44 protein-coding genes, 3 tRNA genes and 4 pseudogenes (1 of these 51 running past the window's edge) are annotated in these 57,671 nt (G+C 37.1%); 42 read left to right on the top strand and 9 right to left on the bottom strand.

Translation table 11 applies throughout. The features are described from left to right. The 3 genes and pseudogenes from ACFIK1_RS04920 to ndk form a co-directional block, all read left to right on the top strand. Positions 1-829, top strand: partial view of an autotransporter outer membrane beta-barrel domain-containing protein gene (locus ACFIK1_RS04920; RefSeq protein ID WP_375662219.1) — the 3' portion only. It extends 2,441 nt beyond the left edge of the window; 829 of the gene's 3,270 nt are visible here — the last part of the coding sequence; the start codon falls outside the window, past its left edge; the stop codon is at positions 827-829. Positions 830-938: 109 nt separating this feature from the next. Further along, positions 939-1,298: pseudogene (locus ACFIK1_RS04915) on the top strand (autotransporter outer membrane beta-barrel domain-containing protein); the annotation flags it as partial. 268 nt (positions 1,299-1,566) lie between these two features. Beyond that, the gene (gene ndk, locus ACFIK1_RS04910) at positions 1,567-1,989 is read left to right on the top strand and encodes a nucleoside-diphosphate kinase (protein WP_375617673.1); all 423 of its coding nucleotides are present in this window, start codon (positions 1,567-1,569) and stop codon (positions 1,987-1,989) included. Between the two features lie 334 nt (positions 1,990-2,323). Here ndk and pgsA read toward each other — a convergent pair whose 3' ends face one another. The 3 genes from pgsA to ACFIK1_RS04895 form a co-directional block, all read right to left on the bottom strand. Beyond that, positions 2,324-2,905 (bottom strand): CDP-diacylglycerol--glycerol-3-phosphate 3-phosphatidyltransferase, encoded by a 582-nt coding sequence (gene pgsA / locus ACFIK1_RS04905; protein ID WP_273723320.1) that lies wholly within the window; start codon positions 2,903-2,905, stop codon positions 2,324-2,326. 72 nt (positions 2,906-2,977) lie between these two features. Beyond that, positions 2,978-4,957, bottom strand: a complete 1,980-nt coding sequence (gene uvrC, locus ACFIK1_RS04900; RefSeq protein WP_375654919.1) for an excinuclease ABC subunit UvrC — start codon at positions 4,955-4,957, stop codon at positions 2,978-2,980. A gap of 384 nt (positions 4,958-5,341) precedes the next feature. Next, positions 5,342-6,205 (bottom strand): 23S rRNA (adenine(2030)-N(6))-methyltransferase RlmJ, encoded by an 864-nt coding sequence (locus tag ACFIK1_RS04895; RefSeq protein ID WP_375633113.1) that lies wholly within the window; start codon positions 6,203-6,205, stop codon positions 5,342-5,344. A 1,642-nt stretch (positions 6,206-7,847) separates the two neighbouring features. Between ACFIK1_RS04895 and tatA the strand changes: the two genes are divergently transcribed. The 9 genes from tatA to ACFIK1_RS04850 all read left to right on the top strand — a co-directional run bounded on the left by tatA (position 7,848) and on the right by ACFIK1_RS04850 (position 16,615). Then, on the top strand, positions 7,848-8,150 hold the full coding sequence (gene tatA, locus ACFIK1_RS04890) for a twin-arginine translocase TatA/TatE family subunit (RefSeq protein ID WP_375612915.1): 303 nt from the start codon (positions 7,848-7,850) through the stop codon (positions 8,148-8,150). Between the two features lie 55 nt (positions 8,151-8,205). Next, positions 8,206-8,661 carry a twin-arginine translocase subunit TatB gene (locus tag ACFIK1_RS04885; protein ID WP_375633109.1) on the top strand — a complete coding sequence of 152 codons (456 nt, stop codon included), beginning with the start codon at positions 8,206-8,208 and terminating at the stop codon, positions 8,659-8,661. Next, entirely contained in the window at positions 8,642-9,424 is a 783-nt protein-coding gene (tatC, locus tag ACFIK1_RS04880; protein WP_375662218.1) for a twin-arginine translocase subunit TatC, read from the top strand. The genes ACFIK1_RS04885 and tatC overlap by 20 nt, the downstream gene beginning before the upstream one ends. A gap of 61 nt (positions 9,425-9,485) precedes the next feature. After that, a complete protein-coding gene (gene serS / locus ACFIK1_RS04875) occupies positions 9,486-10,763 on the top strand; it encodes a serine--tRNA ligase (RefSeq protein ID WP_375662217.1) in 1,278 nt (425 codons plus the stop codon). A 133-nt stretch (positions 10,764-10,896) separates the two neighbouring features. Then, positions 10,897-11,556: a protein-L-isoaspartate(D-aspartate) O-methyltransferase gene (locus tag ACFIK1_RS04870; RefSeq protein ID WP_273791164.1), complete on the top strand. Its 660-nt coding sequence runs from the start codon at positions 10,897-10,899 to the stop codon at positions 11,554-11,556. 155 nt (positions 11,557-11,711) lie between these two features. Next, the gene (locus ACFIK1_RS04865; protein ID WP_375662216.1) at positions 11,712-12,893 is read left to right on the top strand and encodes a peptidoglycan DD-metalloendopeptidase family protein; all 1,182 of its coding nucleotides are present in this window, start codon (positions 11,712-11,714) and stop codon (positions 12,891-12,893) included. A 686-nt stretch (positions 12,894-13,579) separates the two neighbouring features. After that, positions 13,580-14,032, top strand: a complete 453-nt coding sequence (gene yajC, locus ACFIK1_RS04860; RefSeq protein WP_375633099.1) for a preprotein translocase subunit YajC — start codon at positions 13,580-13,582, stop codon at positions 14,030-14,032. Between the two features lie 459 nt (positions 14,033-14,491). Further along, the gene (locus tag ACFIK1_RS04855) at positions 14,492-14,878 is read left to right on the top strand and encodes an Mth938-like domain-containing protein (RefSeq protein ID WP_375633097.1); all 387 of its coding nucleotides are present in this window, start codon (positions 14,492-14,494) and stop codon (positions 14,876-14,878) included. Positions 14,879-15,754: 876 nt separating this feature from the next. After that, positions 15,755-16,615 (top strand): phytoene/squalene synthase family protein, encoded by an 861-nt coding sequence (locus ACFIK1_RS04850; RefSeq protein WP_375639423.1) that lies wholly within the window; start codon positions 15,755-15,757, stop codon positions 16,613-16,615. Positions 16,616-17,526: 911 nt separating this feature from the next. Here ACFIK1_RS04850 and ACFIK1_RS04845 read toward each other — a convergent pair. Next, complete coding sequence (locus tag ACFIK1_RS04845) at positions 17,527-19,416, bottom strand: peptidyl-prolyl cis-trans isomerase (protein WP_375662215.1); 1,890 nt, start codon at positions 19,414-19,416, stop codon at positions 17,527-17,529. 155 nt (positions 19,417-19,571) lie between these two features. Between ACFIK1_RS04845 and tpiA the strand changes: the two genes are divergently transcribed. From tpiA to ACFIK1_RS04780, 13 genes and pseudogenes are all read left to right on the top strand, one after another. Beyond that, positions 19,572-20,336, top strand: coding sequence for a triose-phosphate isomerase (tpiA, locus tag ACFIK1_RS04840; RefSeq protein WP_375620758.1), 765 nt, complete (start codon positions 19,572-19,574; stop codon positions 20,334-20,336). Between the two features lie 82 nt (positions 20,337-20,418). Further along, positions 20,419-20,871: a preprotein translocase subunit SecG gene (gene secG / locus ACFIK1_RS04835; RefSeq protein WP_375611263.1), complete on the top strand. Its 453-nt coding sequence runs from the start codon at positions 20,419-20,421 to the stop codon at positions 20,869-20,871. Between the two features lie 129 nt (positions 20,872-21,000). Continuing rightward, entirely contained in the window at positions 21,001-22,629 is a 1,629-nt protein-coding gene (locus ACFIK1_RS04830; protein ID WP_375662214.1) for a CTP synthase, read from the top strand. Positions 22,630-22,665: 36 nt separating this feature from the next. Continuing rightward, complete coding sequence (gene kdsA, locus ACFIK1_RS04825) at positions 22,666-23,502, top strand: 3-deoxy-8-phosphooctulonate synthase (protein WP_375617688.1); 837 nt, start codon at positions 22,666-22,668, stop codon at positions 23,500-23,502. A gap of 71 nt (positions 23,503-23,573) precedes the next feature. Next, positions 23,574-24,845 (top strand): phosphopyruvate hydratase, encoded by a 1,272-nt coding sequence (gene eno, locus ACFIK1_RS04820; protein WP_375662213.1) that lies wholly within the window; start codon positions 23,574-23,576, stop codon positions 24,843-24,845. Positions 24,846-24,956: 111 nt separating this feature from the next. After that, a complete protein-coding gene (locus ACFIK1_RS04815; RefSeq protein ID WP_375662212.1) occupies positions 24,957-25,364 on the top strand; it encodes an NINE protein in 408 nt (135 codons plus the stop codon). Positions 25,365-26,092: 728 nt separating this feature from the next. Beyond that, a complete protein-coding gene (locus ACFIK1_RS04810; protein ID WP_375617692.1) occupies positions 26,093-26,404 on the top strand; it encodes a septum formation initiator family protein in 312 nt (103 codons plus the stop codon). Positions 26,405-26,539: 135 nt separating this feature from the next. After that, a pseudogene (gene pdhA, locus ACFIK1_RS04805) lies at positions 26,540-27,579 on the top strand (pyruvate dehydrogenase (acetyl-transferring) E1 component subunit alpha). A 16-nt stretch (positions 27,580-27,595) separates the two neighbouring features. Further along, a complete protein-coding gene (locus ACFIK1_RS04800; RefSeq protein WP_375662211.1) occupies positions 27,596-28,963 on the top strand; it encodes a pyruvate dehydrogenase complex E1 component subunit beta in 1,368 nt (455 codons plus the stop codon). A 14-nt stretch (positions 28,964-28,977) separates the two neighbouring features. Continuing rightward, positions 28,978-30,321: a pyruvate dehydrogenase complex dihydrolipoamide acetyltransferase gene (locus ACFIK1_RS04795; RefSeq protein ID WP_375662210.1), complete on the top strand. Its 1,344-nt coding sequence runs from the start codon at positions 28,978-28,980 to the stop codon at positions 30,319-30,321. 220 nt (positions 30,322-30,541) lie between these two features. Then, a complete protein-coding gene (gene lpdA, locus ACFIK1_RS04790; RefSeq protein ID WP_375612898.1) occupies positions 30,542-32,002 on the top strand; it encodes a dihydrolipoyl dehydrogenase in 1,461 nt (486 codons plus the stop codon). A gap of 67 nt (positions 32,003-32,069) precedes the next feature. Next, positions 32,070-33,032 (top strand): lipoyl synthase, encoded by a 963-nt coding sequence (gene lipA / locus ACFIK1_RS04785; RefSeq protein WP_375611273.1) that lies wholly within the window; start codon positions 32,070-32,072, stop codon positions 33,030-33,032. Between the two features lie 2 nt (positions 33,033-33,034). Then, entirely contained in the window at positions 33,035-33,496 is a 462-nt protein-coding gene (locus ACFIK1_RS04780) for a type II toxin-antitoxin system RatA family toxin (protein WP_375662209.1), read from the top strand. A gap of 599 nt (positions 33,497-34,095) precedes the next feature. Here the strand turns inward: ACFIK1_RS04780 and ACFIK1_RS04775 are convergent. Genes ACFIK1_RS04775 through rirA form a run of 3 tightly spaced genes read right to left on the bottom strand, consistent with a single transcriptional unit; the run spans position 34,096 to position 36,239 of the window. Continuing rightward, positions 34,096-34,584, bottom strand: a complete 489-nt coding sequence (locus ACFIK1_RS04775) for a CinA family protein (RefSeq protein ID WP_375662208.1) — start codon at positions 34,582-34,584, stop codon at positions 34,096-34,098. Beyond that, positions 34,581-35,771: a bifunctional 2-C-methyl-D-erythritol 4-phosphate cytidylyltransferase/2-C-methyl-D-erythritol 2,4-cyclodiphosphate synthase gene (locus ACFIK1_RS04770; RefSeq protein WP_375662221.1), complete on the bottom strand. Its 1,191-nt coding sequence runs from the start codon at positions 35,769-35,771 to the stop codon at positions 34,581-34,583. The genes ACFIK1_RS04775 and ACFIK1_RS04770 overlap by 4 nt, the downstream gene beginning before the upstream one ends. A 24-nt stretch (positions 35,772-35,795) precedes the next feature. Beyond that, on the bottom strand, positions 35,796-36,239 hold the full coding sequence (gene rirA, locus ACFIK1_RS04765) for an iron-responsive transcriptional regulator RirA (RefSeq protein WP_375611276.1): 444 nt from the start codon (positions 36,237-36,239) through the stop codon (positions 35,796-35,798). 173 nt (positions 36,240-36,412) lie between these two features. On the opposite strand from rirA, the gene ACFIK1_RS04760 reads away from it, so the two are divergent. The 8 genes and pseudogenes from ACFIK1_RS04760 (at position 36,413) to ACFIK1_RS04725 (ending at position 47,595) form a co-directional block, all read left to right on the top strand. Continuing rightward, positions 36,413-38,680: an ATP-binding protein gene (locus ACFIK1_RS04760; protein WP_375662207.1), complete on the top strand. Its 2,268-nt coding sequence runs from the start codon at positions 36,413-36,415 to the stop codon at positions 38,678-38,680. A 1-nt stretch (position 38,681) separates the two neighbouring features. Beyond that, positions 38,682-40,040 carry a sigma-54-dependent transcriptional regulator gene (locus ACFIK1_RS04755; protein ID WP_375617700.1) on the top strand — a complete coding sequence of 453 codons (1,359 nt, stop codon included), beginning with the start codon at positions 38,682-38,684 and terminating at the stop codon, positions 40,038-40,040. A 4-nt stretch (positions 40,041-40,044) separates the two neighbouring features. Then, a complete protein-coding gene (trkA, locus tag ACFIK1_RS04750) occupies positions 40,045-41,421 on the top strand; it encodes a Trk system potassium transporter TrkA (RefSeq protein WP_375611279.1) in 1,377 nt (458 codons plus the stop codon). A 10-nt stretch (positions 41,422-41,431) separates the two neighbouring features. Further along, a pseudogene (locus tag ACFIK1_RS04745) lies at positions 41,432-42,239 on the top strand (hypothetical protein). Between the two features lie 147 nt (positions 42,240-42,386). After that, positions 42,387-43,019, top strand: coding sequence for an ATP-dependent Clp endopeptidase proteolytic subunit ClpP (gene clpP, locus ACFIK1_RS04740; RefSeq protein ID WP_375611281.1), 633 nt, complete (start codon positions 42,387-42,389; stop codon positions 43,017-43,019). A gap of 183 nt (positions 43,020-43,202) precedes the next feature. After that, positions 43,203-44,477 (top strand): ATP-dependent Clp protease ATP-binding subunit ClpX, encoded by a 1,275-nt coding sequence (clpX, locus tag ACFIK1_RS04735; RefSeq protein ID WP_273723371.1) that lies wholly within the window; start codon positions 43,203-43,205, stop codon positions 44,475-44,477. 183 nt (positions 44,478-44,660) lie between these two features. Beyond that, a complete protein-coding gene (gene lon / locus ACFIK1_RS04730) occupies positions 44,661-47,087 on the top strand; it encodes an endopeptidase La (protein ID WP_375662206.1) in 2,427 nt (808 codons plus the stop codon). 229 nt (positions 47,088-47,316) lie between these two features. Then, positions 47,317-47,595 (top strand): HU family DNA-binding protein, encoded by a 279-nt coding sequence (locus ACFIK1_RS04725; RefSeq protein ID WP_375611283.1) that lies wholly within the window; start codon positions 47,317-47,319, stop codon positions 47,593-47,595. Between the two features lie 1,060 nt (positions 47,596-48,655). On the opposite strand, the gene trmFO is transcribed toward ACFIK1_RS04725, so the two are convergent. Continuing rightward, the gene (trmFO, locus tag ACFIK1_RS04720; RefSeq protein WP_375662205.1) at positions 48,656-50,068 is read right to left on the bottom strand and encodes a methylenetetrahydrofolate--tRNA-(uracil(54)-C(5))-methyltransferase (FADH(2)-oxidizing) TrmFO; all 1,413 of its coding nucleotides are present in this window, start codon (positions 50,066-50,068) and stop codon (positions 48,656-48,658) included. A 134-nt stretch (positions 50,069-50,202) separates the two neighbouring features. Here trmFO and ACFIK1_RS04715 point away from each other — a divergent pair. From ACFIK1_RS04715 to ACFIK1_RS04690, 6 genes are all read left to right on the top strand, one after another. Further along, positions 50,203-50,285: transfer RNA gene (locus ACFIK1_RS04715), tRNA-Leu, on the top strand. A 135-nt stretch (positions 50,286-50,420) separates the two neighbouring features. Further along, complete coding sequence (gene tig, locus ACFIK1_RS04710) at positions 50,421-51,848, top strand: trigger factor (protein WP_375662204.1); 1,428 nt, start codon at positions 50,421-50,423, stop codon at positions 51,846-51,848. A 130-nt stretch (positions 51,849-51,978) separates the two neighbouring features. Then, positions 51,979-53,478, top strand: coding sequence for an Asp-tRNA(Asn)/Glu-tRNA(Gln) amidotransferase subunit GatB (gatB, locus tag ACFIK1_RS04705; protein WP_375633066.1), 1,500 nt, complete (start codon positions 51,979-51,981; stop codon positions 53,476-53,478). 181 nt (positions 53,479-53,659) lie between these two features. Continuing rightward, positions 53,660-54,058, top strand: coding sequence for an NADH:ubiquinone oxidoreductase subunit NDUFA12 (locus ACFIK1_RS04700; protein WP_375612891.1), 399 nt, complete (start codon positions 53,660-53,662; stop codon positions 54,056-54,058). Between the two features lie 89 nt (positions 54,059-54,147). Beyond that, positions 54,148-54,573 (top strand): DUF2155 domain-containing protein, encoded by a 426-nt coding sequence (locus ACFIK1_RS04695; protein ID WP_375662220.1) that lies wholly within the window; start codon positions 54,148-54,150, stop codon positions 54,571-54,573. A gap of 883 nt (positions 54,574-55,456) precedes the next feature. Continuing rightward, complete coding sequence (locus ACFIK1_RS04690) at positions 55,457-56,188, top strand: rhomboid family intramembrane serine protease (RefSeq protein ID WP_375662203.1); 732 nt, start codon at positions 55,457-55,459, stop codon at positions 56,186-56,188. Here the strand turns inward: ACFIK1_RS04690 and ACFIK1_RS04685 are convergent. Then, positions 56,185-57,015, bottom strand: a complete 831-nt coding sequence (locus ACFIK1_RS04685) for a TrmH family RNA methyltransferase (protein WP_375612889.1) — start codon at positions 57,013-57,015, stop codon at positions 56,185-56,187. The genes ACFIK1_RS04690 and ACFIK1_RS04685 overlap by 4 nt on opposite strands. 205 nt (positions 57,016-57,220) lie before the next feature. Between ACFIK1_RS04685 and ACFIK1_RS04680 the strand changes: the two genes are divergently transcribed. The 3 genes and pseudogenes from ACFIK1_RS04680 to ACFIK1_RS04670 form a co-directional block, all read left to right on the top strand. Beyond that, positions 57,221-57,304: transfer RNA gene (locus ACFIK1_RS04680), tRNA-Tyr, on the top strand. A gap of 31 nt (positions 57,305-57,335) precedes the next feature. Next, a tRNA-Gly gene (locus ACFIK1_RS04675) sits at positions 57,336-57,409 on the top strand. A gap of 182 nt (positions 57,410-57,591) precedes the next feature. Then, a pseudogene (locus tag ACFIK1_RS04670) lies at positions 57,592-57,671 on the top strand (elongation factor Tu); the annotation flags it as partial.

Below are 57,671 nucleotides of genomic sequence, written 5' to 3'. Positions count from 1 at the left end.
TAAAGAACAACCTTTTCCACAATTGAGTGAGAATCTTTCAGTTTCTCACTTTTTGACCACTCCCTCTACAGATGCGGTATTGTCTATGTCTGTGGCGCCAGCGATGGTTTTTCACAATGAAATGCAAACCGTACGTGCGGGAAGAGGAATTCTAGATAAAANACCTTTTCCACAATTGAGTGAGAATCTTTCAGTTTCTCACTTTTTGACCACTCCCTCTACAGATGCGGTATTGTCTATGTCTATGGCGCCAGCGATGGTTTTTCACAATGAAATGCAAACCGTAAGTGCGGGAAGAGGAATTCTAGATAAAAGTAAAAAGAATACGGCTTTATGGAGCTATGCGATTAAATCTAAAGAGAGTGTTGTTACAGAGCATATAGATTTTAAACTGGATCAGACCGGTATCGTTTTGGGGATCAATGGTTTAAGCGAGTGGGAAAATGGAGAGTTTTATATAGGTGGTTTTGGCAGTTATGATCGTGCCCGTGTTGCGCATGCACGGGGGGGTAACAGTGGAATCAATACTTATGGTATTGGCGCTTATGTCACTTATTTGGATCATAGTGGATGGTATCTCGATGGTATTTTAAAATACAATCATTATCAAAATACTCTAAAAGCCGTTTCAACGAATGGTTTAGAGATTGAAGGAACATATACTCAAAGGGCATTGGGAACTTCCTTTGAAGCTGGTTATCGACTTAAGACGTCAAAGAACAGTTGGTTACAGCCTTATGGACAATTTACATGGTTGCAAGTTGAGGGTAAAGAAATCAAGTTATCGAATGGNTCTAAAAGCCGTTTCAACGAATGGTTTAGAGATTGAAGGAACATATACTCAAAGGGCATTGGGAACTTCCTTTGAAGCTGGTTATCGACTTAAGACGTCAAAGAACAGTTGGTTACAGCCTTATGGAAAATTTACATGGTTACAAGTTGAGGGTAAAGAAATCAAGTTATCGAATGACATGACAGGTGACATGCGTCCATTCACTTCATTACGCAGTGAGGTTGGCTTATCTTTAGGATATGAATTTGGTTCTCACATAGATTCCTCATCGCTTGCGTATATTACAGCAGCATGGTTGCGTGAGAATAAAGATGACAATCAAACGTTAATTAATCAACGCCATCCATTTACCACTGACTTATCGGGGAATGCAGGTAAATTAGGAATAGGTTTAAGCAGTTTAGTGAGTGAGAAGTTAAAGTTATATGGTGAGGCACATTATATTAAAGGGCGTAAAACAAAACAGTCCCTTCAGGGTATTTTAGGTGTACGCTATAGTTTCTAACGATATGGTTATTTTTTGATTGATTTCAATGATAATTTTGATAGGAAGCATTTAAGATTATGAAAGAGGATTCAATATTTATTGAGATTCGGTAGCGCATCTTTATGATGGGATAAGCAATTGCAGGTATTTTTATTAAAGTTTTCTTTATAATTTATTCTATGTTTATGAGAATTTGTGTAGATTTTTGCAGAGTCACTTGGCAAAGGGCTCCTTGCTCGCTATAGAAATGGCTAGAGAATATTATAAATGAAATAAAGGTGGTTAAATGGCTTTAGAGCGTACTTTTTCGATGATTAAACCAGACGCAACCCGTCGTAATTTGACTGGCGCAATTACTAAAATGCTTGAGGATGCGGAGCTACGTGTTATTGCGTCTAAACGTGTCTGGATGAGCAGACGTGAGGCTGAAAAATTTTATGCTGTTCATAAAAAACGTCCTTTTTTTAGTGAATTGGTTGAATTCATGTCTTCTGGTCCAACCGTTGTACAAGTTTTGGAAGGTGAAAATGCAATAGCTAAAAACCGTGAAGTAATGGGGGCTACGAATCCTAGTGATGCAGAAGAAGGGACAATTCGTAAGGTTCATGCTTTATCGATTGGCGAAAATTCTGTCCATGGATCCGATAGTGCTGAAACGGCAAAAACAGAAATCGCCTTTTGGTTTCCTGAGGTAGAAATTGTTGGTTAATAAAGCGTTTATAATAATAAAGCGTATATAAGAAGCAAAAATCCGAAACACTATATTTCGGTTTTTTGCTTATGAGATTATAGATTTTTTTGAAAGCATATGGAGCATTAATCGTTTTTTTAGCTTTTAATATTGCAGCTGCTTTTACGAAAATATAAAGCCTATTTACTGTTTTCTGAAGAGTTTTTATCTACACGCTACCCTTACTTGTAATGTGCAAAAAAGTGTTTTATTGATTTATCATTAATAGATTTAAAACAAATCAATCTTATGCTATTCTCATCTTTTATTTAAGTACAAAAAGATAAATCATCATTATAAAATTCCATACTATTCATAGGATAACGTGTTTTAAACCTGCACGAAAATAATCCCACCCTGTCCACAATGTAAGGAGGGCAGAAATCCACAGCATAGTAATGCCAAACTCTACTGTGTAAGGGAAAATTTTATTACCGGCTGGTCCAGCTAAAAGAAATACAATAGCGATCATCTGTACAAAAGTTTTCCATTTTGCAAGACGAGAGACAGGAACACTAACTTTTAACTCAGCCAAATATTCACGTAATCCTGATACAAGAATTTCTCTGCAAAGAATGATAATAGCTGCCCATAGTGTCCACCCAGCGATGGTACTGTCTGCGGCAAGCAAGAGCAGACAAGCAGAGACGAGAAGTTTATCGGCGATTGGATCTAACATGCGACCAATATTGGATGTTTGTTCCCAAATACGAGCAAGGTAACCGTCAAGAAAGTCAGTAATGGATGCAACGATAAAAATGGAAACAGCAATCCAGCGAGTGATATCACTTGATTGTAGTCGCCCTTCTAAAAAAAAGCATGCAACAACCATTGGGACTGCAACAATTCGTGCATAAGTTAAAATATTTGGAAAAGAAAAAGTATGATTTTTCATGGAGCCATTTTTAATTCTTGTGAAAGAGAATATATTTCCTAAACGTAACAAGGCGAAGATTATGAAACAAGCCTATTTTTCATGAAAATGGTTATGAATTTTTTGTGCAATTGTCATAGAGATTCCCGTAACTTTTTTTAAATCTTCAAATGAGGCACTAGCAACAGCTTTGGCACTTCCAAAATGATGAAGCAACGCACGCTTTCTTGTCGGACCGATATTTTCGATTTCATCAAGTGGGTTTTTGAATGTTGCTTTTTTTCGTTTTATCCTATGAGTTCCAATCGCAAAACGGTGTGCTTCATCACGCAGACGTTGCAAAAAATAGAGGATAGGATCACGTGGAGGAAGTGTAAAGGGGGAAATACCTTTTATAAAAAATCTTTCACGTCCTGCATGACGGTCAACACCTTTGGCGATTCCAACAACTGTGAAGAGATCATTTAATTGTAACTCAGCAAGTATTTCATGTACGCTGTTGATTTGTCCTTCACCACCATCGATTAAGATAAGGTCAGGCCAAATGGGAAAAAGATCATCATCTTTTATGTCATGACTTCTATTTGGCAGATCATACTCTTTGATAAGGCGTGAAAATCTTCGTTTAATCACTTCTTTCATCATGCCAAAATCATCGCCAGGCGTGATATCTGTTGAGCGAATGTTGAATTTTCGATATTGATTTTTAATAAATCCCATTTGACCAGCAACAATCATAGCCCCTACAGCATTTGTTCCCATGATATGAGAATTGTCATAGACTTCTATCCGGCGTGGAGGAAAAGGTAGTTGGAATGTTTTAGCAAGACCTTGAAGCAATTTTGTATGGGTGGCTGTTTCAGAAAGCTTATGTTCAAGTGCTTCATGAGCATTGAGATAGGCACGATTAACAAGAGTTTTCCGTTCACCTTGTTTGGGTAAAGAGAGGGATACTTTGTGGTTTGCTTTGAGACTAAATGCTTCTGTAAGAAGTGCTTTTTCTTCAATTTCTTCAGATAAAAGGATACTTTTGGGAAGTGGTTTATTATCGTAAAATTGGGCAAGAAAACTCGCTAAAATTTCAGTGCGGGAAAAAGAGGGATCTGCTTTAGGAAAATAGGCACGGTTTCCCCAATTTTGCCCCATGCGAAAAAAGAACACTTGAATACAAGTCATTCCTTCTTTTTGCGCAATTGCAAATACATCCGCTTCTTTTATCGTTTGAGGATTAATACCTTGATGGCTTTGTATGTGAGAAAGGGCTGATAAGCGGTCACGATAGGAAGCTGCTTGTTCAAAATCAAGATTTTCTGCGGCTTTATGCATAGCTTGAACCATATCGCTTTTAATAGATTGATCTTTTCCCGAAAGGAACGCTTTTGCTCCTTTCACCAGTTCTTTATAATCACTGTCACTAATTTCATGAGTACAAGGTGCAGAACATCGCTTAATTTGATAAAGCAAACAGGGGCGTGTACGGTTTTCAAAAACTGAATCAGTACAGGTTCGTAATAAAAAGGCGCGTTGTAAAACATGAACTGTTTGTGTCACTGCACCAGCAGAAGCAAAAGGACCAAAATAGTGAGCTTTTCGTGTTCGAGCACCACGATGTTTGTAAAGTGCAGGCACTCGATGATCATCTGTAATCATAATATAAGGGAAACTTTTATCATCACGCAGGAGTACATTAAAATGTGGATGCAATCTTTTGATGAGATTGGCTTCTAAAAGGAGTGCTTCTGTTTCTGTATGGGTGACGATAAATTCCATATGATATGTTGCACGAATCATGCGGGTAATACGATTATTGTGTCCTTGTTCACGTGTATAGTTTGAAACACGTTTTTTGAGATTACGGGCTTTGCCAACATAAAGAATATCACCATTTTCACCAATCATCCGGTAAACCCCAGGCTTATGCGGAAGGTGTCTAACAAACTCTTGTATGAACTTGATACCCTGGAATTGATTTTTCTCATTGCTTTGATTGGCATTATGCCATGTAATATTAGAGAGAAAAGAAAGATTTTCCCGTTCATTTTGCGGATAATTTGTATTATTTTTCAGGACCATTCCGTTTATTACGAATATGTTGTTTGTTTAATATATGAAATATTCTTTTTTATTAAATAATGATTATTCATGTCTTTATAATTTTTTTCTATAAATAATATCTTATAACATAAGAGTATGATTTTAGAGAGCCGATCTTTCATAAAAAATATGAGAGTTGTTATTCTAAAACAGCTTTATGAATTTGCCTAATTTATCCATTAAAATGATTGAAATAAGAAATCCATAATGATTAAGAGGATAGGCTTTCTAAAAAAATAATTCACGCTGATCGTTATTAGCTTACTACTATAATATGTTGGTATTATTCAAAGAACTTTATCATTCAAAGTCTTTATATCTTACAACATGATATTTGATTTAGGAAAAATATCAGAGAAAGATCTAAAATAATAGATGTTCTTTTTGAAGCCACTTATGAGTTATTTTGGCATTTTCATCTTGTCCAAGACGGTTGATAAGAAAGGGGCTGAGTTTTTTCATTTCTTCTTCCAAAAGGTAGGGAGGGTTAATAATAATCATACCACTTCCATTCATTGTCGGTGGACTTGAACTTTTTCGGATACGCATTTCAAGCTGTAGAATCTTAGGAATTCCGGTTTGATAAAGCGCGTGAAGAAAACTTTCAATTTCTTTGTCATATTTAACAGGATACCATAAAGCGTAGATCCCTCCAGAAAAGCGACGATAGGCTTTCGTTAATCCCTCAATAAGGCGGGAAAACTCACCAGCTTTTTCAAAGGGAGGGTCAACAAGGATAAACCCACGTTTTTCTTTAGGTGGTACATGAGCATTTAAGGAAAGCCAACCATCTAAATGCAGAACTTTTGTCTGATAATCTCCTGCAAAGTTTTTTGCTAAAATATGATAATCTTCATTGTGCAATTCTATTGCGGTGAGGCGATCTTGTTTCCGTAATAATTGACGAATAAGAACAGGAGATCCAGGATAAAATACAATTTCTTTTTCCCCTTTATTGAGGGCATCAATGATGTCACACCATGGACAAAGGAGTGTTTTTAAATCTTCTGGGATAGGAGTTGAAAAAAGTCGTTGGACACCTTCGCGCCACTCTCCTGTTTTATGTGCTTCTAAAGAAGAAAGGTCATAAATACCGATTCCAGCATGCGTATCTATAACGCGAAAAGCTTTTTCTTTGCGTTTGAGATATTCTACAATGCGAGTGACAATAATGTGTTTAAAAACATCAGCAAAATTGCCAGCATGATAAATATGCCGATAATTCATGGAGTAAACTCTATCATTATGTATAACTGTACCGGATTATTAGCATAGAATAATAGAATTGATATCCATAAAAATACTCTTGTAGAAATCAAACAATGCCCTCACCCCCCAATTATACACTACAGAAAAAATATTAATGTTATGGGAGCATTTATTCACAGAGCTATTTTATATAATGAGATTAATCGTTAAAATTTTAATTTTTTTATATGAAAGATAGACAAGAAGAGATCAAACATTTCAATAGAGATATTTATGTTGTAAGAGAATTTTTTATGATCGCGGACTCTTTTAGGAAAACTATAAAAAACACTCAATTAACGAGAATATTAGTGAAGTTTGTTGAAAAATTGAAGGGTATCTTTCAAATTCATTCATAAATTTGCTTGTTTAAAGATTAAAGAATTTCAAATGCTTGATAAAAACATTGTTACATTGATCAGTTTTTTAGCGAGCGTAAAATTATGGAGAGAGCAATAAAGTGCTGGTGTTATAGTGATAGATTTTTGTAAAAGTATGAATGAATCTCATTGCTTTAAGCGGAGCCAAAGCTTTACATTATACACGCTAAATGGCTAGGTTATTGTGTATGACGCTAAAATAAAACTTTTGAAAATTGATATGCACTCTGCAAGCTATTTCAATAAAATGAGAATTTTAAACTAAATTAAATAGGTTTATTTATCTCTAACACTGTATTATCGAGCGGCTTTATAAGGAAATCTTATAAAAAAGGCGAGGATAAGAAATTCTTTTTACATGAATTATGCTTCGATGCCATGCTTTTGATTGAATATAATTTTCTATTAATGCCCATTCTGGTTTCAATACTGAGATAGGTTAAACACATGATATTATGAGAACGCATGCCCAGAATCCGGAGACTTGTAATAGTTAGAGCATGCCGTGGCTTAGAGAGCTGGTTATATGGAGGTATTTTATTGAATAAAGGCACAAGCTGGTACCTTTTTTATTTTTTAGCAGTATTGCCATACCTCTTGGCACTTGAGTTGGTTCATAAAGTACATTTTTACTCTTTCCGCTAATAGTTTTTATTTACACGACAGATAGTTAATTGAATACGATGATGGCTCATATTTCGTATTGTATATGGAATAATGGATGATAAAATTCCCACCCCAACGCAAAGAATAAATGTTGTGCGTAAGATGATCGTTTTTGAAGAGACCGATGATGTGTTAAGAAAGTTTTTTAGAGATTTTTCTTTCTGATTTTTTTAATTGAATACGTAAAATGTTTTACAGCATGTTATGATTTTTATCAGTAAAGGATAATTTGGCGGAAATGTTTGTAATGATACGTACAACATTGTTTAAAAGGAAAGACATTGGCTATAGTATTTACAGGAAGATGAGTAACCTAAGAGATCAGATGAAGTTATTTTAGAAAAGTTTTTAAGTGTTTTGAACTTTGTATGAAGTGGTTTATCATTTTTGAATGGTTTGTGTTATAATACGCTAAAAAAGGATGAGAGGATAAAAAGTTCTTTTTGCAATAAAAGCGTGTAATTGCTTTTAAGTTAAGAAGAAAATATATAAGTAAGATATTATATTTGATACATTCTTCAGAGGAAGCATGAATAAATGAAATCAAATTTAAAAGCATAAAGTTAGAGAGAATAATGGGTAATATTTTTTCACCAACGCATTTAATTATAATTTTATTGATTATCTTTGTGCTTTTCGGTCGCGGTAAAATTTCTGAATTAATGGGCGATGTTGCTAAAGGAATTAAAGCCTTCAAAAAAAATATGAAGGAAGAAGATGATAGCATTGAGGATAAAGTTGAAATGGCTCCTACTTCCCAAATGATTGATGTAGAATCTCAACAATCTCAGCCGTTATCGGTAAAACATGCAACAGCGCGCAGAAAGGTTTCTTCTGCTTCTAAAAAAAGCAAAACATCTGTTGCTAAAAAACAGTAACAAAAACGCAATCATCATTGTGCAATATTTTTTGATGAGAAAGTCGAATTAAGAGATGTTTGGGATTGACGGACCAGAGTTTATCGTAATCTTACTTGTTCTCATCATTGTCGTTGGACCAAAAGATTTACCTAAAATATTAAAGACAGTAGCAAAGATAAGAGCGTATGTGTATTCAACAGCAAATGAACTTCGTCATCAGTTTGATGATGCAATAAGACAAATCGAGCGCGATGATTTGCAAAAAGTATGTTCGGATATTAGCGATTCAAGCAAGAAGTTGGCAGAAACTTTTGATCCCACTCAAAATATATTAGAGGATATCCACGATAATTGGGATGTTAAGGAAACACATCATAAATTTAAAAAAGATAAAGAAATTTTGGAATGTGATCAAAAGGTAATCAAGAAAGATATGACAGTTTCTATAGCTTCTCATCATTCTGAAAACATTTTTGTTTCTCCTAAAGATAAAAAAAAGAAGATGTGTCATGAATGTAAAAAAAGATGAAGTTGATGCTAATATGACTCCACTTTTAGAACATTTAATTGAACTTCGTCAGCGAATTATTTCTGCTTTGGTTGCATTTATGATCGCTTTTATGATGTGTTTTCTTGTTAAAGATTATATCTTAAATTTTTTACTATGGCCATATCAGTGGGCAATGAAAATAGCAGGGGGTAACCCTGAGGGTATTCGTTTGCAATCAACGCAAGTATGGGAAACTTTTTTAACGAAGATGAAACTTTCTGCTTTTGGGGGAATTATTTTATCTTTTCCCTATACGGCTTTTCAGTTTTATAGTTTTATTGCACCAGGGCTTTATAAAAATGAGCGGATGGCTTTTTTACCATTTCTCATTGGGGGGCCTATTTTATTTTGTATTGGGGGAGCGTTTGTTTATGGTCTATTAGCGCCAATAATACTATGGTTTAGCCTTTCTCAACAATTTCTTCCAGATGTTCATTTAAAAATAGAGTTTATAGTGCGTATTTCTGATTATTTGGGCTTTATGACATCATTTATCCTAATTTTTGGTTTGATTTTTCAATTACCTCTTGTCATCAGTCTTTTAACAAAAATTGGATTTTTAACGTCTCATGATTTGGTTTCTAAACGAAAATGGGCTATTTTGCTCTCTTTTATCATTGCGGCAATCATAACGCCGTCGGATTTTTTTACGATGTTTGCAGTGGCTTTACCAACGATAGCACTTTACGAGATTTCAATTTTAATTGCTTACAGTATAGAAAAGAGAAGAAAATTCGCTTAAGAAAAGTGTATAATCTTATGCGATAAGGAATGAATAAAAACAATATAAATGAGGAATTTTTATGCTTGATATTAAGTGGATTCGTGACAATCCTGAGAAATTAGATAAAGCACTCGTAAGTAGAGGTCTTGAGCCACAAGCTGAAAGGTTAATACAACTTGATCTTGCACGTCGATCGCATATTGCTAAGGTGCAATTGGCGCAGGAACGTCGCAATGCTGTTTCAAAGGAAATAGGGCAGGCTTTGGCTGTATCTGATCAGCAAATGGCTGAACGTCTTAGAGCTGAAGTTGAAGAGATTAAAGCTTTTCTTTCCTCTGCAACAGTGGAAGAAAAACAACTGACGGAGAGTCTTGAGAAACTTCTTTCAGCACTTCCAAATATTCCATTAGATGATGTTCCAGAAGGTAAAGATGAAAGTGATAATGTCGTCATTCGACATTTTGGTACACCTCCAACATTTAATTTTACACCAAAGGAACATTTTGATCTTGGTCAAGATCTCAAACAGATGAATTTTGAACGAGCTAGTCGTTTGTCTGGAACACGTTTTACAGTACTTTCAGGGGCGTTAGCACGGCTAGAACGAGCATTAGGCCAATTTATGCTTGATGTGCATGTCAATGAGAATGGTTACACAGAAGTCTCAACACCTTTTCTTGTTCGTGATGAGATTGTTTACGGAGCAGCACAATTACCGAAATTTGCTGAAGACCTTTTTCGTACAACAGATGGTCGATGGCTTATTTCCACAGCAGAAGTGCCATTAACCAATTTGGTCAACGATGAAATTCTTGAAATATCAGATTTACCACTGCGATTTTCTTCTTTATCTCCCTGTTTTCGTTCAGAGGCGGGAGCAGCCGGTCGTGATACGCGCGGTATGTTGCGTCAGCATCAATTTTGGAAAGTTGAAATGGTCTCGATTACCAGTGAAGAGCAGTCTTTAATTGAATTGGAACGTATGACAGAATGTGCAGAAGATATATTAAAACGGCTTGGTTTGCCTTTTCGCACAGTGGTTCTTTCTACGGGTGATATGGGGTTTGCAGCGCGTAAAACCTATGACATCGAGGTTTGGCTTCCTGGTCAAGAATGTTATCGTGAAATTTCTAGCTGTTCAGTTTGTGGAGATTTTCAAGGTCGTCGTATGAATGCGCGCTATCGTAAAGACGGCGATAAAAAATTGCATTTTGTTCATAGCCTTAATGGTTCTGGTACGGCTGTTGGACGTTGTCTTATTGCCGTACTTGAAAATTATCAACAGGCTGATGGATCAATTATTATTCCAGATGTTTTACAACCTTATATGGGAGGCATGCGCTGTATTACTGCTTAATTTTACGAAAGGAGAGACAATATGCGTTTATTGCCAAGAGGTGATGATACACAGATGCAAGTTTTTGCCATTTTAAAAGAAGCAGTTTATCAGTATGATAAAAGTGCACCTCCATTGGAGATTGAATGATACTATGGGGCAAAAGGGTATTTTACAATTTCGTGAGGAGTTAGCCGCTCTTGTACTGAAAATGCGTAGCAAAGGCATTGATGACGTGCGATTTTTTTCGGCATTAGAGAAAATTCCGCGTCAACAGTTTGTTGCTGCTCCTTGGTTCAATAGTGCTTATGATAATAAAGTTATTCCCCTTGAGTGTGGTGAATATATGGAACGTTTGGAAGAACAACTCTTAATTCTTTCGGCATTATCTTTGAAAAAAAGGCATCGTGTCTTAGAAATTGGTACAGGATCTGGTTTTTGTACTGCTCTTATGGCATGTCTGAGTGACCGTGTGACAACGATTGATCGTTATAAAACGCTTGTTGATTTAGCACGCCAAAAATTTCAAACTTTAGGAATTGAAAATATTGTTATACGGCAGATTGATGGAAGTCATAGTGTGACAGGCTTAGGATCATTTGATCGCATTCTTATTTGGCCATCACGTTTTGATGAACCAAAGGAATTTTTAGAACTTTTAGCTGAAAATGGAATTCTCATTCAGGCGATAGGACCTGACGAAGGGGTACAAACGGTGACGCGCTATACAAAAATTGGTAGTCGATTTGAGTGTTTAGAACTGTTCCAAGTGCGTTACCAACCTTTTATTAAAGGCATTGCAGAGATACTTTAATTTTTAAAAGCTAAGAAATTTCTGCAAATTGTCTACGTTAAATTCATTTTGATCTTATATAAAGATATTTATGAATAAAACATCTCATTTTAACTCTTCGGTAATTTAAAAAAGCTTTAATGGAGTGAGTTGATTATTGATGAGTGAGCAAAACGATGTGTCTAAAAGCTTTGGATAATATTTTCCAGCATAATTTTCAGAGAATAACTTTTTTAGCGGTGGTAACTATTGTTGCTGGTTGTAGTTCTGGTACACAGCGTTTTTCCAATACGTTCTCTCATCGTGCGGTATCATCTCAATCAAATATATCAAGCACTATGTATACAGATCCGCGAATGCTATCATACGGTAGTGGTATGATACAAAGCACTGAATTGCCACCTGTGGAATCAAGCGATGATTCGTGGGGAGATGATAATTCCCCCTATAATTTTCCACATCAAGGTAGGATAACTTCTTCTGATGGTCGCGTTATGGGCGCCCCTCCACGTAATCTTGGAACACTTTCTCGTTCACAAATGGATAAATCTCCTATTTTTCGGCGGAGTTCTTATATTGTCCAGAGTGGAGATACACTGCTCAGTATTGCACGACAAGTAGGGGTTAGTGTTGAGGCATTAAAATTAGCAAATGGTATAAACAGCAATTCCATTTATATCGGTCAGGTCCTTGTTGTTCCAAGCAGGCGTACATTAGCAGCTTCAAATGCACACAATAATAACGATTGGGCAGTGTCAACAACAGAATCTGCATCCCAATCTCAAGTGATGTCCTCTATAAAAAACAAGAAGTCCTCTCCTATATATAAAGCTCCTGTAATAACGCCACCCTCTGCAAAGATGAACAAATCAAGCTCTGAGAAAAATTTTTCTAAACAGATGACGCAATTGAAATATGAGACTGGTTTGTCAAGTACTGTTACGAATACAGATAATATGATGACTCCGCAAGCCACAGGAATTTCTAAGATGCGTTGGCCAGTACGAGGGCGTTTATTAAGCCAGTTCGGTCAAAAAAAGGGAACAGTAATGAATCGAGGAATAGATATTGCAGTGCCTGAAGGGTCTTCGGTAAAGGCGGCAGAAAATGGTGTGGTTATTTACGCGGGAGATGGACTAAAAGAGCTTGGTAATGTTGTGATGATTCGACATGAAAATGATATTATCACTATTTATGGATGTAATAGTAAGCTTGTTGTTAACAAAGGACAAAGGATAAGGCGCGGTGATGAGATTGCTAAATCTGGTGTTTCAGGAAATGTTAAAACGCCACGTGTCTATTTTGAGATGCGTAAGAATTCATTACCTGTTGATCCCCTTAAATATTTAGAAAACTAATTTATTGATGACTTTTACATTTGAATAGTCTTACAGTTTATAGAAAATTAATGAAAAATAATTGATTTTCTTAAATCAATAACATTGCAGCAAAAAATCATTGGTTTTAGGAAAGTAGTTCGTTGGGGTCGGTAGATATTACCATTTTTGTATTTATGAAAGTGTAAGACAGTAGTATCATACTATTTGTCAGCTTTGAGTGTTTCAATTGCTCTTGCATTTGAGAGGAGCATGAAAAAAGATATTTCACGCCTTTCTTAAAAAGTTTTTATCTACAGGCTCATTTCATATGTGTGACGTGCAAGAAAATCGTTTTGATTAATTCAGAAGGTTTGAAATGAGAGCGTTTTATTGTATTTAGATCTGTCATTTGATATCAAAAACGATAAATTATCTATATAAATTAAAGTTTGTTCATTAGAAAAATTATCTTGTATAATTTATTGAGTTAGTGAAAAGATTTGTATTGTAGGATATACAATAGGGGAAAGTGAATCTATTTTTTAAGATTTTTCTCATTGTATTTTGGTATTCTGCCTCTTAAGGATTTATTGTATTTTTGTAAAGCTGTGATTAGATTATGTAGTTATTGCTTTTTATGATAAATTCTTTAGGAATTTTTTCTGTATCGGAATTTCATTTTAATAGAGTGGGAAATACCTGAGGTTTAACTATAGGAGATAAAAATGTTTATTACGAACGCTTATGCTCAAGTTGCAGGCGATGTTTCCGGTGGAATTTCATTTGCTAGCGCTGTCCCATTCATTTTAATTTTTGCAATTATGTATTTTTTTATCATTCGTCCACAGCGTGCCCAAATGAAAAAACGCCAAGAAATGCTTAATGCAGTACGTCGTGGTGATACAGTTATAACGGGTGGTGGTATTATCGGCAAGGTTACGAAGGTTCACGACGAGAGTGGTGAATTAGAGGTTGAAATTGGTGAGAGTATGAATATTCGTGTTATTCGCTCAACATTAGCTGATGTGCGCGTTAAAGGTGAGCCGATTGCAGAAAAAAAATCAAAACTTAATGCTAAAGCAAAAAGACCACAAAAGTCTAAATCTAAAACGACAACGAAAGAAGATATGAGTATCTCTAAAGAGAAAAAAGCTATATCAAAGGAAAATGCATCTTAAGGTGTAATGGCAGTTTATTACATTTTTTAAGCATTTTTATAAAAAGCTTGGCAAGATCAAGACAATTTCATTGAAAAAGGGGCTTTTATAGTGGCTACAGAAAATGGAGTTTTTGTTTTCTTTAGATGATTAAAATAGTTGTTTTATTTATGGAATATTACGCAATTTTTTCTGTTTTTAAAACAAGATCATTGTTTCTATAAAAAGAAATTTGCGAGTAAATAAGCTGAGAAAACTTTTTAAAAGATAGATTTATTTAAGCAGGTATAGCTTTTGATTGCGGTTTATTATCGAATTTTCATATACTTGTTGTATGAGAAGATTAGGGTTTTATATAAAATTTCCACTTCAATACTAGGCTATGGTTAAGATATCAATGTTTGTATCAGCCTTCCTTTAATTTTATGGTGAGAAGTAGCAAAGACAATTGGATTATTCAAAAATAAAGGGTGCTTGTTCATGTTCGATGCAATTCAAATTCGTGAAGCACATTTTCCAAGTCGCGCACCTATTGATGCTTATGGAAATGGTGGATTTCGTTTTGCTGATATGTCTCATAGAGGTTCTATTGTTTGTGTACCATCAGGTATTTATGGCATTGACATGGCAGGACCTATTCCCACTCAAGAGGATATATCTCGTATTTTAGAAGAAGCTTCTGAAATCGAAGTTTTATTAATAGGTACTGGAATTGAATTATTACGATTACCTGAAGAGTTACGGGTGCTTTTATGGGAAAAACGTATTTCATCAGATACAATGAGTACGGGAGCGGCGGTGCGTACATTTAATGTTTTATTGGCTGAAGATCGCGCTGTTGCGGCGTTATTATTTGCGGTAGAATAGAGTATTGTTTAATAAAACAAAGGCTCTGGTCTAGCATGAAAGACTTGTGTGATTATTTTCTGCGCTGTAAAATACTGTCGTTTAAGGCGGTGATATAAGGGTATAGAATATACATAACTTAACACATTAAGTGTTTTTAAATACAGCAGCAAGTATTCAGGACAAAGTTTGCTCATAGTTCCTAATGAATCACATGAGTGATCAGCTCTTGGCACTTAAGACAGTTCATAAGAGGCATTTTAATTCTTTCTTATACAGTTTTTACCTACAAGCCAGTTCCGCTTGTGACGTGCAAGGGAATAGTTTTTATTGATGTAACATGGAATTGGTTTGAAATGAAAGCATATCTACGATATTTGGGATTCTAATTTAACATACAAAACACAAAATTATCATTATAAATCAATGCGTTTATAGTAACAGAAATGCACCGAGAGCAATTGGATTTTTTACAAATTGGTGTTGGTAAGAACCTTTGTCTTTTAGGATGGGGAGGAGGTCAATGATTGATAAAGTTTTTGTGATCAGTGCATTTTTTATAAAATAACATTGTCATCTATCCACTGAAAAAGTGTTTTGCGTTGTTTGTTGTTCAAGTTTTACTATGCATGTTACGATTGGTTTTTAGCTTTTTTATTGCAAATGAAAACTTGAAGTCCGATAAGATAAGTTTTATCAGAAAAATTATTTATTTAATTTTTTTCTTTCTAAAACGAAAAGGGACTAGAAAAGAAATTTTAATTCATAATACAGTTAAGAGACACATTTAAAAATCTTATTTTCTGAACTGTATTTGCTTATCCTTCATTTTTTAATATGAATAAAAAGAGGGTATTAATTTAATTGCTAAAAAAGGGACGTTAATAGGTTCATAGAATGATAGGCTCTCTTCCTTATTGTCTTGATATTTTACGTACCATAGATCGTGATCGCTATATATCGGTTTTATTTGCACCTAAAAAAAAGCGCCAAGCATTGGCTGCTCTTTATGTATTTAATGCTGAAGTTTCTCGTATCCGCGAAAGTGTACATGATCCACTCATAGGAGAAATACGGTTACGTTGGTGGTATGATGCTATTGCTCATGGTGAAATGCAAACGAGTGGAAACAATCCGATTTTGAATGATTTATTAAAAGCAATGACTCTTTTTAATTTACCTAAGACAGCTTTTTTACGTTATTGTGATGCGCAAATTTTAGATCTTTATCACAATCCAATAGAAACACTTCATGATCTAGAGCATTATTGTGGTGAGACAGCAGGCATAATTTTACAGCTTTCTTGTCAGATATTAGATCCTGAAACTGCACAAGAGTTTACAGATATCTATGAACATGGAGGGATTTCTCAAGGATTAAGCGGTGTATTGCGTCTTTTATCATTCATGCAATCACGATATCAATATTATTTACCCACTGATATATTAAAGGCTGTAGGAGTGAATAGGGAAGCTTTGGAATCTCATCGTCTCAGTGATCAACAAAAGGGTTGTATTGTTGAAGCTATGGTAGCATTATCGCGCGATCATTATACCCAATTTTACGAGTATTCTTGTATTTTACCGAGAGTTCTTAAGCCAGCTTTTCTTCCATTGGTCATTGTACCGGCTTCTCTTCAAAAAGCTATACAGCTGGGGGCAGCAATTTTTCAAGAGAGCGCAACTTTGCCATTGATGTATCGCTATTGGTTGATAACAAGGGCAGCAATAAGCGGCAATTTTCCAAAGATATTGTAAAAGAATATTACTATGTTGGAATGCGTAACATGTAGACTGATTTTCTCATATGAAGATAAAGGAGCTATTGTGATTCCAAACCATTTTTTTTGTTATAAAAATGTTGATGTTTTGGTTGTTATGAACGCAAAAGAATAAGAAATTTTATGATCTTGAAAATACGCTGTATTTCTTCATCAGTAATATGTTTTATTCAGTGTATTGGATGGGTGAGATGCAGAGAAAGAAAAACATGAGATAAATCTTAATACATTGGTTTGTTTGAAGAAGAACTTTTAAGTACTCTGAATGTATTGATTGTATCTCATTTGCAAATGAAATAAAATTTCTATTTTATGAGAGAAGTTATCTTAGCAGTCTATAAGTCTATAAAAAACTCTTATTTTTGAGAAATTATAACATCATAATTGATGACTGTTATGATTGATGAATATATTGATTTATAATGATAATTCGTTTTTTCTCATATTGAATGAGAGTCTTGAATAGAAAAAGATTTCTCCATTTTTATAATGAATTTTAAAAATAGTTTTTTTATCTATTATAAGTTGGGTGTGTAAATGAAATCATTTAAGGAAGAAGCAATACGCTCCCTATGAATGAATATTAAGAGTAGCAATATGATAAGCTATGAATGAATGACGATAGGGATGATATTTATAGCTTAATGGGCGGCAACCTTTACAACCTTTGGATGGATAATGTTTTTTAATGCATTGCAAAAACGATTCTACATTCCATTGACTATTTTCTCGCAAATCCATACATGCACTGTTTTGCGAGAAAATGAATCATTATACAAACGCTGATCCTAAGATATGCAGACAAGAAACCCGTCTTACCTCTTCAACTATAGACGAAGAGCTGATGAAAACTTTATCAATAAGTTCTTAAAATTATGCACAATCTTTTTATTGGAGAGTGTTAAAGATCTGATTATAATTTGTGCTATTAATTTCCAAAGGATGTTCTTTATTGGCAACTTGTAGCATTTCTAGCTTGAGATCTTCTCTTATCATCATATCTATATTGGCGCGGACCTCAGTTGAAAGAGTATGAGACGTGATATCTTTAGGCATGGTTACAGTCTTTATTTGATAAATGATACGGTTTGTTGCAACCGGACCTTTTATGATGCCATAATGACCTTTGGGAGCAGCAAATAATGCTTTAATCCCTTCAACGCCAAGGATTTCAGATGAGTCTTGACGCCGGAGGGCGGGTGTTGTTTGTTTTGTAACACCAAGGGTATGAGAAAGAGCAACAAGACTTTTTCCTTCCGTGAGCTGTTTGAGAGCATTTTGGGCTTTTTCATCAAGAAGACGTTGGATTTCTTCATTTTTCCATTGAGAAAGAACATCTAGCTTAGCCTCTTCAAGTGTCTTATCGCGGGCAGGAATAATTTTATCGACCTTGTACCAGAGATATCCACCATTTTGAAAAGAGAGAGGATCAAGATCGACTCCTTCGTTTGATTGATAGATGGCATTCAGTAAAATATCTTTTTGAGGTAAATCCGTGAGTATTGCACCTTCAAGCGTTTTTCCCGTTTTATCAATAGTAATTGTGCGCAAAGATAACTTGTATTGGTCAGCTAACTCTTTGAGAGAAGCACCCTCAAAACGAGCATTTTCAATGGCTACATAATTGTTACGGATATCATCAGTAGCACGATTTTTGGCAAGTATTTGGCGAATATTTTCTTCTACACTTTCAAAAGGAAGAGAGCTTGAAGGTTCAATATGCGTAACGCGAATGAGAACAGGTCCCTGTAAGTCATTTATCACAGGACTGACTTGTCCTTGTTGAAGTTCAAAAATTTCAGATGTCAGATGATTAGGAAGTTCATTTTCTGCAAGAGGACCTTTTTTTATGTCATTAAGAGTTTTTTTTTCAGCTTTTACCAGTTCATCAAAACTCAATCCGTCAGCTATTTTTTTTGCTGCATTATCGGCTTCTTCGCGTGAGGGGAATCGCAGTTCTTCGAATGTACGCTTTTCAGGCGTTACAAAACGTGAAGCATTTTGTGTATAATAGGCTTTCGCCTCATCTGTTGAGATATCTTTAGGTTTTACAAAATCATTAAGTTCCATAGATAGCAAAGAGACAGTACGGTATTCTGGAGCACGAAATTGACTTTGATGTGTTTCAAACCATTTTTGTAATGTTTCGTAATCAGGATCAGCAATTGTTTTCTTTTCTTTTAGATCAATAACGAGATAATCAGCAATACGCATTTCTCCTTGATAAAGAGCAAGTGCTTTATAAAAGAGATTTGGTGCCTTCATATCAGAAAGTAAAGCAGCAATCAGCTGATTACGCTTTTCTTGTTTGGTGTAATAATTAAGAAAAGCACTTTCACTAATACGTAAATGCTGAAGATAGTTATAAAACAAGTTTTTATCAAAAGTGCCATTTACCTGGAACATCTTATCAGAACCAATCGTATGAGCTATTGTATCTTTTGAAAGACTTATTTTCATTTTACGTGCTTGTTCATCAAGCAGTACATTTTGTTGTAATTGATTAAATACAAAAGCAGGAATTTGGTATTGCTGCATTTCATTTGTTGTAAACATTCGTTCAAGATGAGCAGCATATGCTAAACGTGCGCTTTGATCGGCGAGTGCAAGACGATAATCATCGACAGTTACTGTGGACTTTCCAGAAGTAATAAGATCTCTTTCACTTTTTTTGTGTAACTGCGGTACCCCCCATAAAAGAATGAAGCATAAGAGTAAAATAGCAAGGAAAATTCTAAAAATCCAAGAATTTGTAGCATTTCTTATGATGTCAAGCATTGTTCAAGTTCCATTTTTAATGTGAGTTATTATCAAAGCTGTAATGGAATTTGCAATAAAGAGATGAAAGATGCAAGCTTTAAAGACTTGCTTTCATTTTATAATTTGGTAACTACAGATAAACAATGTATTGTAAAAGCTCTTGAGGTGAAAATATGTCTCCAAATATTCGGCCTTTTCTTGCTGGAAATTGGAAAATGAATGGAACGAGTGAATCGCTTGGAGAGTTGCGTGCTATTGCTACAGGCGTTAGCTCTGATCTAGGTCATCTATTTGAAGCCCTAATTTGTGTTCCAGCAACGCTTTTATCGCGTGCTTCTAATACGCTGAATGGTGAAAATCTCCTTTTGGGAGGACAAAATTGTCACTTTGATGATCATGGTCCTTATACTGGAGATATTTCAGCTTTTATGCTTAAAGAAGCGGGAGCAAGTCATGTTATTATTGGGCATTCAGAACGTCGTACAGTGTACCAGGAAAATGATGCGATTGTCTGTGCCAAAGTGCAAGCTGCGTGGCGAGCAGGTCTTGTGGCTCTTGTATGTATTGGTGAAACATTGGAGGAGCGTAATAATAATAAAGTACTGGATATTCTCACGCAGCAGCTTGAAGAATCTCTCCCAGATGATGCAACAGCAGAGAATACCATTATCGCTTATGAACCAGTTTGGGCGATAGGCACCGGCAACACAGCGACTCCAGAAGATATTGCAAAAGTACATCATTTCATTCGTGATAGGGTGCGCTCTCGTTTTGGTGATGAAGGCAATAAGATACGTTTGCTTTATGGTGGATCAGTAAAACCATCCAATGCATTTGAGCTTTTAAGCATTGCTCATGTTAATGGTGCTTTGATAGGTGGAGCAAGCTTAAAAGCGATTGATTTTTTAACTATTTGCGATGTTTGTCGTAAACTATAGCAGAGAAATTTGAGTTTCCCCTTGGATTGTGCGTTATTTATGTGTAAATAGCTATTAAAGAGTTATTTGAAGAGCAGGGTTTATGCAAACAGTACTTATAGTTATTCATTTTTTGATTGTGATTACTTTGGTTGGTATTATATTAATTCAACCTTCAGAAGGTGGTGGGTTAGGTGTGAGTAATAGCTCAGGGTTGATGAAAACTCGTGGATCTCGAAACCCTTTAACACGTTTGACTGCTATTTTAGCCTGTTGTTTTTTTGTTGTGTCTATTGGACTTACCGTGGTGAGTAATATATCAAATTCTAGTTCTGATATTTTAAAGCGTATACCGGTTAATTCAGAGCAGAATTCTACCAATAAAGACTCAGGATCAGTCCCATCATCAGATGGTGAGTCTTCCCCTTCTATTCTTGAACAGCTAGGAGGCACTTCGAATTCTTCGCAGGAACAGAAACAGTCCACAAATCCTGAAGCAGAAAGTCCAGTTCCTCAGGTTCTTGAAAATACAGTTCCCGATAACAGTACAAAATAGTTTTTTAAGAAAACATAGACTTTTTAAAAAAGGTGATTTTTTTCGCCTTTTTTATTTTAGAAGAAAAATTGTTTCTTTTTGCATTTTTTGCTGGAAAAATCATTATAAATTGCTTATCACCATAAGCCCATGGCACGTTATGTTTTTATTACTGGTGGTGTGGTTTCTTCCCTTGGAAAAGGCATCGCAGCGGCGGCGTTAGCAGCGTTATTACAGGCTCGTGGCTATCGCGTACGTCTTCGCAAACTTGATCCTTATTTAAATGTTGATCCAGGTACGATGTCACCTTATCAACATGGCGAAGTATTTGTGACCGATGATGGTGCAGAAACGGATCTTGATCTTGGTCATTATGAGCGTTTTACTGGGCGTTCTGCAAATAGCCAAGATAATATTACAACAGGGCGTATTTATCGCAATATCATTGAACGAGAGCGGCGTGGTGATTATTTGGGGGCAACAGTCCAAGTTATTCCTCATGTTACAGATGAAATTAAGAGATTCATTACGATGGGAAATGAAGAATTTGATTTTGTTTTGTGTGAGATAGGTGGAACGGTTGGTGATATTGAAGCAATGCCTTTTCTAGAAGCGATTCGTCAGCTTCGCAATGAGCTACCGAGACAAAATGTCGTTTATGTCCATCTCACATTAATGCCTTATATTCCTTCAGCAGGTGAATTAAAAACGAAACCAACACAACATTCTGTCAAAGAATTGCAAGCAGTTGGTATTTCTCCTGATATTTTGCTTGTACGTGCAGATCGATCTATTCCAGAAACAGAACGGTGCAAATTATCACTTTTTTGCAATGTTCGCTCCAATGCAGTCATTCAGGCATTAGATATGCCAACAATTTATGATGTTCCTATGGCATACCATAAGGAGGGTTTGGACTCTGAAGTTCTTTGCGCTTTTGGAATCGATTCGGCACCTTCCCCCAAGATGGATCGTTGGGAAGATATTACGCATCGTATTCACCATCCTGAAGGAGAAGTTACGATTGCTGTTGTAGGAAAATATACGGGCTTAAAGGATGCTTATAAATCTCTTATTGAAGCGATTGCACATGGTGGTTTAGCGAATAGAGTGAAGGTTAATATTGAGTGGATTGATTCGGAGCTTTTTGAAAAAGAAGATTCTGTTTCAGCTTTACAAAAAGCCCATGGAATTTTGGTTCCAGGTGCTTTTGGGGCACGAGGGGCAGAAGGGAAGATTCGAGCAATTCAATTTGCGCGAGAGCGTAAAGTTCCATTTTTAGGGATTTGTTTTGGGATGCAATTAGCTTGTATAGAAGCTGCGCGCAATATTGCACAGATTGAGAATGCTTCATCAAGTGAGTTTTGCGAAACAGACAATCCAATTGTAGGTTTAATGACAGAATGGCTTAAAGGAGACGTTCTTGAAAAACGTACAAGAAATGGTGCTCTCGGTGGTTCAATGCGCCTTGGTGCTTTTGCTGCTGAATTAAAAGAAGAGAGTCATATTGCTCAAATTTATGGGATGACCAAGATTGTCGAGCGACATCGTCATCGTTATGAGGTCAATATTGATTATAAGGATAAGTTAGAACAGTGTGGTTTGATTTTTTCTGGGATGTCTCCTGATGGTATTTTACCAGAAACGATAGAATATGTAGATCATCCATGGTTTATTGGTGTTCAATATCATCCAGAATTAAAATCTCGTCCTTTTGATCCACATCCGCTTTTTTCTTCTTTTATTGAAGCCGCTGTAGAACAAAGTCGATTAGTTTAATGCGTAAATTGGATTACTTTGCTTTTGAGGGATAAAATGACTAAACCAAATGCACGTGTGAAAGTTGGAAATATGATTTTTTCAAATGAAATGCCTCTTTCATTAATTGCAGGGCCGTGTCAGATGGAAAGTCGTGATCATGCTTTTGAAATGGCTGGTCGTATTAAAACAATTACCGATCAGCTTGGTATCAGGTTTGTTTATAAATCAAGTTACGATAAAGCCAACAGAACCTCTTTGAGTGCGGCACGTGGCATTGGTCTTGAAAAAGCAATGGCTATTTTTTCTGATTTAAAAAAAGAGTTTGATTGTCCCATATTAACTGATGTGCATACAGAAGAGCAATGTACAATTGTTTCTTCTACAGTTGATATTTTACAAATACCGGCTTTTTTATGTCGTCAAACAGATCTTTTGGTAGCAGCTGCCAAAACGGAATGTGTTATTAACATTAAAAAAGGTCAGTTTTTAGCGCCGTGGGATATGGAGAATGTTTTAAAAAAGGTTGTTTACAGTGGTAATCCGAATGTTATGCTTTGTGAGCGAGGCACGTCATTTGGTTACAACCGACTTATTTCTGATATGCGTTCGTTGCCTATTTTACGTTCATTTGGAGCTCCTGTTATTTTTGATGCAACGCATTCTGTTCAAGAACCTGGGGGGCAGGGGGCTTCATCTGGTGGACAGCGTCAATTTGTTGAAATTTTAGCGCGTGCAGCTGTTTCTGTTGGGGTAGCTGGTATTTTTTTAGAAACACATCAAGATCCAGATAATGCACCTTCTGATGGACCCAATATGGTTAAAGTTGATGATTTACAAAGATTGCTTGAGACTTTAATGGAATTTGATTATCTGTCAAAAAAGTTGAGTTGAGAAGAGAAAAAATATTTCATTAATAGGGCATTATAAATGAATCGAGACTTTTATTGGATAAGGAAACACATATGACTATAATTGTCGATATCATTGGGCGTGAAGTTCTTGATAGCCGTGGTAATCCAACGGTAGAAGTTGATGTTCATTTGGAGAATGGAGCTTTTGGTCGCGCTCTGGTTCCTTCGGGAGCTTCAACAGGAGCACACGAGGCTATAGAGCTTCGTGATGGTGGTTTGCGCTATCAAGGGAAAGGTGTTGAAAAAGCGGTTGCTGCAGTTAATGGCGAAATTCTTGAAGAACTTGGTGGGCGGGATGCAACAAATCAAATTGCTATTGATCAAGCAATGATTGCTTTGGATGGAACGCCAAACAAAGCCCGTCTTGGTGCCAATGCACTTCTTGGTGTTTCATTAGCTGTTGCAAAAGCAGCTGCGGATTCATTAAATTTACCTTTGTATCGTTATATTGGTGGTACACAAGCGCATATTCTTCCAACCCCCATGATGAATATTATTAATGGTGGCGTTCATGCTGATAATTTGATTGATTTTCAAGAGTTTATGATTATTCCTATAGGAGCTCCTACTATAAGAGAAGCGATCCGTTATGGCGCTGAGATTTTCCATGCATTGAAAAAGCGTTTAAAAGATGCGGGTTATAATACCAATGTTGGTGATGAAGGTGGTTTTGCTCCTCAATTTAAAAGTGCTGATCAAGCAATTGATTTTATTATGGAATCTATCATGATATGTGGCTATAAACCAGGTGAACAAATTGCCATTGGTTTAGACTGTGCTTCAACCGAATTTTATAAAAATGGTTCGTATTTTTATAAAGGTGAGGGGAAATACCGTGACACCCAAGAGCAGGTAGATTATTTAGCGCAGCTTGTGAAAAATTATCCTATTATTACAATTGAAGATGGAATGGCAGAGGATGATTGGGAAGGTTGGAAGCTACTTACTGACACAATGGGAGAAAAATGTCAGCTTGTTGGCGATGATTTGTTTGTAACGAATTCAGCACGTTTGCGTGATGGTATCAAAATGGGGGTAGGCAATTCTATTCTCATAAAAGTTAATCAAATTGGTACATTGAGTGAAACACTTGATGCTGTAGAGGTAGCACATAAAGCAGGTTATCGTGCCATTATATCTCATCGTTCAGGCGAGACAGAGGATTCTTTCATTGCAGATCTTGCTGTTGCAACGAATTGTGGACAAATTAAAACAGGTTCTCTTGCACGTTCGGATAGATTAGCAAAATACAATCAACTTATCCGTATTGAGGAAATGCTAGGAGCCCAAGCGCATTATGCTGGTGATTTATATCGTGTATAGTTGTGAGCAAAAAATATGAAAGTATACAATCATTTAGATTATGAAATTGAGATTTCTTATCAAAGGCATATACGCAATAATTTTTAAGTATTTAAATTTATAGGGATTAAGATGAGAGGTATAATTATTAGTCAAGATCAAGGAACTTATCTCGTTTCGGGTGATGATGGTAAACGTTATCAGTTTGCGACTTGGGATTGGTTGGGAAAGAATCCACCAAGGATTGGTAATGCTGTTGATTTTGTCTGTGAAGGGGGGGTTGTCAGTTCTGTTTTTCCATTGTTGAGACCAGGTACAGAGAACTCAAAGATAATGTTCGCACTCCTTTGTTGGTGTGCAGGTATCTTTGGTGTCCATCGTTTTATGGTTGGTAAAGTTAGGACTGGTGCTTTAATGCTGGTTCTATCTTTATCATTGTTTGGATTGATAATTACCGGAATTTGGGCAGTTGTTGATTTTATAGTCATTCTTGGAGGAAAATTTACGGATAAAGATGGGAATCAGATTACAGATTTTTAAAAATTTTATAATTAAAGAGAAAGTAATTCAGTTCGCTTTTTATTTTTATAAATAATTAAGTTGCATCATGCAAAATTATTGTACTATATTTATTTAATATGAGATATTAAAAAACATGTACAGCTAAGTAAAAGTATTGAAAAAGACAATGCTATTTTATACGGGTAAAGCAAAGACGCAAATTAATTAAGGCGTGCATTGTTTTTCTGCTTATAGCAGTGGATAGCATTAGATTATTGGAGGCTCCAAACTATCCTAATTTCACGTTTATTACGGCTGCTATAAATTGTATTTACACCGTGAGGTTAATCCGCATATTATCAAATTAGAAATAATCTCTTTATGAATAACACATAAGGAGCGTGGGTAAGGATGAAGGGTGAAATTATTGTTCAAAATCAAGGGGTTTATCTCGTTTTGGGAGGTGATGATAAGCGTTATCAATTTGAGGATTGGAATTGGTTAGGAAAAAACCACCAAGCATAGGGGATACCGTTGATTTTATTTTTATTTTAATAGGAAATTTTAGGAAAAAGCTACAAATTAGAGGATATCCAATATTTATAATATAAAAAGTGGGTCATTCAGCTTACTTTGATTGTATTAAGGGGGGATAAATTGAAAATAACAAATTATTTAGTGTAGATTTGGTAATGAGGTATTAATCAAAATCATGCATAGTTGGGCAAAATATTAAGAAATTTGTGCTGTAAAGACTGTGCTATTTTATGTGGACAAAGCAGAAACGTCGATCAATCAAAGTACGCTTTGTACTACCTCTTATGACGGTGGGAGTCTTAAGCTATTTCAGTTATCACATTTATCATGGTGAGTATGGATTGTATTCACGCAGTGAAGTTAATCAGCATATTAGCGAATTAGAAAAGGAGCTTCATAAAATAGAAGCTGAGCGGATATTCATGGAAAAGCGTATTTCTCTTTTACGCAACGGGCATATAGAAAAAGATATGTTGGATGAGTATGTCCGAAAGAACTTGAACTTCTCTAAGTCAAATGAACTAACAATCTTAATACCTTGAAATGATACTAAAGGTAAATGAAAAATCGCTTAATTTAAACAATAATCAGCAATGATATTGTTTAAGCCGATTGATAAGGCTTGTAACTTTTGTTCGTAAAGGTTATTCCTAAATAATCATAAAAGGGAGTTTAATATGGCAGAACGACTTAAAAAAAATTCTGCGTCGGCGGCGCGCACTGCATTATCAAGCACCACAAAGAAAGCACCAATAGCAGATTTTACAAAAGAAGAAGAAATTGATGCTTATCGTGAAATGCTTTTAATTCGCCGTTTTGAAGAAAAAGCAGGACAACTTTATGGTATGGGGCTTATAGGGGGATTTTGTCACCTTTATATTGGTCAGGAAGCCGTTGTTATAGGAACATTGAAAGCGGCAAAAGAAGGTGATCAGGTTATTACGTCTTACCGTGATCATGGACATATGTTAGCGGTTGGGATGAGTCCGCGTGGTGTTATGGCAGAATTAACGGGACGTCAAGGTGGCTTTTCCAAAGGGAAAGGTGGCTCGATGCATATGTTCTCTAAAGAAAAGAACTTTTATGGGGGACATGGTATTGTTGGTGCGCAGGTTCCAATTGGTTCAGGTTTGGCATTTTCGAATCAGTACCTTGGTAAAGATAATGTGACATTGGTTTATTTTGGTGATGGTGCTGCAAATCAGGGGCAGGTTTACGAGAGTTTTAATATGGCTTCACTTTGGAAGCTTCCTGTTGTTTATATTATTGAAAACAATCAGTATGCTATGGGAACGTCAGTTTCACGTGCATCTGCAGAAACTGATTTTTCCCGACGTGGTCTTTCTTTTGAAATTCCAGGTATTGTTGTTGATGGTATGGATGTTCGATCAGTAAAAGGAGCTGCTGATGAAGCAATTTCTTGGGCACGCTCAGGTAAAGGACCGATCATTCTTGATATGCAGACCTATCGCTATCGTGGTCATTCCATGTCTGACCCAGCAAAATATCGTTCAAAGGAAGAAGTCCAAAAAATAAAAGAGGAGCACGATCCGATTGATCAAGTAAAAAGTCGGATTCTTAAAAAAATTGGGCGAGCGAAGACGATTTAAAATCTATTGAGAAAGAGGTCCGTGCAATTGTTGCTGATGCGGTAGATTTTGCACAAAGTGATCAAGAGCCAGATGCTTCTGAGCTCTATACTGATATTTTAGTTTGATGCGAGGGAAGCAAGTATGTCTATTGATATTTTGATGCCGGCGCTTTCACCAACTATGGAAGAAGGTAAACTGTCTAAATGGCTCAAGAAAGAAGGTGATAAGGTTAGCTCTGGCGATGTTATTGCTGAAATTGAAACGGATAAGGCTACAATGGAAGTAGAGGCCGTTGATGAAGGTACTCTTGGTAAGATTTTTGTGCCTGAAGGTTCAGAAGGCGTAAAGGTTAACACTGTTATTGCGATTTTGTTAGAAGAAGGTGAGCGTGCTGAGGATATTTCGCAACCTATTGATACAGCACAAAAAACTAAGGAATCTCCTCTTTCTCTGGCTTCGTCAGTTCCGCAGGCTGCTCCTACTTTTGATATATCTCCTAATTTTGATATTCCGGCGGGAACACAAATGGTTACAATGACAGTTCGTGAAGCGCTTAATCAGGCTTTGGCTGAAGAAATGCGGCGTGATGAAACAGTTTTTCTTATGGGGGAAGAAGTCGCGCAATATCAAGGTGCTTATAAGGTTAGTCAAGGTTTGTTGGAAGAATTCGGAGAACGCCGAGTTATTGATACCCCAATTACAGAGCACGGCTTTGCTGGGCTGGCTGTCGGGGCTGCTTTTGGTGGGTTACGTCCCATTGTTGAGTTTATGACATTTAATTTTGCGATGCAGGCGATGGACCAAATTATTAACTCAGCAGCCAAAACACGTTATATGTCTGGTGGACAAATGACCGCTCCTATGGTTTTCCGAGGTCCCAATGGCGCGGCTGCCCGTGTTGGTGCTCAACATTCTCAATGTTATGCTGCATGGTATAGTCATGTACCAGGTCTGAAAGTTGTCATGCCTTATAGTGCTGCAGATGCAAAAGGTTTGCTGAAAGCTGCTATTCGTGATGATAATCCTGTTATTTTCCTTGAAAATGAGATTTTGTATGGGCATCAATTTGATGTTCCTCAACTGGATGATTTTCTTTTGCCTATTGGTAAGGCACGTATTCATAAGTCTGGACAAGATGTGACGATTGTTGCATGTGGAATTGGGATGCATTATGCTGTTCAAGCGTTACCAGAAATTGAAAAACTTGGTATTGATGTTGAATTGATTGATTTACGAACCATTCGCCCGATGGATCTTCCAACAATTCTTTCGTCAGTTAAAAAAACAGGTCGTTTGGTAACAATTGAAGAGGGATTTCCTCAGTCATCTGTGGGAACTGAAATAGCAACGCGTGTTATGCAGCAGGCTTTTGACTATCTTGATGCGCCAATTGCTACGATTTCTGGCAAAGATGTTCCGATGCCTTATGCCGCTAATCTTGAGAAGTTGGCTTTGCCTAATACTGCTGAAATTATTGAGGCCGTTAAGGCTGTGACATACAGAGCATAACGGAGGAAAGCATAATGCCCATTAAAATTACAATGCCAGCGCTTTCCCCTACGATGGAAGAGGGAAATTTAACAAAATGGAATATTAAGGAGGGAGATAAGGTTTCCTCTGGTGATGTTATTGCTGAGATTGAGACGGATAAAGCGACAATGGAAGTCGAAGCCGTTGATGAAGGTAGGGTTGCTAAAATTGTTGTTCCTGCTGGAACACAAGGCGTTAAAGTAAATGCTTTAATTGTTGTTTTAGCAGAAGAAGGTGAAGATTTAGCTGAAGCTGCAAAAGTTACAGAAGAAATCTCTTCTTCTACAAGACAAAAACCAGAGGGCATCAAACAGACAGATTCTCTGAAACAGACGGACTCAAAGGGAATAAAAATGTCTCATGAATCATCAACTGGGCAATTAATACAGCAAGATAAAAAGGAAGCTCGTCTTTTTGCCTCTCCCTTAGCGCGGCGATTAGCATCTCAGGCAGGTCTTGATTTATCCCTTATTTCTGGAAGTGGTCCGCATGGGCGTATTATTAAGCGCGATGTAGAAAAAGCTGTGAGCAGCGATATGTCTAAAGTGTCTTATTCCTCACCGATAGGGGAGCTAATAGCTACAGGTGCTTCGGACAAACAGATATTGAAACTCTTCAAAGAGGATGAATATAGCTTCGCTCCCCATAATAATATGCGTAAAACAATCGCGACACGTTTGGTGGAATCAAAACAGAGAGTCCCACATTTCTATGTAACGGTAGATTGTGAACTTGATGCGCTATTAGCACTGCGTACACAACTAAATGCTGCTGCTCCAATGGTTAAGGGGCAGGAAGAAACTCAGCCTACTTATAAGCTTTCTGTTAATGATATGGTGATCAAAGCTGTCGCACTTTCTTTGAAAGCGGTTCCTGATGCGAATGTTTCTTGGCTTGAAGGCGGGATGCTTCATCATAAACATTGTGATGTTGGGGTTGCTGTTTCTATTCCCAATGGATTAATTACACCGATTATTCGCCATGCAGAGAAAAAGCCGTTATCACTTATTTCCAAAGAGATGAAGGATTTTGCAAAGCGTGCGCGCGAGGGCAAGTTAAAAATGGAAGAATATCAGGGTGGAACAACAGCTGTATCAAATATGGGGATGTATGGTATAAAAAGTTTTTCGGCTATTCTTAATCCACCGCATGCGACGATTTTTGCGATTGGTGCAGGGGAGCAACGCGCCGTTGTTAAAAATGGTGCATTAGTTGTTGCGACAGTTATGTCAGTTACGCTTTCTGCGGATCATCGTGCTGTCGATGGTGCTTTAGCAGCAGAGCTCGCGCGGACTTTTAAGAAGATGATTGAAAATCCATTAGCAATGTTGGTTTGAACTGTTTAACAGTTCTTCACGTAAATTGTGAGAAAGCGTGTTAAGAGAATAGAAACAAATTTAAAGAGTTTAAAGAGCAATGTTATTGCTATTTCTGGTTTGGGTAAAGCATTTACGTGAAGCTTAAAGCAAAGACATAAGATAATTCTCTCATGTTGTTTTACAGTCTTAAGTTCAAAAAATGCATATCCGTTTTTTATATATCCATGGAGGAATTACTGTGGCAAATCTTTATGATGTAATTGTGATTGGATCAGGTCCAGGCGGATATGTAACCGCAATTCGTGCAGCACAATGTGGCTTTAAGACTGCGATTGTTGAACGTGAACATTTGGGAGGGATCTGTTTAAATTGGGGATGTATTCCAACAAAGGCCCTTCTACGTTCAGCGGAAATGAAACATTTTGCTGAACATGCGACAAATTATGGATTAAAAATTAATGGTTCAATTGAGGCAAACATCAAAGATGTTGTGGCACGTTCACGGGGTGTTTCAGCACGTTTAAATGCTGGTGTTGGTTTTTTAATGAAAAAAAACAAAATTGATATTATCTGGGGTGAAGCAAAGCTTACTAAAGAAGCAAAGGGAAGCCTTCCTGCGGAAATTATGGTTTTTTCATCCTCCAAACCGATTATGCAACCGCAAAATCCAGTCCCTAAAGGGACGTTAGGGGAGGGAACTTATCAAGCAAAGCATATCATTATTGCAACGGGCGCACGTCCTCGTGTCCTTCCTGGTATTGAGCCAGATGGAAAACTCATTTGGACTTATTTTGAAGCTATGATACCGCCAGCAATGCCAAAATCGCTTTTGGTTATAGGGTCTGGGGCTATTGGCATTGAATTTGCTTCTTTTTATCATGATATGGGGGCGACAGTAACTGTTGTTGAAATGATGCCCCATATCATGCCTGCTGAAGATATTGAAATTTCAACGTTTGCTCGTAAACAGTTAGAGAAAAAAGGTTTACGTATTCTTCGTCAAGCAAAAGTAACAAAGGTTGAAAAATCTTCCGATTCTGTAAGTGTACATATTGATGTTCAAGGTAAAATAGAGTCAATGACTGTTGACCGGTTGATTTCCGCTGTTGGGGTGCAAGGTAATATTGAGAATCTTGGTTTAGAAGCTTTGGGAATAAAAACCGATCGCGGCTGCATTGTAACTGATGAATGGAGTTGGACGGGGGTGGAAGGTATTTATGCTATTGGTGATGTAGCAGGCCCTCCTATGTTGGCCCATAAAGCAGAAGAAGAAGGTGTGATATGTATTGAGCATCTTGCAGGTTTGAAAAGCGCTCATCCGCTTGATAAAAGAAAAATTCCAGGGTGTACATATTGTACACCACAGGTTGCCTCTGTAGGGCTTTCAGAAGCGGCTGCAAAAGAAGCAGGTTATGATATACGTATTGGTCGTTATTCTTTTGCTGCGAATGGTAAGGCGATTGCTTTGGGTGAAGATCAGGGGTTAGTAAAAACGATTTTTGATAAAAAAACAGGACAGCTTCTCGGGGCCCATATGGTAGGGGCTGAGGTAACAGAATTGATACAGGGTTTTGTTATTGCTATGAATCTTGAAACAACAGAAGAAGAATTAATGCATACTGTCTTTCCACATCCGACCTTATCGGAAATGATGAAAGAAAGTGTATTGGATGCTTATGGTCAAGTTTTAAACGCTTGATGACTGGATTGTATGAAAAATTTTATATTTTTGATTGTTACTTCGTATTTATAAGGCAAAGGCTTAAATGGTTACGGTTGTTGATAGAGTTGCAAATAGACGATTGCGTCATCCTGAAAAGGCACATCGTCCTGATACAAGCGTTCAAAAAAAGCCAGATTGGATTCGTGTAAAAGCGCCAACATCACCAATTTATAAGGAAACACATGGTATTGTACGTACGCATAAGTTAGTGACTGTATGTGAAGAAGCTGGTTGTCCTAATATTGGCGAATGTTGGAGCCAGAGGCATGCTAGCTTTATGATTTTAGGTGAAATATGTACGCGTGCTTGTGCTTTTTGTAACGTTGCAACAGGTATTCCACTTGCCGTTGATGATAATGAGCCAGAACGTGTCGCTGATGCTGTTGCAAGGATGGAATTAAAACATGTTGTCATTACATCTGTTGATCGTGATGATCTTGCTGATGGTGGTGCTGAGCATTTTGCAAAAGTTATTTATGCGATTCGTCAAAAAACTCCTAAAACAACAATTGAAGTTCTTACACCTGATTTTCGTCATAAGGATGGCGCTTTAGAAGTTGTTGTTGCTGCTAAGCCTGATGTTTTTAATCATAACTTAGAAACAGTTCCTTCTAAATATTTGAAGGTCCGTCCAGGGGCACGTTATTTTCATTCAATTCGTTTGTTACAACGTGTTAAAGAACTTGATCCAACAATTTTTACAAAATCGGGAATTATGGTTGGCCTCGGGGAGGAGCGAAATGAAGTTTTGCAATTGATGGATGATTTGCGCGCTGCTGATGTTGACTTTATGACAATTGGACAATATTTGCAGCCTACACGAAAACATCATCCAGTTGTTCGTTTTGTGCCTCCTGAAGAATTTGAGTCTTTTGCCAAGATTGGTAAAGTAAAAGGATTTTTACATATGGCCTCCAATCCTCTAACGCGTTCATCTCATCATGCTGGAGATGATTTTGCCATTTTGCAAAAAGCGCGTGATGAAAAATTTTCCTTACAGAGATAATTATGCCGATTTTTACAATACATCGGCAGATCACCCATAGTGCCAGTGAAATGTTTGATCTGGTTTCAGATATTGAGCGTTATCCTGAATTTTTACCAATGTGTGAGTCTTTAATAATACGTTCTCGAAAAGAATATGGAAAAAAAATATTGCTTCTTGCGGATATGACCGTTGGCTATAAGATTATTCGTGAAACTTTTACGACTCAAGTATTTCTTCAGCCGGAAAAAAGTCTTATAGAAGTTAAATATATTGATGGTCCATTCAAATATCTTGAAAATCGTTGGGCCTTTCATGATATTGAAAATACCAATGCATGTAATGTAGAGTTTTTTATTGATTATGAATTTAAAAGTAAAACGCTTGGATTAGTGATGGGCTCAATGTTTGATGTTGCGTTTCGTAAATTTACCGAGGCTTTTGAGAAGCGTGCGCATCAGATTTATGGCTCTACGGTAACATAGTCTATTCTGTTATTTTTTAACAATACGTATTGCTTAAACAGCGTGAAGGTGAAAACCGGTTTCCATCTTTACTATTTGTTTTTAATTCAGCTTTCAAAAGCATATTGAGGGAATATCATTTTAAATGATGAAGATGATGCACAGCTTCATGCTTTTGTTTCTCTCTTTTTTAATAGATGCACACTCGTTAAACAAAACGCCCAAATAGAACATGCTTGCGTCATACCCATTTCATAATAGTGCTCATAATAAATAGTATAGATTCTCGTAAAAGTATATAAAATCTACATCTGTACACTTATGAAGAAGTTCTCCTGTATCATTTATTTGCTATCTCTCAAGATGTTGTACCAGCTCTTAGCACTTGAGAGAGAGGTACAAGTTTTCCTTTCATTAATCATTTTATTTATACAGTTTTTTCTCTTGTGGCGTGTAAGTGAATAAATTTGATTAATTCAACCTACACAGGACTAAAGTGAGATAATTTTACGCTAGTCAGATCGTTCATTTTCAAGTTGTGATACAATAAAATTTTTTCAAGATGTTGACGATTATAGACTCGATGGGGAATAAAGAATTTTGAAATTAGTATGGGGAATTCAGTGAAGCAATTCCAGAATCATTTTAAAAGCATTTTCAACAGTTGCATGGCGGATAGCATTGCGATTAAGATGAGCAAAGTGCATTTCTTTGTGCAAGGGGGAGTGGTTTTTATAAGCTACTGCGCAATGCACAAGTCCTACAGGTTTATCAAGACTTGCACCTCCTGGACCAGCAATTCCTGTTACAGAAACTGCAATGTCAGCTTGTGAATGTTTTAATCCACCCTCAGCCATTGCAAGAGCAACTTCTTTTGAAACGGCACCATAGGTTTTTATAAGTTCAGCACAAACGCCAACAAGGCGTGTTTTAGATTCATTTGAATAAACAACAAATCCACAATCGAGAACATCTGATGATCCTGCTATATTTGTGAGGCATGCAGCAATGAGTCCCCCTGTACAAGACTCTACAGTTGTTAACAGCAAACCTTTTTGGCGAAAGGTATTAAGGACTTCATTTGCTTGTTTTTCACAAAGATATGTCATTGGGGAAGTTCTCCTGAATAAAGAACGCTCGCTGTTGCAAGAGCAGCAATTCCTTCACCACGACCAATAAATCCAAGCCTTTCATTTGTTGTTGCTTTGATAGAGATTCGATCAGGTGTCATTGAAAGTATTGTCATAAGATTTTCTGTCATGGCATGACGATAGGGACCAATTTTAGGATTTTCAGCGATAATTGTGATATCAACATTGGCAATACGTCCACCTGCTTGTTTAATAATATCAAGAGCATGACGGAGAAAAATTTCTGATGATACATTTTTCCATTGAGGATCAGAGGGAGGGAAATGTGTGCCAATATCTCCAGCACCTCGCGTAGCGAGCAGGGCATCTGTTAGCGCATGAAGAGCAACATCCGCATCGGAGTGTCCATTTAATTTTTTATGAAAAGGGATTTTTATACCACATAAAATAAGAAAATCACCATCCTCGAAAGAGTGAACATCATAACCATTGCCGGTGCGGATATCAGGAAACATTTGCATTTTCTTTTGGAGATATAAATGTGCAGTATTAAAATCTTCATGCCATGTAATTTTTATGTTGTTAGGATCCCCAGGAATGGCACGCATAGGAATTCCAAACCATTCGGCAATTGCAGAATCGTCAGTGAATTCTTGTTTGCAAGCTTGTTTTGCTTGTTTATGGGCCGCTAAGATATGTTCAAAGGGAAAACACTGTGGAGTTTGTGCACTATAAAGATGGGTACGGGGAATTGTTTCTAAAATATGCTGATTATTTATACGTTTAAGGGTATCAGAGATGGGCAGAACAGGAAGAACACCTTCTTGAGGCGTGATAGTGTTGTGAATGTTATTAAGAAGCTTGTTTTCGATAAAAGGGCGTGCACCATCATGAATATGCACATATTGGGGGGCAAATTTTTTGAGTGCCTGAAGTCCATATAAGGTAGAGATTTGACGTGTATTGCCTCCTTCAACGATAATAAGGCGCTCTTTAAAATCATCAATAGCTTGTTCACAGATTTGACGATCTTCTGGATGAATAACAAGAATAATTGTTGTGATAGCTGGATGCTGCAAAAAACAATGCACGGTATGATAAATAATTGGCTTTTGTCCTAGAAGCCGATATTGTTTTGGAATTTTATGGGGAGATCCTGCTCTTTCACCCCGTCCAGCGGCTAATATTATTGCTGCAATAGAAATACTTAATCTCCTTGTATTATAATCTTAGTTTGCTTTTTTGTCATTAATTTTAAAATGATTTTGAAAGGATGGTTGTTGTAGATCAGCAAGGGATATCACGGATAATACCTCAAAAAAAGCATTTAATGCTTTTTGAAGTGCGGTATTTAAACCACAAAAATCAAACAAGGGGCAAGTTGGTTCTGCAGTATCGAAGCATTCTGCGAGGGAAAAGTTGTCTTCTGTTACTTTCACAACATCCGCGACTGAAATCTCTGCTGCGGGTTTAGCCAATCTAACTCCACCATTGCGTCCACGCACTGTTTGTATAAAACCTGCTTGAACAAGCAGCTGAAGGATTTTAAATAAAAAAAGCTCTGAAACGGCATATGCTTTAGCGATTTCTGGAACACGACTGAGAGTTCCCTGATTATCTGCACAATACATGAGCATTCGAAGAGCATAATTTGTTTGTTTTGTTAATCGCATCTCATTTCCTTCGTAAAGTATCGTCGAACACAGTCTATTTTAAAGATATTTTGCAAAATGTAGAAGTTTTTTCTCGTTGACTATATTTGCTCTATTTTAAATGTAGTATTAGTATTGTCAATTTTTGCTACAAAAGGTTATATGAGAATAATGGGATAAGGGTATGTAAGCTCATGACGAATATAACATCTGTGACGAATCTTCAAGACATAGATAAAAATACTTATAACGATGAGTTGTATCGTTTAAGTAAGGTATATATTTTTTTAGGGATTACAATTATTGTATTGGCTTTACTTACGGCCTCTGTTTCATTTATTATTCTTATTGGATTAACTCCTGTTGTTCCCAGTAGAACAGTAACCCTTATTCTTATAGGAATTAATAGTTTTTGGGTTTTAGGGCTTATTGTCATCGTTTTTTATGAGATGATACCGATCATTCGTGCTTGGCGTTCAAGGCGTGCAGGATCGCGTCTTCATGTGCGCCTTATTTCATTGTTTGCACTTGTTGCGACAATGCCAGCTGTTGCTGTAGCTCTTGTATCGGGTCCAGCACTAAATTTGGGACTTGATCGATGGTTTGATACAACAACGCGGCAAATTGTGGGCTCTTCTATTGATTTAGCAAATGCTTATGCAGATGAAATGCTTCAAAATTTAAAAAATTTATCCTACGCGATGGCATTTGCACTTGATAACAAAAAACTCTTAGAACGTAATCCAGCTGAATATAGGATGCAATTGACGCGTCATGCTCTAGGACGCAATTTGCGTGGTGCATTTTTGTTAAGTTCTAGCGGAGCTATTTTTGTATCGAGTGCTCTTGGTGATGAAGATAAACTGCCAATTCCTCCTTCTCATCTTATTGAACGTGCAACTAGTGCGAGACCTTTTTCTTTTCAACCAGGCGTTCATGATTATTTTGGTATTATTTTAAAATTTACCAATATTCCAAACACATTTTTATATTTGGTGCGTGACGTTGATAAAGGTGTTTTATCTGCTTTGCGTTTGACAGAAGTTAATACAGATCGTTATCGTGATTTAAATGAAAATCGCCTGCTGACACAGATTGCATTTGGTATGCTTTATTTGTGTCTTTTTTTTAGTTTATTCTTATCAGCCATTTGGGCTGCTATTGCTGTTGCTGATCGCTTAGTACGTCCTATTCGTCTTCTCATTAGTGCTGCCGATGATGTTGCTTCTGGAAATATGGAAATTTTCGTGCCAGTACGAGCAAAAGATGGAGATATTGGGCAATTATCCAAAACTTTTAATTACATGGTCAGTGAATTGAAAAGTCGGCGTAATGAATTGATTGCAGTGCGTGATCAAATTGATGAAAGACGGCGTTTTTCTGAAGCTGTGTTATCGGGTGTAACAGCGGGAGTAGCCGGTATAGATGATAATGGTGATATCACCATTATCAATCGGTCTATTGAAGCGATGTTTGATATTCGCTCAGAGCACGTTGTTGGAAAAAGTCTTTTATCTTTAAGCGCTGAAATTTGGCAGGTTTTTCAGTTTGTGCGTTCATTGGATCGTAAAAACCATCGTGAGCAGGTCACTTTAAACGTTGCAGGAAAAGAGCGTGTCTGTAATGTCCAAGTTACGATGGAGGAGGATGATGGACAAGGGCAATCTTGGGTTCTAACAATTGATGATATTACAGACCTTGTTGCAGCGCAACGTACAGCGGCGTGGGCGGATATTGCGCGGCGTATTGCACACGAAATTAAAAATCCTCTTACACCTATTCAGTTATCCGCTGAACGCATTCGTAAACGTTATAACAAAGCTATTACACAAGATAGAGAGGTCTTTGACCGGTGTATTGACACAATTATTCGGCAGGTTGGAGATATTGGGCGTATGGTTGATGAGTTTTCCTCTTTTGCACGTATGCCCAAACCAAAAATGCATATTTTAGATATACGAGAATTGTTGCGCGAAGCATGTTTCTTGATAGAAGTGACGCGACATGATATTCATTTTGAGCAAGATTTAGGAACTCTACCACTTATGGGTGCATTTGATAACCGTCTCATTGTACAGGCTTTTTGCAATGTTATCAAAAACGCGAGCGAATCCATAGATTCAGTTATGCGAGAGGAAAATATTCACGGTCATATTCTTATCCGTTCTTATCGTCAGGAAGAATGGGTGGTTGTGGATGTTGTTGATAACGGGAAAGGACTTCCTAAAGAGCAAAGACAAAAGTTATTAGAACCCTATATAACAACGCGGGAAAAAGGAACAGGGCTGGGGTTAGCTATTGTGCGCAAAGTTATTGAAGATCACGGTGGTTTCATGGAGCTTCATGATGCACCGGAGAGTTTTTATGAAGGTCGTGGTGCGATGATCCGTTTGATATTTCCAGCGGATGGGGGTAAGCAGGGTAATATTATACAAGCCATAAATCATAAGATAGGGGAATAGTATGGTATCAGATATCTTGATTGTTGATGATGAAGCAGATATTCGTGAGCTTGTTGCTGGTATTTTAGATGATGAAGGTTATGAAACGCGTGTTGCTTGTAACTCTGATGAAGCATTGGCTCAAATTAGTGAGCGTATTCCAAAGCTCATTTTTTTGGATATTTGGCTACAGGGTAGTCGTCTCGATGGTTTAGCACTGCTTGATGAAATTAAAACACAATATCCGGCTCTTCCGGTCGTTATGATCTCTGGTCATGGTAATATTGAGACGGCTGTTTCCGCTATAAAGCGAGGAGCATATGATTTCATTGAAAAACCTTTTAAAGCTGATAGACTTGTATTGGTTGCAGAGAGAACACTTGAAAATTCAAATTTAAAACGTGAGCTTTTAGAATTGCGAAAGCGTTCGAACGAGACATTAGAGTTGCTCGGAAAATCGACAGTTATAAAAAATTTGCGTCAAATCATAGAAAAAGTAGCACCAACCAATAGTCGCATCATGATAACAGGTCCTTCAGGGGCAGGAAAAGAGACTGTTGCACGAACTATTCATGCGCTCTCAACGCGTTCGAATGGGCCATTTGTTACAATAAATGCTGCAACGATTACTCCGGAAAGAATGGAAATAGAGCTGTTTGGCAGCGAAATGGAGGGAAGAGAGCGTAAAATTGGTGCCTTAGAGGAAGCTCATGGCGGTATCTTATATCTTGATGAAATTGCTGACATGCCGCGTGAGACTCAAGGGAAGATTCTTCGAGTTTTAACGGGGCAAACATTTGAGAGAATTGGCGGCACAAAACGTGTTAAGGTGGATGTCCGTATCATTTCTTCGACAGCGCAAAATCTTGAAAACCTCATTTCTGATGGGCGCTTTAGGGAGGATCTTTTTCACCGTCTTTCCGTTGTTCCTATTGTTGTTCCGCCCCTTTCAGCGCGTCGTGAAGATATTCCAGAACTTGTACATCATTTTGTAAAAACAATATCACAGCAGGTTGGGATTAAACCGCGTGCAATCAGTGATGATGTGATTGCTATTTTGCAAACGCACGCTTGGCCGGGTAATGTGCGGCAATTACGTAATAATATTGAGCGTCTTCTTATTCTTGTGCGGGATGGTGATGGTCCTATAACAGCGGACTTTCTTCCCAGTGAAGTAAGTGATTCTTTGCCACGTCTTCAAATGGATTCAGATGAAAGTATAATGGATTTGCCGTTACGTGAAGCTCGAGAATTATTTGAAAAGAGATATTTAGTGGCGCAGATTGGGCGTTTGGGTGGAAATATATCACGTACTGCTGAATTTATAGGCATGGAGCGTTCAGCTTTGCACCGTAAACTTAAAGCGCTTGGAGTTTCTTAAAGCGATGCGTATTATTATTTGTGGAGCAGGACAGGTTGGTTATGGGATAGCAGAGCGTCTTGCTGCTGAAAATCACGATGTTACTGTTATTGATATTGAAACGAGATTAATTGAAAAGATTCGCGATACATTGGATGTGAGAGGTTTTGTTGGTCACGGTTCACGGCCTGAAGTTCTTTTGGCTGCAGATGCAGACAAAGCTGATATGTTGATTGCTGTCACTTTGTTTGATGAAGTTAATATGGTAGCTTGCCAAGTAGCACATTCATTATTTAATGTGCCCACAAAAATTGCTCGTATTCGCTCACAATCTTATTTAGAACCACGTTATAAGACGCTTTTTTCCAGAGAGAATATTCCCATTGATGTGGTTATTTCGCCAGAAGTTGAAGTTGGGGAAATGGTTTTGCGCCGTATTGCTTTACCTGGTGCAATAGATGTTCTTTATTTTTGTAATGATGATATTGTGGCACTAGCTTTGGAATGCATGGAAGATTGTCCAGTTATTAATACACCTTTGCGTCAATTAACAGAGCTTTTTCCAGATCTTCATACGACGGTTACTGCTATTAAACGTGGCGCGGAATTATTGGTTGCACATTCAGAAACGCAATTACGCGTTGGTGATATAACCTATCTTGTTGTTTCTCGTGAACAGATGCGTCGTGCTGTTGGGCTTTTTGGTCATAAAGAACAAGATGCCCACCGCATGATTATTGCAGGGGGTGGTCACATTGGCCTTTATGTTGCACAGGCTATTGAAAAGCGTTTCCATAAATTAAAATTGAAGATTATAGAAGCGCATAGAGAAAGAGCCCTCACAATTGCTGATCAGCTTGAAAAAACAACAGTTTTATACGGTAACGTGTTAGATCCAGTGATTCTTCAAGATGCGGGAATTGATCAGTCCGATTTAATGATTACATTGACCAATCAAGATCAGGTTAATCTCTTAAGCGCTATTATTGCTAAAAGATTGGGCTGCAAAGCCAATATGGTATTGATTAATAATGTTGCCTATCAAGAATTTAGTCGTGCTGTTGGTGTGGATGCATATCTTAATCCCCATAGTGTTACAATATCGAGAATTTTGCAACAAATGCGCCGTGGGCGTATTCGTTCTGTTCATTCAGTTTTTAATGGCCGAGCAGAAATTATTGAAGCTGAAGTGATGCAAACATCTTCATTGGTTGGTAAGTCATTATCAGAGCTCAATTTATCAGATGGTTTGAGAATTGGTGCAATTTATCGCAATAAGACAATAATACAGCTTTCGGCAGATACGCGTATTTTGTCTGGTGATAGAATAGTGATTTTTGCTCTTGCTGATAGGGTTCGTGATGTTGAACAACTCTTTCGCGTAAGTTTAGAATATTTTTGATATATTATCTATGGATATTTGTACTTTTTGGTATAGTGGACAATTAAGATTGGTGGATAGGCTTTGTTTGTCCTCAATGGTTAAAACTGGACAGCGCGTTAAGCTTTTTAGTTATGATAAAAAAATAGATAATCTCCCTGCTGGTGTTGAGCTGCATGAAGCCGAATCAATTTTACCACGCTCAGCAATTTATCGCCTTGATCCCGATTTTTCTGATGATAAACTAGGGTGTACAATTGTTCAGTTCTCGGATTTTTTCGTGTTATGCTGATGAAATATCAACAAGGTGTTTGGTTAGATACAGATGTTTACCTTGTTAAACAATTTCATCCAGATGCGGATAAGGTTTGGTTGGCAAGAGAAAATAATACAAGAGTAGGCGTTTCTGCACTTTATTTTCCGCCCAATAACCCTATTATAAAAGTATTTGAGGATTATTGGGCTGGCACAGAAATTATTCCTCATTGGCTTGGGTTTAAGCGTCGTGTTTGGAGACCGTTCTGGTTAAAGAGGAAAAAATGCCGATTTTACCGGGAAATCTTGGCGTTACAATATTTGGCAATGATGGTATTTCACGATTAGCAAAACGATATGGTTTCTTTCATGAAGCAAAGGAAAAGGAAACTTTTTATTATTGGACTGGGCGAAAAACTGAACGTATTTTTGAACCAGCTTTTGGTGTAAAGCCGCTTACAGATTCACGCTTGATAGGCTTTCATATTCACAGAAAGACAAAGACTACGAAAAGACCTCAGGAAGGAAGTTTTTACCATTGGGCGGTATCTCGCATTCCGGATGTTCATCATTTGTTTAGGTAGAGTTATTATTGCTATTTTAACTATTGAGATTTTAATCTATCTTATACAATCTCTTGATTGTAGCTTGCACAAGAGAGTAATGTTAACATATGGATAAAAACATTGAATGTGTAAAGAGCGGTTGTTATATGAACGGAAAGTAAAAATATGAGTGATCCAATGAAAACAGCATTAAGCCTTGTTCCTATGGTTATTGAACAAACCAATCGTGGTGAGCGGGCCTATGATATTTTTTCCCGTCTTTTAAAGGAGCGGATTATTTTTATTAATGGTCCTGTTGAAGATGGTATGGCAATGCTTGTTTGTGCACAATTGCTTTTCTTGGAAGCGGAAAATCCTAAAAAAGAAATTAGTCTTTATATTAATTCTCCAGGTGGAGTCGTAACATCTGGTATGGCTATTTATGATACTATGCAGTTTATTCGCCCTCCTGTTTCTACGCTTTGCATGGGGCAAGCGGCATCTATGGGGTCTTTATTGTTAACGGCTGGAGCAAAAGGTCATCGTTTTACATTGCCAAACGCACGTATTATGGTGCATCAACCATCTGGTGGTTTTCAAGGTCAAGCTTCAGATATTGAGCGACATGCGCAAGATATTATAAAGATGAAACGGCGTTTAAATGAAATTTATGTTCAACATACGAGTCAAGATTATGAGGTTATAGAGAGAACTCTCGATCGCGATCATTTTATGACAGCAGAAGAAGCCAAAGCGTTTGGCTTAGTTGATGATGTTATACAATACCGTGCAGAAACTGAAAAAGAAGAAAAAGATTAAGAATTTTTATAGAAAAAACAGCTACTTTAAATCAAAGAGTTTTATAAAAAATATCGCAAAATAAGAGAAACACCTAAAAGTATTGAGACATGCATGGTTTTCTATATGTCTTTTAGTTTTCATGATGAAAGGCTTCCTTTGAAAAGGCAAAGTGTTCATATATTGTGGTGAAAGGAAAGAAAAATGAGCAAAATTAGCAATAGCGGGAACGAATCAAAAAATACTCTCTATTGCTCGTTCTGCGGCAAGAGTCAGCATGAGGTGCGTAAGCTCATTGCGGGGCCTACTGTATTTATCTGTGATGAATGTGTAGAGCTTTGCATGGATATTATTCGGGAAGAAAATAAGTCTTCTGGGGTTAAGGTGCGTGATGGTGTTCCTACGCCACAGGAAATTATAACAGTTCTTGATGACTATGTTATTGGTCAGCAGCATGCAAAGCGTGTTCTTTCTGTTGCTGTTCATAATCATTATAAACGGTTGGCGCATCAGTCTAAAAGCAATGATATTGAGTTGGCTAAATCAAATATTCTTCTTGTTGGTCCAACGGGTTGTGGTAAAACTTATCTTGCACAAACATTAGCACGTATTATTGATGTGCCTTTTACGATGGCGGATGCGACCACTTTGACTGAAGCGGGTTATGTGGGAGAAGATGTTGAAAATATTATTTTGAAGCTTCTTCAAGCAGCAGATTATAATGTTGAACGTGCGCAGCGTGGTATTGTTTATATTGATGAGGTTGATAAGATTTCTCGTAAAGCAGACAATCCTTCTATTACAAGAGATGTTTCGGGGGAAGGAGTTCAGCAAGCGTTATTAAAAATTATGGAAGGAACGATTGCTTCTGTTCCTCCTCAAGGTGGACGTAAGCATCCGCAACAAGAGTTTCTTCAGGTTGACACCACAAACATCTTATTCATTTGTGGGGGAGCTTTTGCAGGTTTAGAACGGATTATTTCAGGGCGTGGTGAAAAAACTTCTATTGGTTTTTCTGCGACTGTTAAGGCTCCGGATGAGCGTTGTGTCGGTGAAATTTTTCGTGATTTAGAGCCTGAAGATCTTATTAAATTTGGTTTAATACCAGAATTTATTGGGCGCCTTCCTATAGTCGCTACCTTAGAGGATTTAGATGTTAACGCCCTCATGCAAATTTTATCCCAACCTAAAAATGCGTTAGTAAAGCAATATCAGCGTCTTTTTGAAATGGAGAATGTCGAGTTAGCATTTCATGAAGATGCTTTACGTGTTATTGCAAAGAAAGCAATTGAACGTAAAACTGGTGCTCGTGGTTTACGTTCTATTATGGAGAAGATCCTTCTTGAGACGATGTTTGAGCTACCGGCTCTTGAAGGCGTTCAAAAAGTGGTTATTTCGAGTGATGTCGTTGATGGTAAAGCGCGTCCTCTTTATATTTACTCAGAACGTGCAGAAGATAAAGAAAATGTATCAGCATGACATTGTGCGATGCACAATATAAAAGGTGGTAATGAACGGTATTTGATAGGTGTTTCTAATAATATCATTATAATGCTTGATTTATGTATGAGTAATTACCACTTCATGTACAGTGAAGAGCTGAGATTTTCTAAAGGTGGGCTAATTGTTGTAGATAGCTCATAGGCTCCAGAAAGGAGAGTTATGCAATATATTGATGAAAAGACAGATGAAGTAAGAGATGGGGTTTATGCTGTTTTACCTCTTCGTGATATTGTTGTCTTCCCCCATATGATTGTTCCACTTTTTGTGGGCCGCGAAAAATCAATTCGTGCTCTTGAAGAAACGATGGCGGTTGATAAGCAAATACTATTGGTGACACAAAAAAATGCTTCTGATGACGATCCAAAATCAGAGGATATTTATCATATTGGTACATTTGCTAATATTCTTCAACTTTTAAAGCTTCCTGATGGTACTGTAAAGGTTTTAGTCGAAGGAACTGCACGTGCAAAAATTAGTCAATTTGCTTTAAGTGAAGGTTATCATCAGGCTTTTGCAACTGTTACAGAAGAACCTAGAGAGAGTGATGTTGAGATTGAAGCTCTTTCAAGGTCAGTGATTGCTTATTTTGAAAACTATGTAAAGCTTAATAAAAAAATCTCTCCTGAAGTTGTGAATGCGATTGGCCAGCTTGATAATCCTTCTAAGCTTGCCGATACGATTGCTTCTCATTTGATGATTAAACTTGCAGAAAAACAGGAAATATTAGAGCTCTTACCTGTGCGGTCCCGTCTTGAACGTGTTTTGTCCTTCATGGAAGGAGAAATTTCTGTTTTGCAGGTTGAAAAACGTATTCGTTCGCATGTTAAACGGCAAATGGAAAAAAACCAACGAGAATATTATCTCAATGAGCAGATGAAGGCTATTCAAAAAGAGTTAGGAGCAGGTGATGATAGCCGAGATGAACTCTCTGAATTAGAAGAACGTATCAAGAATACAAAACTATCCAAGGAAGCACAGGAGAAAGCTGGAGCAGAATTGAGAAAATTACGGAATATGTCTCCTATGTCTGCAGAAGCGACAGTTGTACGTAACTATCTTGATTGGTTATTAGCAATGCCTTGGGGTAAAAAATCTAAGATTAAAAACAATTTAGATTTTGCTGAAAAGGTCATGAATAATGAACATTTTGGTCTTGAAAAAGTTAAGGAGCGAATTATTGAATATTTGGCCGTACAAAGTCGCGCGTCAAAGATAAAAGGTCCCATTATTTGTTTGTTAGGTCCTCCAGGTGTAGGGAAAACATCATTAGCGCGCTCTATTGCAAAGGCAACGGGACGTGAGTATGTTCGTATCTCATTGGGAGGTGTCCGAGATGAAGCAGAAATTCGTGGACATCGCCGAACATATATTGGCTCGATGCCTGGAAAAATTATTCAGTCTATGAAAAAAGCAAAAAAATCTAATCCGCTTTTCTTGCTTGATGAAATTGATAAAATGGGCCAAGATTTTCGTGGTGATCCTTCATCCGCTTTATTAGAAGTTCTTGATCCTGAACAAAATGGTACATTCATTGATCACTATTTGGAAGTTGAATATGATCTTTCTGATGTCATGTTTATCACAACTGCCAATACGCTTAATATTCCAGGTCCGTTAATGGATCGTATGGAAATTATTCGTATCGCTGGTTATACTGAATGTGAGAAAATGGAAATTGTTAAACAGCATCTTTTACCAAAGGCACTAAAAGATCACTGTTTATCTAAAAAAGAACTCAGTATTTCTGATGGAGCACTAAGGTCAATTATTCAGTTTTATACACGTGAGGCAGGCGTTCGTAACCTTGAACGTGAACTCATGAAAATTTCCCGCAAATCCGTTACAAAAATTCTCAAAACACATCAAAAATCTGTAAAAGTTACAGAAAGTAATATTCATGATTTCTTGGGTGTTAAACGTTATCATTACAATCAGATTGAAGGAGAAAATCAAATTGGTGTTGTAACAGGTCTTGCGTGGACAGAAGTCGGTGGAGAGTTATTGACCATTGAAGGAGTTATGATGCCCGGCAAAGGGAAGATGACTGTAACTGGAAATTTACGTGATATTATGAAAGAGTCCATTTCAGCGGCAGCATCTTATGTACGTTCTCGTGCTGTTGATTTTGGTATTGAACCTCCACTTTTTGAAAAACGCGATATCCATGTTCATGTTCCAGAGGGTGCGACACCAAAAGATGGCCCATCGGCTGGGATTGCAATGGTGACAGCAATTGTTTCGGTTCTTACAGGAGTAGCTGTGCATAAAGATATTGCAATGACTGGTGAAATTACTTTACGTGGACGCGTTTTACCCATTGGTGGATTAAAAGAAAAACTCTTAGCAGCTCTTCGAGGAGGGATAAAAAAAGTACTTATTCCTGAAGAAAATGCAAAAGATTTGGTTGATATTCCTGATGATGTCAAAAATAATATGGAAATTATTCCGGTAAATCATGTGAGTGAAGTTTTGAAACACGCTTTGGTTCGTTTTCCAGACACTATTGAATGGAAAGAACCCTCTACAGGGGCTGTGTCAATCCGGTCAGAGAGCAGTGATAGTGAAGGAATACAGATTGCGCACTGATTCACTTATCTCATTTATAACGGCATTTTTTAGGTGGTAGAAGGTGTTGTTGAGGTTATTATTCTGTTTTTTGTTGGAAAAAGTGAAAAATTCCGTGAATAACTGTGATTATTGCTAAAAAAACAATGTTTTGGATAAAAATAAGACTTCTGTTTGCTGTACTTTTCAATAAACTGACCAATAACATGATTAAGTCATGTTCAGGTAATATAGGGAAAGGAAATATTTTATGAATAAAAGTGAATTCGTTAGCTCCGTTGCTGAAAAGGCAGGTGTTTCGAAAGCGCAAGCTGGTGCTGTTGTTGATGCTTTTATGGCTTCTGTAACAGAAGCTTTGGCTTCAGGGGGAGATGTTCGTCTTCCAGGTTTTGGCACTTTTGAAGTTTCTCATCGTGCTGCAACAAAGGGGCGTAATCCTTCAACTGGTGCTGAAATTGATATTCCAGCACGTTCTGTACCCAAATTTTCTGCAGGAAAAAGCCTTAAAGAAGCAGTTAATAAAAAATAATTTAAGCTACATTAAAAAAACCCGATTTATTTATAAGCGGGTTTTTTTTTAACACATGTGTTATGCTTGTTTTTCACATAAAACTTTGAGATCCTTGCGATATTTTTTATTTTCATGTATTGGTGGAAATATATTGTTTTAGTCTTTTCAATAAAATATTGCACTGTATTAATTGAGCGCGGGTATGGCTTATAAAATGTAATATTAACTTTTATTACGCTGAAGTGTTACGGTATTTATTTCAAAACAAGATCCGTAAATAATATGAAGCGGAAAACTCTGTAAAGTCCATAAAAGTTATTATATATCACCATTTACGCTTAATAAAAGCGCATGTTGGTGCCACCGTGCTATCTATTTTTCTCAGTTCCTATAATGTTGCGACTAGCCCCAGATATCTGAGACGAGTGCATAAGGGATAGTTTTATTCTTTTACTCTTATACGCCAACCTTTCTTGTGACGCACCAAGAGGATAATTTTTATTGATTTATTAGAGAGTCTGAAATGAAAGAATCTTATGATATTCAGATTTGGTTTTTAATATTGGGATTTTTCTTGGCATTTGAGAGGGGAGAGATAGCTCCAGCTCTATCCTACAAATATTTTTTCCATATCTTTATTTCACTTGTGATATGCAAGCGAGTATTTTTCCTTCATCATACAAGAGTTAAAATGAGAGAACATCACAAATTTTGAGGGAGGAAGTTACAAAACAGAAAAATTACTCTTATAAAATAATATACATTACGTAATATAAAAACTATTAATAAAGATAGTACAGTATTACTTGTGTATTTTCCATTTATTTATTTTGATTATTCATAATATATTTATATAATTATTTTGTATTTAGTCATTAAATCATATTAAATTGTTGATAGCGGTAAAGTTTTTTTATAGCCAAAAGTTATTTTACAGCATCTACATAATTGAATAAATGATGAAACGTAGGGTAGTATTTATTGATTGGGGGAGACAGTCTTTAAAAGGCTTTAGAATGATTTTTTCACGAGAGTCATAAAGATCTATTCAGTAGGAGAGAGGCGAATCGTGTGTTTTTTATAAACAGGAGCTCTTTGATTCTTTATTTGCTAACCACTGAGTACAATCATTGAGAGCTCTCGCTGTTATGGCTTGTTTTTTTACTAATTTTTTTTCTTTACTTGGTAAGCGTTTTCCTGAATGTTTAATAGAAGTAATAGGCGGAAAGAGTCCGAAATTGATATTCATTGGCTGAAAAGATTGTGTTTCTGCTTTTTCATCTATGATGTGTCCCCCTGTAATATGATTCAAAAGGGCTCCGAATGCTGTAGTTTGTGGGGGTAGGCAAGGGGAAATATGATGATATTCGGCAGCAGCAAAACGTCCAGCAAGAAGCCCTATTGCCGCTGATTCTACATAACCTTCACATCCGGTAATTTGCCCTGCAAAGCGTAGTTGTTTTTTTTGTTTTAAACGAAGGGTTTGATCAAGAATAATTGGCGAGTTGAGGTAGGTATTGCGGTGAAGACCACCAAGACGCGCAAACTCTGCTTTTTCAAGACCTGGAATCATTCTAAAAATACGAATTTGTTCACCATATTTCAGTTTTGTTTGAAAGCCGACCATATTATAAAGCGTTCCAAGTTTATTATCTTGGCGTAATTGAACGACAGCATAGGGTTTAACTGTAGGGTTATGGGCATTAGTTAAGCCCATAGGTTTCATAGGACCATGTCTTAACGTTTCAAGTCCGCGCTCAGCCATAATTTCAATGGGGAGGCATCCATCAAAATAGGGCGTTTTTTCAAAGTCACGAAACTCTGTTTTTTCAGCATTTTTTAACTCTTCAACGAATGTTTCATATTGTTCTTTGTTGAGGGGACAATTAAGATAATCTTTTCCTGTTCCCTCAGGACCAATTTTATCATAGCGAGACTGATACCAACAAATGTTGATATCAATACTGTCGGTATGGATAATAGGCGCAATTGCATCAAAAAAAGAAAGAGCTTTTATACCGGTTATTGCTTGTAATTTTTGAGCAAGTGCAGGCGATGTAAGGGGGCCTGTTGCAATGACAACATGTTTCCAAGCTTTAGGAATTTCTTGAACTTCTTCACGTTTGATTGTTATAAGAGGGTGATTTTCAAGTGCTGTCGTAACGGTTTTTGAAAATCCATCACGGTCAACAGCAAGAGCACTACCTGCGGGAACTTTGTTGGCATCAGCAGCTTTCATAATTAACGATTTTGCTAATCGCATTTCAGCATGTAAAAGCCCTACGGCATTGGTTAATGAATCATCGCAACGAAACGAATTTGAACAAACCAGTTCTGCCAATTTATCGGTTTTATGGGCATCTGATTTTTTTTCGGGTCGCATTTCATGCAAAACAACAGAAATTCCTGACTGAGCGATTTGCCAGCTTGCTTCACACCCCGCAAGACCGCCACCGATGATATGAATTGGGATATCAAATGTCTTTAACATAATTGACTTTTAGCGTAAGTAGTTATGTATGAAAAGCATAGATTTTGTTTTTTTTAATATATTTGTTTGCTTTTTTTCTGTAATTAATGGTATAGAAACGCCGCTTGTATAAGGTTATTAGCTTGTAAGTTTGAGCGGATGTGGCGAAATTGGTAGACGCACCAGATTTAGGTTCTGGCGGGAGACCGTGGGGGTTCGAGTCCCTCCATCCGCACCAAAGCAATCCCTTAAGTGCTACGGATTTCTACGTGTCTGAAATTCCGCTTCATGGTAAATGTAACACTCGAAGTGTTAGAATGTAATGATTATTAGAGTGGGTTGATCCCTCTCCTTAGAAAAATGAAGGTGTTTAATGCAGGTTACCGAGACGCTTAATGAAGGACTGAAGCGCGAAATTAAGATCGTGGTTCCAGCGAAAGATTTAGAAGAAAAGTTGAATGAACGATTGGATGATACCAAGGGAAAAATCAAGCTTAATGGTTTTCGTCCCGGTAAAGTGCCTAGTGGGCATTTGCGAAAAATGTATGGTAAATCCTTTATGGCTGAGATTCTCAATGAGATACTCAGTGATGCACCCCGTTCTATTTTAGCAGACCGCAATGAACGTGCAGCGATGCAGCCAAAAATTGATATAGATGAAGATGAAAAAATTCTAGATGGCAAAGCTGATTTTACTTTTAGTTTAAAGTATGAAGTTTTACCAAAAATTGACATTAAAGATTTTGAACGTATTAAGGTTATCCGTGAAATTGCAACTATTCCTGAACAGGATATTGATGATCAAGTCAATCGCGTCCTTTCTTCTACGCGTAATTATTCCCTAAAAGAGGGGAATTCTGAAGAAGGTGATCGTATTACTATAGATTATCAAGGTAAGCTTGAAGGCGTTCCATTTGAAGGTGGGGCAGATAGTGATGCACAACTGATTCTTGGGTCAAAACAATTTATTCGTGGTTTTGAAGAGCAATTGGTTGGTGTGAAAGCTGGGGATGTAAAAACGATTTTTGTTAAATTTCCTGATAATTACAGTGCGGCACATTTGGCGGGACGGGAAGCAGAGTTTGACATTACTGTCAAAGCTGTCTTTAAACCAGATGAATTAAAAATTGATGATGAAGCAGCGCAAAAAGTTGGTTTAGAGTCTCTAGATCGCTTACGTGAGGTCGTTCGTGGGCAGATTGAAAGCCAATATGGTTCAGTGACACGTCAAAAAGTTAAGCGTCAAATTCTTGATGCTTTAGATGCTGATTATAATTTTGAGATTCCTGAAGAACTTTTAGAGGTTGAGTTTAACAATATATGGGCTCAGGTTAATGATGATTTGAAAAAGGCTGGGCGCAGTTTTGAAGATGAAGGTATTACAGAAGAAAAGGCACGGGAGGAATATCGTGTCCTTGCGCAGCGTCGTGTTCGTCTTGGTTTGGTGCTTTCTGAAATTGGAATGAAGGTTGGTGTTAAAGTTAGTGAAGATGAGCTAAAAGCAGCCGTTTTTGATCAGGTTCGCCAGTATCCTGGACAAGAGAAAGAGATTATGGATTTTTTCCGTAAGACTCCGGAAGCTGTTGAAAATCTACGTGCTCCGATTTTTGAAGAAAAGGTCATTGATCATTTATTAGCACAGATAAAAGTCACAGATAAAGAAGTGACGGTTGAAGAGTTGATGAAAGAATATGACGAATCAGATGTCCCTGAAGAAAAGCCGGCAAAGAAAAAGTCTGCAGTGAAAGAAACGTCTACAGAGAAAAAACCAGCTAAGAAAAAGGCTCCTAAAAAAGCTTAATATTTATGCAAACAACACAAGCCCGATAAAATCGGGCTTGTGTTGTAAGATTTATATCCTAGGATTGCACTGAGAGAATGGTTTTAGATAAGCCATGAGTGAATTTTAAAATATTGGTAGTGGATTGGCAATGAGCATCATTGATACGCGTACTCCTGATTCTAAGCGTTTTATTTCTGGAGTTACAGGTGATTGGGAAGTCATCATTGGCATGGAAGTTCATGCGCAAATCATATCAAATTCGAAACTTTTTTCAGGAGCATCAACCAAATTTGGTGCAGAGCCGAACAATCATGTATCACTTATTGATGCAGCCATGCCAGGTATGTTGCCTGTTCTTAATCAAGAATGTGTTCGTCAAGCGGTTCGAATGGGGTTAGGATTAAAGGCGCATATTAATTTAAAATCTGTTTTTGATCGCAAAAACTATTTTTATCCAGATTTACCGCAGGGGTATCAGATTTCTCAATTTCGCTATCCCATTGTAGGAGAGGGAAAGATTATTATATCTGTTGGTCCGGATTCGAATGGACAATTTGAGGATATTGAAGTGGGAATTGAGAGGTTGCATCTTGAACAGGATGCTGGAAAATCGATGCACGATCAACATCCAACAATGTCTTTTGTAGATCTGAATCGTTCTGGTGTTGCTCTTATGGAAATTGTTTCCAAGCCTGATATGCGCTCATCAGATGAAGCCAAAGCCTATATGACAAAATTGCGTACGATTGTTCGTTATTTGGGCACTTGCGATGGCAATATGGATGAAGGTTCTATGCGTGCAGATGTCAATGTATCTGTTCGTCGTCCTGGTGAAGATTTTGGAACGCGCTGTGAAATTAAAAACGTTAATTCTATTCGCTTTATTGGTCAAGCAATTGAATATGAAGCGCGTCGTCAGATTGCAATTTTAGAAGATGGAGGCGTCATAGATCAAGAGACTCGGCTTTTTGATGCCGCTAAAGGTGAAACGCGCTCTATGCGCTCAAAGGAAGAAGCGCATGACTATCGTTATTTTCCTGATCCTGATCTTTTACCGTTAGAATTTGATCAAGCATTTGTGGATGCTTTGGCAGCAGACTTACCAGAGTTGCCTGACGCTATAAAAGCACGTTTTGTTAAAGAAATGGGATTGACAGTGTATGATGCTTCCATTCTTGTGACAGAAAAGGCTATTGCTGATTATTTTGAAGAAGTAGCGCGTGGGCGTGATGGAAAAATAGTTGCCAATTGGGTGATTAACGACCTTTTAGGGGCTTTAAATAAAGATAATCGTGAGATTGAAGAGTCACCAGTATCGCCAAATCAATTGGGAAGCATTATTGATCTTATAAAAGAAGGAGTTATTTCTGGAAAAATTGCCAAAGATCTTTTTGAGATTATTTGGAATGAGGGGGGAGATGCACGCCAAATTGTAGAAGAACGAAATATGAAGCAGGTAACGGATACAAAGGCTATTGAAAGAGCTGTTGATGAGATCGTTGCCAATAATTCTGATAAAGTTGCGCAAGCAAAGCACAAACCTGCTTTAGCTGGTTGGTTTGTTGGACAGGTAATGAAAGCAACAGGTGGTAAGGCAAATCCCCAAGCTGTTAATGAATTGGTTAAGATGAAACTTGGCATAGATTAAATTTTATGGGGTGGAGAAGAAGCCATACATATGATATCTTCTTGAAATTAAAGGATAGTACGTTAACCTATCAATTGGAATTGTAGTTGAATTTACTAGTAACTTTTTCGATAATTTCAATCGTTAATAATTTTATTCCAACGATTAATTTCATGAACGCACTAAATGAATGGAATAGCAGATGGCTCGTTTTTTTAAGCAAATCTTCACATGGTGGAATGGCAATACCATTGGTACGCGTTTTTTCACATGGCGCAAAGGTAAGCGGATAGGGGAAGATCAATTTGGAAATATATATTATGAAGGAGGACTTCATAAGGATGGTTATCCGCACCGTTGGGTTATCTATAAAGACTATTCTGAGGCCTCTACTATTCCACCAGGTTGGCACGGCTGGATTCATCATCGCTGTGAGTGTCCACCAACACAAGAGGATTATCATCCTTATGAATGGGAAAAGCCTCATGTTGCAAATATGACAGGAACAAGTGAGGGCTATCGACCAAAGGGGGCTATCACCTCCAATGGAGAGCGTTCTTGTGTGCATGAAGATTATGATGCGTGGTCACCTAAAAAATAACATGTTTTAATGTGCGTGTGTATTTTTGTCTTATTTGACTCTATGTTATGAAAAGAATTATTTTTTAAGGTGCGATTGATTTTGATATGATGAGATTTTTTTTATTGTTAGGGGTGAGGCATTTTTTTTATATTTTTTTTATGGGAATTTTAGTGTTTTTATCCTTAAATAATGGGGTGCGGGCTGAGCGTATTAGCAATGGAATTGCTGTTTTTGCAGGTCTTGACAAAATCACAGGACGGACTACACGTTTTGAAGTTACTCTTGGTGAAATTTATCAGTACGGCGCATTACAGGTAACACCACGTGCGTGTTATACGAGCTCTAAAGATGAACCCACGCGTACAACTGGTTTTATTGAAGTCAATGAAGTAACATTAGATAAAAAAATACGGCGTATTTTTACAGGATGGATGTTTGCAGATAGTCCTGGTTTGAACGCTGTTGAGCATCCTATTTATGATGTGTGGTTAAAAGATTGCAAACAGAATTCTCAAGATCGTCCTCTTCAATAATTAGTGTGTTATCTATTTATAATTCATTGGTTTATAATGGTCCTTTATCATTTTGCAACTTAATAGGAAGGTTCAAATTCCTATGATTGCCTCATTTAAATTTTTTATATTGAATTAATCCGGACTATTCTCTTGCACGTTACAAGTGGCGGATGTATCAATAAGACTGTCTAAGAAAGGAATAAAAAATTCCGTCATGAACTGTTTAAATTCAAAGATGCATCATTAGAATCAACATATTTTTTCAGTGCTTCATAAGAGACAGTTCTTGAATTATATCTGTTAAAGGTTGAAATGAAAGGCTTGTTTATATTTGTTAAAGAGATGAACTGACGCTTTTGCATGTATGAAGGAAACAGACTATCAAGTAAGTAATTCATCATGAAACACCAATTAGTATATCTAGAGAACGCTGTATTGGTATTTTTTCTCATAGAGATGTCGTTTTTCGTTCAAAGCGTAGAAGCAATGCAGGACATATTAATGGAAAAATTGAGATTTAAGATTCTTTAAAGTTTATCAATCGAAGTATAGCTTGGTTAAAGAATGCAATAATCAATATATTTCTAGTAAGAAAATAATGTTTATATATTTTTATTATACACCACCTCATAAGTGAGTTTGTCTATTCGTAAATTCTTGTATATTGCATGGTAACTTCACATTTAAGTAAGCAGGATACCGCTAAGTTTGTAAATCATATTCTTGATATCCATGCTTTTTAAAATCTTTTGTATAAAATACACGTGTTTTCATGTAGAGCTATTGAAAATTTAAAAAAGGGCTTCGAAGAGGCGTTGAGAAGATTCTGCATCACTGGGAATGGTATATTTATTTTGTATAAAGAATAACCCATTTTCTAAAAAATACGAGATTTTATACAATGAAAGTTTCTAGTCACCAACATAATGATGTTTCCCGATTGCCGAAACAACCTAAAGAACCCTTATTGAATGTTCCATTTATTATAGTTGTTTTGATAGCATTTTGTTTTTGTCTTTATTGCATTTCTCAGTATTTTTTTTCTCATCAGGTTTATGTTGAAAGCCTTGAGTTTTTTTCATTTATACCAGCATTGTTTAAGAGGGATCCTGTAGCATTTTGTTATACCATGGTGAGTTATTCATTTATGCATAGTAGTTTTAAACATGTTGCTCTTAATATGGTTTGGCTTTTGGTTTTCGGCTCTCCTTTAGCAAGGCATTTTGGTGTTTTACGTTTTTTAATTTTTTGGGTGTTAACGGCAGTTATTTCTGTTTTGACTTATTTTACATTTCATCAAGAAAGTACCATATCACTTATTGGGGCGTCAGGTGCCGTATCTGGAATGATGGGGGCTATTGCACGTTACGGTTTTCCTAGTGGTAATCTAGCTGTCAATGTGCAGAACGAAAAACTTTTGGGATCTTTATTATCTGTCAAAAAAGCTCTGTGTTCTAAGGGGGTTCTTGTTTATATGAGTGTATGGCTGACGACTGATTTGATCATAGGTATTTCTTCTATTTTGTTTGAAGAAAATGGCATCTCAATAGCATGGGAAGTTCATATTGGCGGGTTTTTTGCGGGTTTTTTGTTGGTTGGTTTTTTTGATGTTTCACAAAAAATTAAAAACTAGAATCTAAGATATTGATGTGCCACATAAAGAGCTATTGTTGCTGCATTTGAAACATTTAATGATTTAATATTTCCAGGCATGTCAAGGCGTGTTAAAGCGCAAACGGTTTCGCGTGTTTTTTTACGTAAACCTTTACCTTCTGCTCCTAAAACAAGAGCAATTTTATTCCCTGTTAATGCTGTTTCTAGAGGTTGGTCACCTTCTGAATCGAGACCAAAGCTTGTAAAACCTGTTTGATGAAGTTCTTGAAGAGCTTCAGCAAGGTTTCGTACGGTAATATAATGAATCATTTCCAGAGCTCCAGATGCCGCTTTCGCAAGAACACCGCTTTCGTGGGGAGAGTGACGGCAAGTTGTAATAAGTGCTTTAGCTTTCAATGCAACTGCAGAGCGCATAATAGCACCAACATTATGTGGATCGGTAATTTGATCCATGACAATGACCAGATCAGTATTGGTTAGTTCCGACAGTTTGCATGGTTTGAGGGGGAGAGTTTCCAAAACAATACCTTGATGAACAGCCTCACTTCCAACAAGCGAATCAAGATATTTGGGGGTGCATAATGTAACAGAGCAAGGATAATCTGATTCGGATATATTTAATCGTTTTAAGGCATTTTGTGTAACGTAAAGACATTTTAAAATTCTTTTTGGGTTTTCTAAAGCAGCCTGAACAGAATGAATGCCATAAAGATGGATGATCTCTTGCTGTAAAGAAGCAGCTTTCTTCTTTGGGTGTGTAAAAGATCGAGAAGGAGAGCCTTTTGTATCGCGATATCGGCGACGCAAACGAGCATAATGAGAATTTTGTGATGTTTTTTCTTTCATAGCTTCTTTATAACGTGTTAATAAGAAAAATAGAGAGAAAAAATCTATAATTTAAAATTATGAGCAGGAAATTTGTACAGAATTGTATTTATTCTGTTGACAGATACAATAGTAATCGTCATAACCACTTCGCAATCAGATTGAATTGAATGGGTATTCAAGATGGTTGTCGTGATGTCTCATTGCGCGACTTTATCGGTGTAATGGAGGGGTGCCCGAGTGGTTAAAGGGGGCGGACTGTAAATCCGTTGCGTATGCTACGTTGGTTCGAATCCAACCCCCTCCACCATTCATCGAAGGAGAGTTAGTACGTGGGTCATGCGGGTATAGCTCAATGGTAGAGCAGCAGCCTTCCAAGCTGAATATGCGGGTTCGATTCCCGCTACCCGCTCCAAATGGTTGTTGATGATTGGGCAAATAGGTATGATGGAGGATATTCCATTTATAGATTTGGTGGGGTTTTCCGTCTAAGAGTTGTGGTGATTGGGCTGTTTACAGTCTGGTCAGACTTAAGTTTTGCAGAACTGTCCCTAGGTGCTAATAAAAATTAGGGAATAAAACAAGAGATTAATAGCAATGGCGAAGAGCAAGTTTGAACGAACAAAACCGCATGTTAATATTGGTACGATTGGTCACGTTGATCATGGGAAGACCTC

The sequence above is a fragment of the Bartonella sp. OC16QHHD genome, assembly GCF_042194035.1.
Taxonomy (GTDB): Bacteria; Pseudomonadota; Alphaproteobacteria; order Rhizobiales; family Rhizobiaceae; genus Bartonella.
This window is presented reverse-complemented; position numbering and strand designations above follow the sequence as displayed.

Excerpts from the sequence above, each read along its gene's own strand:
- ndk (WP_375617673.1), top strand. The coding sequence starts at position 1,567 with ATGGCTTTAGAGCGTACTTTTTCGATGATTAAACCAGACGCAACCCGT.
- pgsA (WP_273723320.1), bottom strand. The coding sequence starts at position 2,905 with ATGAAAAATCATACTTTTTCTTTTCCAAATATTTTAACTTATGCACGA.
- uvrC (WP_375654919.1), bottom strand. The coding sequence starts at position 4,957 with ATGGTCCTGAAAAATAATACAAATTATCCGCAAAATGAACGGGAAAAT.
- ACFIK1_RS04895 (WP_375633113.1), bottom strand. The coding sequence starts at position 6,205 with ATGAATTATCGGCATATTTATCATGCTGGCAATTTTGCTGATGTTTTT.
- tatA (WP_375612915.1), top strand. The coding sequence starts at position 7,848 with ATGGGTAATATTTTTTCACCAACGCATTTAATTATAATTTTATTGATT.
- ACFIK1_RS04885 (WP_375633109.1), top strand. The coding sequence starts at position 8,206 with ATGTTTGGGATTGACGGACCAGAGTTTATCGTAATCTTACTTGTTCTC.
- tatC (WP_375662218.1), top strand. The coding sequence starts at position 8,642 with ATGAATGTAAAAAAAGATGAAGTTGATGCTAATATGACTCCACTTTTA.
- serS (WP_375662217.1), top strand. The coding sequence starts at position 9,486 with ATGCTTGATATTAAGTGGATTCGTGACAATCCTGAGAAATTAGATAAA.
- ACFIK1_RS04870 (WP_273791164.1), top strand. The coding sequence starts at position 10,897 with ATGGGGCAAAAGGGTATTTTACAATTTCGTGAGGAGTTAGCCGCTCTT.
- ACFIK1_RS04865 (WP_375662216.1), top strand. The coding sequence starts at position 11,712 with ATGTGTCTAAAAGCTTTGGATAATATTTTCCAGCATAATTTTCAGAGA.
- yajC (WP_375633099.1), top strand. The coding sequence starts at position 13,580 with ATGTTTATTACGAACGCTTATGCTCAAGTTGCAGGCGATGTTTCCGGT.
- ACFIK1_RS04855 (WP_375633097.1), top strand. The coding sequence starts at position 14,492 with ATGTTCGATGCAATTCAAATTCGTGAAGCACATTTTCCAAGTCGCGCA.
- ACFIK1_RS04850 (WP_375639423.1), top strand. The coding sequence starts at position 15,755 with ATGATAGGCTCTCTTCCTTATTGTCTTGATATTTTACGTACCATAGAT.
- ACFIK1_RS04845 (WP_375662215.1), bottom strand. The coding sequence starts at position 19,416 with ATGCTTGACATCATAAGAAATGCTACAAATTCTTGGATTTTTAGAATT.
- tpiA (WP_375620758.1), top strand. The coding sequence starts at position 19,572 with ATGTCTCCAAATATTCGGCCTTTTCTTGCTGGAAATTGGAAAATGAAT.
- secG (WP_375611263.1), top strand. The coding sequence starts at position 20,419 with ATGCAAACAGTACTTATAGTTATTCATTTTTTGATTGTGATTACTTTG.
- ACFIK1_RS04830 (WP_375662214.1), top strand. The coding sequence starts at position 21,001 with ATGGCACGTTATGTTTTTATTACTGGTGGTGTGGTTTCTTCCCTTGGA.
- kdsA (WP_375617688.1), top strand. The coding sequence starts at position 22,666 with ATGACTAAACCAAATGCACGTGTGAAAGTTGGAAATATGATTTTTTCA.
- eno (WP_375662213.1), top strand. The coding sequence starts at position 23,574 with ATGACTATAATTGTCGATATCATTGGGCGTGAAGTTCTTGATAGCCGT.
- ACFIK1_RS04815 (WP_375662212.1), top strand. The coding sequence starts at position 24,957 with ATGAGAGGTATAATTATTAGTCAAGATCAAGGAACTTATCTCGTTTCG.
- ACFIK1_RS04810 (WP_375617692.1), top strand. The coding sequence starts at position 26,093 with ATGTGGACAAAGCAGAAACGTCGATCAATCAAAGTACGCTTTGTACTA.
- ACFIK1_RS04800 (WP_375662211.1), top strand. The coding sequence starts at position 27,596 with ATGTCTATTGATATTTTGATGCCGGCGCTTTCACCAACTATGGAAGAA.
- ACFIK1_RS04795 (WP_375662210.1), top strand. The coding sequence starts at position 28,978 with ATGCCCATTAAAATTACAATGCCAGCGCTTTCCCCTACGATGGAAGAG.
- lipA (WP_375611273.1), top strand. The coding sequence starts at position 32,070 with ATGGTTACGGTTGTTGATAGAGTTGCAAATAGACGATTGCGTCATCCT.
- ACFIK1_RS04780 (WP_375662209.1), top strand. The coding sequence starts at position 33,035 with ATGCCGATTTTTACAATACATCGGCAGATCACCCATAGTGCCAGTGAA.
- ACFIK1_RS04775 (WP_375662208.1), bottom strand. The coding sequence starts at position 34,584 with ATGACATATCTTTGTGAAAAACAAGCAAATGAAGTCCTTAATACCTTT.
- rirA (WP_375611276.1), bottom strand. The coding sequence starts at position 36,239 with ATGCGATTAACAAAACAAACAAATTATGCTCTTCGAATGCTCATGTAT.
- ACFIK1_RS04760 (WP_375662207.1), top strand. The coding sequence starts at position 36,413 with ATGACGAATATAACATCTGTGACGAATCTTCAAGACATAGATAAAAAT.
- ACFIK1_RS04755 (WP_375617700.1), top strand. The coding sequence starts at position 38,682 with ATGGTATCAGATATCTTGATTGTTGATGATGAAGCAGATATTCGTGAG.
- trkA (WP_375611279.1), top strand. The coding sequence starts at position 40,045 with ATGCGTATTATTATTTGTGGAGCAGGACAGGTTGGTTATGGGATAGCA.
- clpP (WP_375611281.1), top strand. The coding sequence starts at position 42,387 with ATGAGTGATCCAATGAAAACAGCATTAAGCCTTGTTCCTATGGTTATT.
- clpX (WP_273723371.1), top strand. The coding sequence starts at position 43,203 with ATGAGCAAAATTAGCAATAGCGGGAACGAATCAAAAAATACTCTCTAT.
- lon (WP_375662206.1), top strand. The coding sequence starts at position 44,661 with ATGCAATATATTGATGAAAAGACAGATGAAGTAAGAGATGGGGTTTAT.
- ACFIK1_RS04725 (WP_375611283.1), top strand. The coding sequence starts at position 47,317 with ATGAATAAAAGTGAATTCGTTAGCTCCGTTGCTGAAAAGGCAGGTGTT.
- trmFO (WP_375662205.1), bottom strand. The coding sequence starts at position 50,068 with ATGTTAAAGACATTTGATATCCCAATTCATATCATCGGTGGCGGTCTT.
- tig (WP_375662204.1), top strand. The coding sequence starts at position 50,421 with ATGCAGGTTACCGAGACGCTTAATGAAGGACTGAAGCGCGAAATTAAG.
- gatB (WP_375633066.1), top strand. The coding sequence starts at position 51,979 with ATGAGCATCATTGATACGCGTACTCCTGATTCTAAGCGTTTTATTTCT.
- ACFIK1_RS04700 (WP_375612891.1), top strand. The coding sequence starts at position 53,660 with ATGGCTCGTTTTTTTAAGCAAATCTTCACATGGTGGAATGGCAATACC.
- ACFIK1_RS04695 (WP_375662220.1), top strand. The coding sequence starts at position 54,148 with ATGAGATTTTTTTTATTGTTAGGGGTGAGGCATTTTTTTTATATTTTT.
- ACFIK1_RS04690 (WP_375662203.1), top strand. The coding sequence starts at position 55,457 with ATGAAAGTTTCTAGTCACCAACATAATGATGTTTCCCGATTGCCGAAA.
- ACFIK1_RS04685 (WP_375612889.1), bottom strand. The coding sequence starts at position 57,015 with ATGAAAGAAAAAACATCACAAAATTCTCATTATGCTCGTTTGCGTCGC.